59 protein-coding genes and 1 tRNA gene (2 of these 60 running past the window's edge) are annotated in these 55,125 nt (G+C 61.6%); 27 read left to right on the forward strand and 33 right to left on the reverse strand.

Going from position 1 to position 55,125, the window contains the following annotated elements; translation table 11 throughout:
* Positions 1-678, reverse strand: the 5' portion of a protein-coding gene (locus tag WDJ60_RS00505; RefSeq protein WP_340097761.1) for a PGF-pre-PGF domain-containing protein. It extends 402 nt beyond the left edge of the window; 678 of the gene's 1,080 nt are visible here — the first part of the coding sequence; its start codon is at positions 676-678; its stop codon lies beyond the left edge, outside the window.
* Here WDJ60_RS00505 and WDJ60_RS00510 point away from each other — a divergent pair.
* The 6 genes from WDJ60_RS00510 to WDJ60_RS00535 all read left to right on the forward strand — a co-directional run bounded on the left by WDJ60_RS00510 (position 665) and on the right by WDJ60_RS00535 (position 6,545).
* Positions 665-1,348: a helix-turn-helix domain-containing protein gene (locus WDJ60_RS00510; RefSeq protein WP_340097762.1), complete on the forward strand. Its 684-nt coding sequence runs from the start codon at positions 665-667 to the stop codon at positions 1,346-1,348. The genes WDJ60_RS00505 and WDJ60_RS00510 overlap by 14 nt on opposite strands.
* Positions 1,349-1,531: 183 nt before the next feature.
* Positions 1,532-2,782 (forward strand): hypothetical protein, encoded by a 1,251-nt coding sequence (locus WDJ60_RS00515; protein WP_340097764.1) that lies wholly within the window; start codon positions 1,532-1,534, stop codon positions 2,780-2,782.
* A gap of 111 nt (positions 2,783-2,893) precedes the next feature.
* A complete protein-coding gene (locus tag WDJ60_RS00520) occupies positions 2,894-3,469 on the forward strand; it encodes a DUF2238 domain-containing protein (RefSeq protein ID WP_340097765.1) in 576 nt (191 codons plus the stop codon).
* Between the two features lie 52 nt (positions 3,470-3,521).
* On the forward strand, positions 3,522-4,766 hold the full coding sequence (locus tag WDJ60_RS00525) for an MgtC/SapB family protein (RefSeq protein WP_340097767.1): 1,245 nt from the start codon (positions 3,522-3,524) through the stop codon (positions 4,764-4,766).
* A gap of 167 nt (positions 4,767-4,933) precedes the next feature.
* Entirely contained in the window at positions 4,934-5,638 is a 705-nt protein-coding gene (locus WDJ60_RS00530) for a class I SAM-dependent methyltransferase (protein ID WP_340097768.1), read from the forward strand.
* Positions 5,639-5,891: 253 nt separating this feature from the next.
* Positions 5,892-6,545 (forward strand): ribonuclease HI family protein, encoded by a 654-nt coding sequence (locus WDJ60_RS00535; RefSeq protein ID WP_340097769.1) that lies wholly within the window; start codon positions 5,892-5,894, stop codon positions 6,543-6,545.
* A gap of 84 nt (positions 6,546-6,629) precedes the next feature.
* Here the strand turns inward: WDJ60_RS00535 and WDJ60_RS00540 are convergent, their stop codons facing one another.
* Positions 6,630-7,052 (reverse strand): hypothetical protein, encoded by a 423-nt coding sequence (locus WDJ60_RS00540; RefSeq protein WP_340097770.1) that lies wholly within the window; start codon positions 7,050-7,052, stop codon positions 6,630-6,632.
* A gap of 485 nt (positions 7,053-7,537) precedes the next feature.
* Between WDJ60_RS00540 and WDJ60_RS00545 the strand changes: the two genes are divergently transcribed.
* The 4 genes from WDJ60_RS00545 (at position 7,538) to WDJ60_RS00560 (ending at position 11,097) form a co-directional block, all read left to right on the forward strand.
* A complete protein-coding gene (locus tag WDJ60_RS00545) occupies positions 7,538-8,698 on the forward strand; it encodes a DUF7537 family lipoprotein (RefSeq protein ID WP_340097771.1) in 1,161 nt (386 codons plus the stop codon).
* A 262-nt stretch (positions 8,699-8,960) separates the two neighbouring features.
* Positions 8,961-9,176, forward strand: coding sequence for a hypothetical protein (locus tag WDJ60_RS00550; RefSeq protein WP_340097772.1), 216 nt, complete (start codon positions 8,961-8,963; stop codon positions 9,174-9,176).
* 220 nt (positions 9,177-9,396) lie between these two features.
* Positions 9,397-9,957, forward strand: coding sequence for an HTH domain-containing protein (locus tag WDJ60_RS00555; protein WP_340097773.1), 561 nt, complete (start codon positions 9,397-9,399; stop codon positions 9,955-9,957).
* A 162-nt stretch (positions 9,958-10,119) separates the two neighbouring features.
* Complete coding sequence (locus WDJ60_RS00560; protein ID WP_340097775.1) at positions 10,120-11,097, forward strand: formyltetrahydrofolate deformylase; 978 nt, start codon at positions 10,120-10,122, stop codon at positions 11,095-11,097.
* Positions 11,098-11,284: 187 nt separating this feature from the next.
* Here WDJ60_RS00560 and WDJ60_RS00565 read toward each other — a convergent pair whose 3' ends face one another.
* The gene (locus tag WDJ60_RS00565; protein ID WP_340097777.1) at positions 11,285-11,893 is read right to left on the reverse strand and encodes a hypothetical protein; all 609 of its coding nucleotides are present in this window, start codon (positions 11,891-11,893) and stop codon (positions 11,285-11,287) included.
* A gap of 214 nt (positions 11,894-12,107) precedes the next feature.
* The gene (locus WDJ60_RS00570) at positions 12,108-13,136 is read right to left on the reverse strand and encodes a phosphoribosylaminoimidazolesuccinocarboxamide synthase (protein WP_340097779.1); all 1,029 of its coding nucleotides are present in this window, start codon (positions 13,134-13,136) and stop codon (positions 12,108-12,110) included.
* Between the two features lie 87 nt (positions 13,137-13,223).
* On the opposite strand from WDJ60_RS00570, the gene WDJ60_RS00575 reads away from it, so the two are divergent.
* The 3 genes from WDJ60_RS00575 to WDJ60_RS00585 all read left to right on the forward strand — a co-directional run bounded on the left by WDJ60_RS00575 (position 13,224) and on the right by WDJ60_RS00585 (position 16,559).
* Positions 13,224-14,240: a sodium:calcium antiporter gene (locus WDJ60_RS00575; RefSeq protein WP_340097780.1), complete on the forward strand. Its 1,017-nt coding sequence runs from the start codon at positions 13,224-13,226 to the stop codon at positions 14,238-14,240.
* A 69-nt stretch (positions 14,241-14,309) separates the two neighbouring features.
* Positions 14,310-15,662: a 7,8-didemethyl-8-hydroxy-5-deazariboflavin synthase subunit CofH gene (gene cofH / locus WDJ60_RS00580; protein ID WP_340097781.1), complete on the forward strand. Its 1,353-nt coding sequence runs from the start codon at positions 14,310-14,312 to the stop codon at positions 15,660-15,662.
* A 249-nt stretch (positions 15,663-15,911) separates the two neighbouring features.
* Positions 15,912-16,559: a helix-turn-helix domain-containing protein gene (locus tag WDJ60_RS00585; RefSeq protein WP_340097782.1), complete on the forward strand. Its 648-nt coding sequence runs from the start codon at positions 15,912-15,914 to the stop codon at positions 16,557-16,559.
* Between the two features lie 21 nt (positions 16,560-16,580).
* On the opposite strand, the gene WDJ60_RS00590 is transcribed toward WDJ60_RS00585, so the two are convergent.
* Positions 16,581-17,927, reverse strand: a complete 1,347-nt coding sequence (locus WDJ60_RS00590; RefSeq protein WP_340097784.1) for a cytochrome P450 — start codon at positions 17,925-17,927, stop codon at positions 16,581-16,583.
* Positions 17,928-18,040: 113 nt separating this feature from the next.
* Between WDJ60_RS00590 and WDJ60_RS00595 the strand changes: the two genes are divergently transcribed.
* Positions 18,041-18,694, forward strand: a complete 654-nt coding sequence (locus WDJ60_RS00595) for a helix-turn-helix domain-containing protein (RefSeq protein WP_340097785.1) — start codon at positions 18,041-18,043, stop codon at positions 18,692-18,694.
* Here WDJ60_RS00595 and cofG read toward each other — a convergent pair whose 3' ends face one another.
* From cofG to WDJ60_RS00620, 5 genes are all read right to left on the reverse strand, one after another.
* Positions 18,695-19,852 (reverse strand): 7,8-didemethyl-8-hydroxy-5-deazariboflavin synthase subunit CofG, encoded by a 1,158-nt coding sequence (cofG, locus tag WDJ60_RS00600; RefSeq protein ID WP_340098351.1) that lies wholly within the window; start codon positions 19,850-19,852, stop codon positions 18,695-18,697. It lies immediately after the preceding gene.
* Positions 19,853-20,116: 264 nt separating this feature from the next.
* Positions 20,117-20,743 carry a 2-phospho-L-lactate guanylyltransferase gene (cofC, locus tag WDJ60_RS00605; RefSeq protein WP_340097786.1) on the reverse strand — a complete coding sequence of 209 codons (627 nt, stop codon included), beginning with the start codon at positions 20,741-20,743 and terminating at the stop codon, positions 20,117-20,119.
* A gap of 3 nt (positions 20,744-20,746) precedes the next feature.
* Entirely contained in the window at positions 20,747-21,526 is a 780-nt protein-coding gene (locus tag WDJ60_RS00610; protein ID WP_340097788.1) for a hypothetical protein, read from the reverse strand.
* A complete protein-coding gene (locus tag WDJ60_RS00615) occupies positions 21,504-22,673 on the reverse strand; it encodes a tubulin/FtsZ family protein (protein ID WP_340097790.1) in 1,170 nt (389 codons plus the stop codon). The genes WDJ60_RS00610 and WDJ60_RS00615 overlap by 23 nt, the downstream gene beginning before the upstream one ends.
* 197 nt (positions 22,674-22,870) lie before the next feature.
* Positions 22,871-23,776, reverse strand: a complete 906-nt coding sequence (locus tag WDJ60_RS00620) for a complex I NDUFA9 subunit family protein (RefSeq protein ID WP_340097791.1) — start codon at positions 23,774-23,776, stop codon at positions 22,871-22,873.
* Between the two features lie 122 nt (positions 23,777-23,898).
* Here WDJ60_RS00620 and tmk point away from each other — a divergent pair, with 122 nt between their 5' ends.
* Entirely contained in the window at positions 23,899-24,486 is a 588-nt protein-coding gene (tmk, locus tag WDJ60_RS00625; protein ID WP_340098352.1) for a dTMP kinase, read from the forward strand.
* Here the strand turns inward: tmk and WDJ60_RS00630 are convergent.
* Both WDJ60_RS00630 and WDJ60_RS00635 read right to left on the reverse strand, forming a co-directional pair.
* Positions 24,483-24,815 (reverse strand): DUF7991 family protein, encoded by a 333-nt coding sequence (locus WDJ60_RS00630; protein WP_340097793.1) that lies wholly within the window; start codon positions 24,813-24,815, stop codon positions 24,483-24,485. The two genes, tmk and WDJ60_RS00630, sit on opposite strands and share 4 nt — an antisense overlap.
* 53 nt (positions 24,816-24,868) lie before the next feature.
* Positions 24,869-25,099 (reverse strand): Lrp/AsnC ligand binding domain-containing protein, encoded by a 231-nt coding sequence (locus WDJ60_RS00635; protein ID WP_340098353.1) that lies wholly within the window; start codon positions 25,097-25,099, stop codon positions 24,869-24,871.
* A gap of 88 nt (positions 25,100-25,187) precedes the next feature.
* Here WDJ60_RS00635 and WDJ60_RS00640 point away from each other — a divergent pair, with 88 nt between their 5' ends.
* Both WDJ60_RS00640 and WDJ60_RS00645 read left to right on the forward strand, forming a co-directional pair.
* Positions 25,188-25,871, forward strand: coding sequence for a potassium channel family protein (locus tag WDJ60_RS00640; RefSeq protein WP_340097794.1), 684 nt, complete (start codon positions 25,188-25,190; stop codon positions 25,869-25,871).
* A gap of 1 nt (position 25,872) precedes the next feature.
* Entirely contained in the window at positions 25,873-26,103 is a 231-nt protein-coding gene (locus WDJ60_RS00645; RefSeq protein ID WP_340097796.1) for an Lrp/AsnC family transcriptional regulator, read from the forward strand.
* A 355-nt stretch (positions 26,104-26,458) separates the two neighbouring features.
* Here WDJ60_RS00645 and WDJ60_RS00650 read toward each other — a convergent pair whose 3' ends face one another.
* Positions 26,459-26,965: a DUF5813 family protein gene (locus WDJ60_RS00650; protein ID WP_340097798.1), complete on the reverse strand. Its 507-nt coding sequence runs from the start codon at positions 26,963-26,965 to the stop codon at positions 26,459-26,461.
* Between the two features lie 67 nt (positions 26,966-27,032).
* Positions 27,033-27,115, reverse strand: a tRNA-Leu gene (locus WDJ60_RS00655).
* A gap of 210 nt (positions 27,116-27,325) precedes the next feature.
* Here WDJ60_RS00655 and WDJ60_RS00660 point away from each other — a divergent pair.
* From WDJ60_RS00660 to WDJ60_RS00685, 6 genes are all read left to right on the forward strand, one after another.
* The gene (locus WDJ60_RS00660) at positions 27,326-29,029 is read left to right on the forward strand and encodes an ABC transporter substrate-binding protein (protein ID WP_340097800.1); all 1,704 of its coding nucleotides are present in this window, start codon (positions 27,326-27,328) and stop codon (positions 29,027-29,029) included.
* Positions 29,030-29,053: 24 nt separating this feature from the next.
* Entirely contained in the window at positions 29,054-30,004 is a 951-nt protein-coding gene (locus WDJ60_RS00665) for an ABC transporter permease (RefSeq protein ID WP_340097802.1), read from the forward strand.
* A gap of 2 nt (positions 30,005-30,006) precedes the next feature.
* Positions 30,007-31,035: an ABC transporter permease gene (locus WDJ60_RS00670; protein ID WP_340097804.1), complete on the forward strand. Its 1,029-nt coding sequence runs from the start codon at positions 30,007-30,009 to the stop codon at positions 31,033-31,035.
* The gene (locus WDJ60_RS00675) at positions 31,036-32,151 is read left to right on the forward strand and encodes an ABC transporter ATP-binding protein (protein WP_340097806.1); all 1,116 of its coding nucleotides are present in this window, start codon (positions 31,036-31,038) and stop codon (positions 32,149-32,151) included.
* Complete coding sequence (locus WDJ60_RS00680) at positions 32,144-33,460, forward strand: ABC transporter ATP-binding protein (protein ID WP_340097808.1); 1,317 nt, start codon at positions 32,144-32,146, stop codon at positions 33,458-33,460. The genes WDJ60_RS00675 and WDJ60_RS00680 overlap by 8 nt, the downstream gene beginning before the upstream one ends.
* A 69-nt stretch (positions 33,461-33,529) precedes the next feature.
* Positions 33,530-34,069: a DUF7974 family protein gene (locus WDJ60_RS00685; protein WP_340097810.1), complete on the forward strand. Its 540-nt coding sequence runs from the start codon at positions 33,530-33,532 to the stop codon at positions 34,067-34,069.
* A 12-nt stretch (positions 34,070-34,081) separates the two neighbouring features.
* Here WDJ60_RS00685 and WDJ60_RS00690 read toward each other — a convergent pair whose 3' ends face one another.
* The 5 genes from WDJ60_RS00690 to twy1 all read right to left on the reverse strand — a co-directional run bounded on the left by WDJ60_RS00690 (position 34,082) and on the right by twy1 (position 38,298).
* On the reverse strand, positions 34,082-34,423 hold the full coding sequence (locus WDJ60_RS00690; protein ID WP_340097812.1) for a ferredoxin: 342 nt from the start codon (positions 34,421-34,423) through the stop codon (positions 34,082-34,084).
* 246 nt (positions 34,424-34,669) lie between these two features.
* Positions 34,670-35,218 carry a peptidylprolyl isomerase gene (locus WDJ60_RS00695; protein WP_340097813.1) on the reverse strand — a complete coding sequence of 183 codons (549 nt, stop codon included), beginning with the start codon at positions 35,216-35,218 and terminating at the stop codon, positions 34,670-34,672.
* 60 nt (positions 35,219-35,278) lie between these two features.
* The gene (locus WDJ60_RS00700) at positions 35,279-36,547 is read right to left on the reverse strand and encodes a PH domain-containing protein (RefSeq protein ID WP_340097814.1); all 1,269 of its coding nucleotides are present in this window, start codon (positions 36,545-36,547) and stop codon (positions 35,279-35,281) included.
* A gap of 111 nt (positions 36,548-36,658) precedes the next feature.
* Complete coding sequence (locus WDJ60_RS00705) at positions 36,659-37,171, reverse strand: metal-dependent hydrolase (protein ID WP_340097815.1); 513 nt, start codon at positions 37,169-37,171, stop codon at positions 36,659-36,661.
* Positions 37,172-37,317: 146 nt separating this feature from the next.
* Positions 37,318-38,298 carry a 4-demethylwyosine synthase TYW1 gene (twy1, locus tag WDJ60_RS00710; RefSeq protein ID WP_340097816.1) on the reverse strand — a complete coding sequence of 327 codons (981 nt, stop codon included), beginning with the start codon at positions 38,296-38,298 and terminating at the stop codon, positions 37,318-37,320.
* 219 nt (positions 38,299-38,517) lie between these two features.
* Here twy1 and WDJ60_RS00715 point away from each other — a divergent pair, with 219 nt between their 5' ends.
* From WDJ60_RS00715 to WDJ60_RS00725, 3 genes are all read left to right on the forward strand, one after another.
* Positions 38,518-38,982 carry an HTH domain-containing protein gene (locus tag WDJ60_RS00715; protein WP_340097817.1) on the forward strand — a complete coding sequence of 155 codons (465 nt, stop codon included), beginning with the start codon at positions 38,518-38,520 and terminating at the stop codon, positions 38,980-38,982.
* A gap of 112 nt (positions 38,983-39,094) precedes the next feature.
* Positions 39,095-40,852, forward strand: a complete 1,758-nt coding sequence (gene argS / locus WDJ60_RS00720; protein ID WP_340097818.1) for an arginine--tRNA ligase — start codon at positions 39,095-39,097, stop codon at positions 40,850-40,852.
* A gap of 104 nt (positions 40,853-40,956) precedes the next feature.
* Positions 40,957-41,766, forward strand: coding sequence for an alpha/beta fold hydrolase (locus WDJ60_RS00725; protein ID WP_340097819.1), 810 nt, complete (start codon positions 40,957-40,959; stop codon positions 41,764-41,766).
* Between the two features lie 86 nt (positions 41,767-41,852).
* Here the strand turns inward: WDJ60_RS00725 and WDJ60_RS00730 are convergent, their stop codons facing one another.
* Positions 41,853-42,656 (reverse strand): MinD/ParA family ATP-binding protein, encoded by an 804-nt coding sequence (locus tag WDJ60_RS00730; RefSeq protein WP_340097820.1) that lies wholly within the window; start codon positions 42,654-42,656, stop codon positions 41,853-41,855.
* A 149-nt stretch (positions 42,657-42,805) separates the two neighbouring features.
* Here WDJ60_RS00730 and prf1 point away from each other — a divergent pair, with 149 nt between their 5' ends.
* Positions 42,806-44,053 carry a peptide chain release factor aRF-1 gene (gene prf1 / locus WDJ60_RS00735; RefSeq protein WP_340097821.1) on the forward strand — a complete coding sequence of 416 codons (1,248 nt, stop codon included), beginning with the start codon at positions 42,806-42,808 and terminating at the stop codon, positions 44,051-44,053.
* Between the two features lie 223 nt (positions 44,054-44,276).
* Here the strand turns inward: prf1 and WDJ60_RS00740 are convergent, their stop codons facing one another.
* The 13 genes from WDJ60_RS00740 to WDJ60_RS00800 form a co-directional block, all read right to left on the reverse strand.
* Positions 44,277-44,669: a DUF6276 family protein gene (locus tag WDJ60_RS00740; RefSeq protein ID WP_340097822.1), complete on the reverse strand. Its 393-nt coding sequence runs from the start codon at positions 44,667-44,669 to the stop codon at positions 44,277-44,279.
* A gap of 36 nt (positions 44,670-44,705) precedes the next feature.
* Positions 44,706-45,398, reverse strand: a complete 693-nt coding sequence (locus WDJ60_RS00745) for a V-type ATP synthase subunit D (RefSeq protein ID WP_340097823.1) — start codon at positions 45,396-45,398, stop codon at positions 44,706-44,708.
* Positions 45,399-45,424: 26 nt separating this feature from the next.
* Positions 45,425-45,634: a hypothetical protein gene (locus tag WDJ60_RS00750; RefSeq protein ID WP_340097824.1), complete on the reverse strand. Its 210-nt coding sequence runs from the start codon at positions 45,632-45,634 to the stop codon at positions 45,425-45,427.
* A 51-nt stretch (positions 45,635-45,685) separates the two neighbouring features.
* Complete coding sequence (locus tag WDJ60_RS00755; RefSeq protein ID WP_340097825.1) at positions 45,686-46,726, reverse strand: Brp/Blh family beta-carotene 15,15'-dioxygenase; 1,041 nt, start codon at positions 46,724-46,726, stop codon at positions 45,686-45,688.
* Complete coding sequence (locus tag WDJ60_RS00760; protein ID WP_340097826.1) at positions 46,717-47,451, reverse strand: lycopene cyclase domain-containing protein; 735 nt, start codon at positions 47,449-47,451, stop codon at positions 46,717-46,719. The genes WDJ60_RS00755 and WDJ60_RS00760 overlap by 10 nt, the downstream gene beginning before the upstream one ends.
* Before the next feature lie 51 nt (positions 47,452-47,502).
* Positions 47,503-48,273, reverse strand: a complete 771-nt coding sequence (locus WDJ60_RS00765; protein ID WP_340097827.1) for a bacteriorhodopsin — start codon at positions 48,271-48,273, stop codon at positions 47,503-47,505.
* Between the two features lie 108 nt (positions 48,274-48,381).
* Positions 48,382-49,791 (reverse strand): ATP synthase subunit B, encoded by a 1,410-nt coding sequence (locus tag WDJ60_RS00770; RefSeq protein WP_340097828.1) that lies wholly within the window; start codon positions 49,789-49,791, stop codon positions 48,382-48,384.
* 2 nt (positions 49,792-49,793) lie between these two features.
* Entirely contained in the window at positions 49,794-51,560 is a 1,767-nt protein-coding gene (locus WDJ60_RS00775) for an ATP synthase subunit A (protein ID WP_340097829.1), read from the reverse strand.
* Positions 51,561-51,884, reverse strand: coding sequence for a V-type ATP synthase subunit F (locus WDJ60_RS00780; RefSeq protein ID WP_340097830.1), 324 nt, complete (start codon positions 51,882-51,884; stop codon positions 51,561-51,563).
* A complete protein-coding gene (locus tag WDJ60_RS00785; protein ID WP_340097831.1) occupies positions 51,881-52,954 on the reverse strand; it encodes a V-type ATP synthase subunit C in 1,074 nt (357 codons plus the stop codon). The genes WDJ60_RS00780 and WDJ60_RS00785 overlap by 4 nt, the downstream gene beginning before the upstream one ends.
* On the reverse strand, positions 52,951-53,532 hold the full coding sequence (locus WDJ60_RS00790; RefSeq protein ID WP_340097832.1) for a V-type ATP synthase subunit E: 582 nt from the start codon (positions 53,530-53,532) through the stop codon (positions 52,951-52,953). The genes WDJ60_RS00785 and WDJ60_RS00790 overlap by 4 nt, the downstream gene beginning before the upstream one ends.
* Positions 53,533-53,557: 25 nt before the next feature.
* Positions 53,558-53,830, reverse strand: coding sequence for a hypothetical protein (locus WDJ60_RS00795; protein WP_302081685.1), 273 nt, complete (start codon positions 53,828-53,830; stop codon positions 53,558-53,560).
* A gap of 246 nt (positions 53,831-54,076) precedes the next feature.
* Positions 54,077-55,125 carry the 3' end of a V-type ATP synthase subunit I gene (locus tag WDJ60_RS00800; protein WP_340097833.1) on the reverse strand. 1,222 nt of this gene lie beyond the right edge of the window, so 1,049 of the gene's 2,271 nt are visible here — the last part of the coding sequence; its start codon lies beyond the right edge, outside the window; its stop codon occupies positions 54,077-54,079.

Here is a 55,125-nt window from a genome sequence, read left to right on the forward strand (position 1 = left end):
TGTCAGGACCACCGTATCCTGCTCGATGCCATCGACTACGAGTGGGACGCTGACTGAAAGCTCTTCACTCCCCGTATTGTTCACGGTGAAATCTACCGTGACGGTCTCGTTGACACCGACCGTCAGGGCATCGAGTTCGAACGTCTCTACGAACACGTCCGACGTCTCACCGATATCCACCGTCTCGTTGGTTTCGTTCTGGGTCGTCTCGTCCTCTGTTCCGTCATCGGACTGGGGGAGGCTGGGTGAATTATATGAGTCATCCCCACCGTCATCGTTGTCGTTGTCGCCATCGTCGTCGGTTCCTTCTTCCTGTGAACTGATGGCGAACTGTGAGAACCCGGGCGTGTCCGCGGTAAACCGATAGTGCGTGTCGGTTGTTCCGACGTGGTCAGCGGACATCGCCACCCACTGACTGCCATCGTACCGGTACAGGGTGACGTCTGCCGGGTCGTTCGTGGCGACTTCGTCACGGTCCACGCGGTAGGTCACCGACGTATTGTCGAACGTGTCGTCGGCGTCGACGGAGTGGTTCATCCTGACGTACTCCACCAATCGCTCGTCATCGTCCGGTTCGTACGTCTCGGCGTCGGAGCCAACCGGGTCGGGAGAGTGCGTGGTGTCTATCTCGAAGTGTTCGTTCTTCTGTACTGTCATCTCGTAGATGTCGAAGCCCATCGGGACAGAGGTCTCCCTCGCGTCGGACCACGCAGTCACGGCGGCAGTGACGCTCGGTGGAACCGTCTCCTATCTGACCGACATAGTCCGTAGTGCGCCCTTCAGACGGTCCGGTGCGTCGGTAACCGTCCGTGGGACGATTCCCTACGAGGAGGGGTTTCTTCAGTACGTTACGCTCGATGGCACCGACCCAGAGACGTTCATGAACACCGTCACAGAGCAAGGGGTTGACGTAGACATAACGGTCATCGACGAAGACCACGGACGACTGCAAGTACAGGTATCGTCGGAACAACCCCAATCCATGCTTGCCCAGCGTGGAGTCGTGGTCAGGTCGACCACGGTTCGGCCCGGTGGAACGACGCTCACGCTCGAATTGCCGGCAAAGAATGACCTCAGGGCCATCGTTGACGAGTTAAAAGACGAGTTCGAGCGCGCGGAGGTTCAGTCTGTCTTTCAGACCGACGCCAACCACGAAGAGCAGACCGGAACAGAGCTGACGGCCAAGCAATCTGCAGCCCTTCAGGCTGCGTACCACCACGGATACTTCGAACAACCCCGAAAGAATTCCGCAAGCAACGTCGCCGCCGCTCTCGATATCGCACACTCGACCTTTCTACAACATCTCCGGACTGCACAACAGAAACTCTTTGAACCGCGATTCGAGTGAAGTTCCCTCGATAGTCTGAGAACGGGGTCCGGGCGATGGTTCACCACGTTGTAACGCGCCGACAGATACTGGAACCTGTAACGTGGTAGTCGTACTTCTCGTCGCGTTCATCTGACACTCGTTCTGGTCGTACGGTCCGATTCTCGACCGAACACTCTTGAAGCGGGTATCCGAAGGCCAGCTATGTCCAGTGCGGCCGCGCTGACCGAACCACACGTCCTCGCCAGAACAAAACGGCATCTCTTCCCGGAGACGAGCGAGGACGCGTACGTCGTTGCGGACACGCAGTTCGCCCAGGAGCGGTGGGTCGACGAGCAGCCTATCGGCTCGGATGTCAAGTCGACGCTGGCACCCTTTAACCACGTCCAGGTCGGCGCTGGGTACCCCGACCTCGTCGGCGTTCGACGCCTCGACGACGAGTTCCTCGCTGTCGACCGACTCGGTGACGAACCGCCGCTGATCGCCATCGAGGCAAAAGGGTATACTGGTCGCGGCGGTGTCGATGTCGAGCGCGGTGTCGTTCAGGCCTACGACCGCCTGCACGAAGCCAACGTCGCGTACGTCACTGCACCGACTGGCGCGATTACTCAGTCGATACAGACACTCGCTCGGCAACTCAACGTCGGCGTCCTCGGGGTCGGCACCGAGGGTGAACTCAGCGTTCTCGAACGGCCTCGCGTCGTCGGCAACCGTACGTCGGGCGAGGCAACAGCGATCCGCTTCCAGGCCAGCGCACAGGGCGTCGCCGAGAAGAACTTCGGGCTCAACCATCCCAAGAACTATCTCGCAGTGCCGCTGGCCGTCTACCACGAAGGTGATACACGCAGTCTCATCGAGAAACACGTCGTTGGGGCGGTCGATGGCGCCGTTCAGGGGGCTGTGTTTCTCGGTCTCGTCGACGATAGTCGTGACGAGAAGAGATTGACACCGCTGGGGCAGGAGGTGGTCCGCTTTGCCCTCCGCGAATACCGAGGTCTCGACGACGCGCTCGTGGCGTTCGAGCGGTGGCAGCGGTCGCGAAAGCGCTTCATCGACATCGCGCCGAAGTGGGGTGAAATAACTCGTCGCGTGGTCTATGCCTACCCGGTGACAGAGTTGCTAGTTAGGGAACTTCAGCAGATGTACGATGATGGCATTCCGGCGCCTTCCCTCGTCGAGGTGGTCGAGTGGCTCCACGTCCACCACCCGACCTTTACCGTCGAGTTGTTCCTCCGGGGTGACGACGACGTTCGCGAACGAGCACTCACCGGCGACGGTGGCCTCCGTTCGTCCGTCCTTCACGACGGGACTGTCTATCACTCGCCGACGGTCTTCCAGCTCAAGGCGATGCTCTATCACGCGGGTATTCTCACCGAGCGCGGTGCGGAGCCATCGAAGCTGGACCCGGACCGCGACGAATGGCGTCTCAGAGAGACGCTCTCAAGACGGAAGTAGTGGGAACAAGAGACCGTCGTTAGAACCGCCAGCATCTTTCAGTCGAGGGCCGTTCCTCCAGTTCCCAAATCGCATCTTCTTTACTACCACTCATCGAATATCCTTCGTGTTATGGGAACCTCTGTGGGGGAGGAGACCGAGCGCGGGCTTCGATACGGAATCCTCGCCGTCTTCGTAATCGGGATCCGTCAGCGAGACCCCGGTGCCGTGGTGAATGCTGTTGTTGCACTCGTGACGACGTACCTCCCGGGCGTCGTCGAGGAGACGTACGACATCGAGTTCCGACCGTGGCAGCGCGTGTACGTCGATACGGCGATGCTACTGCACGCTGTTGGGATGCTCGGTCCATACGACGACAGGTGGTGGTGGGACCATCTTACGCACACCCTCTCGTCGACTATTCTCGGTAGCGTCACGTACGCAATTGCCCGCCGCCGTGACCGCAATCCACGTCCACGGGTCGTTGCGGTCGTCGTTTGTGTGGGGCTGCTGTGGGAGTTCGTCGAGTACACTATCCACGCGACGGCCAATCGTCTCGGCTTCGAGCCGATTCTCGTTTCCTACGGGAAGACCGACACGCTGCTCGACCTCGTTTTCAACCTCATCGGCGCGTTGCTCGTACTTCTGCTCGGTGACCGCTATCTCCGGAATTTCACGGACCTGGACGAGCCAGACAGTGAGCGATAGCGTAGTTGCTGTTCCCGAAGCTTGACAACAGAGAACGATAAAGTTGCATAGAATGGCTGTTCCGGGTATCGACACGCTTCTCCTCCGTATCTTTCTCGCCTTCGGTATTGGCGCACTCATCGGACTCGAGAGAGAACAATCCGAATCGGGCGGAATATTTGCAGGCAGTCGCACGTTTCCCCTCTTTGCACTCGTCGGTGCTCTCGTCCAGGCGTTCTTTCCTGCAATGTTGCCCGTTGCACTCGCTGCACTCGCTGTGCCACTGACCGTCGCCTACGCGGGAAAAGTCCTGATGAGGGGAGATATCGGACTCACGACGCTGACCGCTGCCCTGCTCACCGTCCTTCTCGGTGCACTGGCAGTTCACTCCGAACGCGGCGCCGTCTTCGCGATAATCGTCGGCGGTCTCGTCACTGTCATTCTCTCGGCGAAGCCGACGATTCACGGCCTGGTCGACGGAATCGACGAGAGCGAACGTCGCGCCTCACTCAAGTTCATCCTCGTCGTGTTCGTCGTTCTTCCTCTCTTGCCCGATCGGGAACTCGACAGCCTGTATGGGCTCAACCCGCGGTTCGTCTGGTTGATGGTCGTCTTCGTCACCGGGCTCGGATTCGTTGCGTACGTCCTCGGGCGTATTCTCGGTACTGAACGAGGTATCGCTGTCACGGGCATTATCGGCGGATTCGTCTCGTCGACTGCAACGACCGTTTCGATGGCGGAGAAGACCGCCCAGAACGCGACGCTCTATCAAATCTGTGCCTTCGCGGTTGTTACCGCGTCTATCGTGATGTTCCCGCGAGCACTCATCGAAGTCGCGGTCGTCAATCCGGCACTGCTTCCAAGCGTTGCACTTCCGCTGGGTGCGATGACTGTCGTGGGCGTGGTTGCCGCCGTGGTGTTGTACTGGCGGACGACCTCCGACGAAACGGTCGAACCGGAAGAGGTCAAGAACCCGTTTCGTCTGCGGCCAGCACTCCTCTTTGGTGCGGTTTTCGCGGTCGTGTTGCTCGTCTCTGAATCTGCCAACGCGTGGTTCGGTTCGTCGGGAATCTACGCGACCGCTTTCGTCTCCGGGCTCGCCGATGTCGACGCGATGACGCTCACCCTGAGCCAGCTCGCAGCAGAGGGAACAGTTTCGACAGAGGTTGCAACGACGGGAATCGTCATCGCAGCCATCGCAAACACGTTCGTCAAGGCAGCGCTGGCGTGGCTCCTCGGCAGTTACAGGTTGGGGAGACTCGTGTCTCTGGTTCTGGTTGTCGTCGTTCTGACCGGGCTGCTCTTTCTGGTCGTGTAGGCCGTGTCCTGTCAAACCCCGGGATTTTCCCGCCCGCCAAGCCGAGTCTCAGCTAGGTTCGGCAACTACTGTGAAGGGCGGGGTTTTAGCCTTGCAACTTCCATATAAACGCTCCCAGTATACGAGGCGGTATCCCTTCGGTCGTCCAGAACGAACACCAGGGTACGATGGTCGAAACACCCTCCCACGCGGACACCGCTGCGGACTCTTCGGCCGACAGTACTGCCAGCGCGGACGACATCGCTCTCGCCGGTCATCCCACCCACACGATTGCCGATGTACAGGAGACGTACCGGGACCAGGCGGTGATGATGGACCGGATGGACTGGTTGAACAGAGTGTTCACGGGTCGGTACCGGGAGCGACTTTTCGGCAAGGCCAGTGGCCGTGTCCTGGATGTCGCCTGTGGCGTCGGCACGAACGCGCAGTACGTGCCCGGAATGAACGAATACGTCGGCATTGACGTGAGCAGGGACGTGCTGGCGAGGGCGGCGGATCGACTCGACGAGACGTGGCGCAAGACGACGCTCCACCAGATGGACGCACAGGACATGTCGTTTCCCGACGACAGCTTTGGGACGGTCATCTCGTCGCTGTCGACGTGTACGTTCCCGGACCCAATCGAGGCCCTCTCGGAGATGGGGCGGGTCTGTGAGCCGGACGGACAGATTCTACTCTTCGAACACGGCCAAAGCAGTGTCGGGCCGATTGCCCAGTTCCAGGACTGGCGGGCAGACGCACACTTCGAAAAGCACAGCTGTCGGTGGAATCAGGACCCACTCGAACTCGTGGCGCAGTCCTCGCTCTCCGTCGTCGACTCGTCGTCAACGTTCTTCGGCATACTCACGTCTCTCGAAGCACGTCCGAACTGACGACGGCGACCGGCTTCCCAGTCTACTGGGCGATGGCCGTTCTGACGCCGATTCATGACGGAAGCAGGCCCGGGCGCTTCTCGAGAGAACGAACGTATCGGTAATGAGCACACCGGCCCGCGATCGGTGCCACCTGAAGAGATTATCCAGCTTGACCACAAAGGACCAATATGCAGTGGTGCGGCCAGCCAACGAGACCGTCCGGGAACGAGGGCATGAGGTTCCAGAACCGAGGCCCGAAGGAGGAAGGAGTGTGACCGACGCTTCCCTCCCGGCCGAACACCTCTCACCGCTCGCCACCCTCGTTGACGAGGTGCTCGCGAGTGTCGGCTATGAGGTGGCGGCCGCCACCGACGCCATCGACGACGCTGTCCCCGGCTACGGCGGTCTATTCGAACCTGCCACCACCTCGGCCGAGTTACGTCGCGCGCTCGAAGGCCTGCTGGCGTCGGGACTCTCCCGGCCACCCGTCTCAGCACCGACGAGCGACACATTTGTCCTCTACGTCGACGGCAGTTCGCGTGGCAACCCTGGCCCCGCAGGAGCGGGCGCTGTCATTATGGACGCTGGAGAGGAGGAACTCGCCCGTCTCGGCCGACCCGCCGGTTCTCGAACGGGGAACAACACTGCCGAGTACGTCGCCCTCCAACTGGGGCTCTCCGAACTGCTGGCTCGCTACGAGCCACGCAGGCTGGAAGTGCGCATCGATTCGATGACTGTCATCAGAGACGTCTGGGGTGGCGAAGACCCGACAGAACCGGGCGCCGAGACGTACAGCGAGGCCGTCACGACAGCACTGTCGAACATCCCGGAACAGCAGTACACGCATCTGGCCGACAGCGACCCGAATCCCGCCGACGCACTGGCGACAGTGGGGGCCGACATCGCAGCCTTCGGACCTGGCTAGTGTGACGCCGCGAAATTCCAGTTCACCCGAGAATTCCTTGTCTTGACCACCGAGACGGAGTCTCTCCGTCAGCCAGGACTCGCGCTACGGAAGCGAGCCATCCGCAGAATAACAATTGAAGCGGGTCGTCGCGGTCGCAATCGTCGTCCCTTCAGGGGAGACAAGCGAAGCCGTAAATTCGCCGTGCACTGGTGGCGGTCCGAGTGACACTCCATACAGTTCGCCGTCCGCTGCACTGAGAACGGGGAAGTCGTCCTGTGTTAACCGGTTCATGTCTCGATTGTCTTCGAGTGGAATCGACGTGACAAGCATCCCGTCCCGGTTTCGCACATCAACCGCGTGGTACTGGTCTTCCTGAACGGCGTCAGTTGAGACGACAATACCGAGTGCGACCTGTTCAGAACCCTCGACAGGGACGATTTGTCGAAGGTGTTGGGAGTCGCTTCCCTCACCTTGGCTTGCACAGCGTGCAATGTTGTTTTCTTTCCCAAGACACCCTGCTGTCATGCTCACACTACCGACTGTCGCGACGAGGAATTCACGTCTGGAGGGCACACTCGACAGTGACTGGTTGTCGTATTATACCCACCGAAGACTGCTACGCTGACTGAACCGCTCACTGAGGATGACAACTGAGTGTTGGGACTTCTATCGGATTAAATCCATTTTTGCGAAGGCGTGCAAGATACAGGGCATATCTCACACAGAGAGAGAACTACAATTAGCAGACGTTGTGATTGGTTGATAAAGTCGTTCTGTAGACCGAAATGTAGTAACAGAAGACGTTCAAGGCAGGGAATATCACATGGGATCCTTCAACTATTTTAAATACGACAATTCAACGTGGGTTGTTACCAGAAAGTTATCAGTCCCACTGGATGAGATATTATTAGACGTTCTAGAAAGCGGTAATTGGTATTCTCTGTCACAACCTAAAATCAAATACAGAAAGACAATACTAAGTATCAAGTACTAATCTTTGACATTGTCCAATGGAAGATAATATCCTTGTTTCGAGACGTTCGTTATTAGCTACCGGCGTTGCACTGTCCACTACGCTTGCCGGGTGTTCCAGTAATGAGGACTCGGGGTCAACCAATACACCAGAATCAACATCTGAAGGAACGACAACGCCAGAATCAACCCCCGAACCGACTCCCGAAGAAACAACAACGCCTGAAGAGGACCCAACACCGTCACTGTCGGAGTTTGACTATCCCGAAGGTGCGTCTCAAGACGGTCTTAATGGAGCAGGCATCTACAGTACTCACGAATCATCGCTTACAGGCACTGGTTCGCTGACGCTCACGACAGACACGACTCGGACCTTCGATTCTTTCGAGGAGTCTGTCACGCAGGTGAATCAATTCGACGCACAGAATATCCACGTCAAAGTCGAACAGAATAATTCACCGACTGAATATCGGTGGTCGCCGTCGGATACAGACCTGACCTATGTGCAAATGGAGTCCGGATTCGATACAGACTACAGAATCGATAATCAAGCTCCGGAGACGAGCACCGTTACTGGACTCAGTGCGTTTGAACAGTATCTCACAGCGACAGAGTGGGGAGAAGCGACAGAAGTGGTTGAGACAGCGGACGGCTACGGTGTGACGTACAATGCAACTGGTGTGAGCCAGCCCGAGAAAATTGCTCCCGGTGGCGAAATCGACCAGTACGAAGCATCGGCCACTGTCTCGGAGTCCGGATACGTTGCTGAGCTCACGTATGACCTAACAATAACCTTTGACGATGGGGGGACACAACAGGAACAGGTCACTGCGTCTCTTTCGAAGGTTGGAGGAACAACAGTTGAGGAACCGGAGTGGGCTAGTACAGCTCGTGAAGAGGGTGTTCAGTTCAACGTCAGTCTCACTGATAGTGGAAATGCATACGAGGTAGAGATGGTGAATGGTGACGAAGTGCCGGAAAGTACCCGAATAAGTCTCAACTCCAATCAAAACAGGGGTAGCCAACGCTTGTCGCAAGCGCTTTCAGTCGGTGATACTCTATATGTTGGACTCTCGAACACTGGTGAGCTGTTGCTTGATACAGACAAAGTACCAGACGGAGCGGCAGAGTTGAGTGGGTTCACAACCCTCCGGATGGGCACGGACTTCCCTCTCTTCACCCACGAAGAGCGCCTTTAGAATTACTTCTGCATTTCTTTCTGAGAAAGGACACAAATTTTGTACCGGCAACAAAAGGAAGACAGACTAATCTACAGAGGGGCGCTCAGTATGCAGGTCCATTCTAACGGCTTATTCACCGAATTTTGAGTGAAAACAACATCTTGTGAATCGTTCTATGGCGCCCCCTGTGGAGTGAGTCGCCACCCCGTGACGACGACTCCTCGGCTTAGAGCCAGCGGTATCAGCTATTTGTATTCGTGGACACAACGGTGTGGTATCGATGACAGACGATTCGGCCTCCCGGTGGTCAGTACTCGGACTCGGTGGCCTGGCAAGCCTCTGCTGTCTCGGACCGGGAGCAGCAGCGGTCGGTGGCGGGGCGACGGCAGGCGCACTCGGGCTCGGTCTCCTCCAGGTCGGAGTGACGATTCTGACGCTCACAGTCGTCGCCGCAGTCGTCAGGTGGCGACTGGACTGTTCGACCTGCGGTCAGTGAGACCAACTCTATGCTGCACCCGTGCCAATTGCTCGCAAAGTTTCCCCTGTGCTGAGGCGTGTGAACGAGTGTCAGTTAAATTTACTATCACGGTCCACAATAGTTCGAGTAAGTCCATGCACGACACGTCCCCGTTCAGCCAACGGTCATCGCAGTACCGGTCCCAGAACAGCCACCTGCAGACAAATCCGACACAGTTTCGCAACGACGGAGGGGAACAATGACTGACGAGGATCAACAGTCCCCGCTCGCCAACCCGATCGGCGCCGACGCGGCCCCACTGGAAGTGGAGTGTCTCGTCCGGCCGGACCTCTCACCGGTGAGCCAGCGACGCATCGACGCGATTTATTCGCGATTGCAGACGCTCGAAGAGACGATGTTCGTCGAAGACGTGACAATCAACGAGTGGCCCCCGCACCGGCCGGCCCCGGTCGAGGAGGAAGCCGACAGAGAGTTCAGAGAGGCACGGGTCGCCGAACTCGAACAGTGGGCCGACGAACACGGCTGTTCGCTCAAGCCGGCGTTCCGCCGACAGCCCATTCCGGGCTCACTCCTCGACGCAGAGGAGTCACGCGAGGCGGTTCGCGTTCCGGTCGTGACGCTGGCCCTGTCGACAGCCGACGACAAAGAACTCTCGGGTGTCGTCCCGTACACGGTCGACTACGGAACCGAAGACGCCGAGACCTACACGGTCGACGACTGGCTCAGCGCGGCTGAAGCCGCGACGGTTCCAGAAGGAGCACAGGAACTGGTCGTAGAGACCGCCCCAGAATCGGTCTAGACCAGCAATTTTATTTGGACAAGAGCTACAAATCGACATCCTGCCAGCCGTCAGGCTAGTCGAACTGCGGTCTGTCATCGTGGAATCGTCCCCAGAAACGAAAGGTTTTGACCGCCGGCACACCTCCTGTCGGTCAATGACGACCGAAACGAGTAGCTTGAGGTGGTGGTCGTGACCCGCGAGTTCACCGAGATAACTGTCGTCGGCGAGGACGACACCGGACTCATCGCCGAGGTCACGTCGCTGCTGTTCGAACGCTCCATCAACATCGAGGACCTGGACCAGGCCGTCCGGGAGGGCGTCTTCCGGATGACGATGCACGTCGACACCTCCGAGATGGTCTGTACCGAGGCGAAGCTCCGAGAGGACCTCCACGACCTCGGCGACGACCTGGGAGTCGACGTGAAAGTTCGGTTCCCCGCCGACCGGGAGACCCAGCAGATTGCCGTCCTCGTCACGAAAGAATCCCACTGTCTGGAGGCGATCTTCGAGGCGTGGGCGAGTGGCGACCTGGACGCCGACGTGAACGTCGTCATCGGGAACCACCCGGACCTCGAACCGCTCGCCGAGAAGTACGACGTGCCCTTCCACAACATCGGCGACGAGAACGGCAACCCAGACGAGGAGCAGCTACTCGACCTGCTTGCGGAGTACGATGCCGACCTTATTGTCCTTGCCCGCTACATGCGCATTCTCTCGCCCAGCGTCGTCTTTCGCTACGAGAGCCAGATTATCAACGTCCATCCCTCGCTTTTGCCCGCGTTCCCCGGCGCGGAGGCGTACCTGCAGGCGCTCGAAGAGGGGGTCCGCATCGCCGGCGTCACCGCTCATTACGTGACGACGGACCTGGACCAGGGCCCAATCATCACCCAGCGGGCGTTCAACGTGCCACAGGACGCAGACACCGAACCCGAGGACCTCCGCAGGATTGGACAGCCACTCGAAGCCGAAGCCCTGCTCGAGGCCATCGATCTGCACCTTCGGGACGAGGTTGCCGTCCACCGCGGACGGACGCAACTGCGCAATCCCGAGGAGAGTTCCGCACAGCTCGGTGCACCGAAGGAACTGAACGACCTCGTTCCGGACCGGCCAATCGACGGGTTGGGAGAGGTCGTCGCAGAGCAGGAAGCGGACGATTAGGCCAGTGCGGAGTTCATCTCCGCACCCCATGAGCGTCCGGTTCCTAAAGCGGACGATTAGGCCAGTGCGGAGTTCATCTCCGCACCCCATGAGCGTCGATTCTACCGGAAAGCATCAAGAATAGTTCTGCCGCTCTCGGTCGTGGCATCGAAAGAAATGGGACTGCTGTGAAGTAGCGTCGTCGGAGTTAGGCTTCGGTTGCCTGTTCGACGACCTGCTGGGTCTGCTCCTGGAACTGCTCGGTGAGTTCCTCGGTCTGCTCGACGACTTCTTCTGCCTGGGATTCGAGTTCTTCGACCTGCGCCTCGAACTGACCCTGGACGTTCTCGGCCTGGGCTTCGACTTCTTCGAGCATCTCGACGAGCTGGGCTTCCAGTTCCTCGTGGCCTTCGACGACCGTGTCGAGCTGTTCGTCGACGTTCTCGAGGAGGTCCGCGACGGCCTCGTCGTACGTGTCTGCGCCCTCTTCGAGTTCGGCTTCGAGCGTGTCGAAGGCCTCACCGTGGGCGGCTTCGAGTTCCTCAAACTGCTCGTCGACGGTCGCGCGGACGTCCTCGAGCTGGTCGCTCATGCCGGGCATGGTCTGCTCGATGGCGTCGAGGTAGCTGTGGATGGCCGTGGACGTCATCTCGACGAACTGGGCCTGGCCGCGCTCGGTCGCGTCCAGCATGTCCTGCGTCGCCGTGACGAACTTCGTCTGGTAGTCGAGCGAGCGCTCGAAGGCGTCCTGGCTCTGTGCAATTGCGGTCCGCTGTGCGTCGAACATCGTGGTGACGGGGGTTGTGTATGCTGACATAGTGTGCTTCTCCTATCAGTAACAACGTGTCGATGCTATATAAAGTTTCCCACTGAGGCCCATCTGATACCATTGAGTGGTATAGAAAACTATCGAGAGGTGGGTAGAAACAATAGAAGACGGTCGACACTGACGGATGCGCCGCTCACAAGTCCGGAGCGGACAGTTCAGAACAGGCGAAAGCGTGATAGCGTCGACGTGCGACGCTACACAGTCAGAGGTTGTGGATCGTCTCGACCGCCGCTGAGATGTCGGGTGCGTCGAACACCTCGCGTCCGACGTAGGCGTTCGTTCCGGCACAGTAAAGATCGCGTGCGGCCTGAATAACACGTTCTTCCAGTGGTTCGGGGGACCGGTCACACAGCGACTTCCAGTCGGCGACACCCTCCGACGTCGCCCGCTCTTTGGCCGCTCCGACCGCCTCGACCCACTCCGGTTGCGTTCGCTTGTGGTACTGTCGGATGACCTCCTTCGACACCTGTGTGCCTTCGTAGGAAAAACGATTCTCGTCGAACGTGCCGACCACGTCCGCGACTCGAATTTCGCCTTCGTAGGAAAGACACTCGATCTTGCCGTCCTGATGGACGAAGCCGGCATGTTCGGCCTGTTCGGTCACGAGACGGTTGACTTCGCGCGCGACGGCTTCCAGGTTCTCGATGTCGGCCGCACCTGCGATGCGGTCGGCCTCTTCCCGGGAGAGATAGCGGTCCTGCTCTTCGTACTTCGTGGAGAACTCGACGATAGCGTCGGGGAGGTCGACGGGTTCGTCGGGCCACTCCTCGTAGTCGAGCCCGTGGTCTGCGGGGTCGGTTCGCGTGCGCAGCGAGGAGCCGGTTCCAACACGATTTCGGAAGACGATTTCCAGCGGGACGAGGAAGTTCTCGCCCGCCTCGGCGTGGTAGGCGTCGTAGTCGTACGTCCCGTCGGCGAAGGGCAGGTCGGGCACCTGCGTGAGGTCGATTGCCATCTCAGTCGGTGCGTTGCCCGCAGCGAGTGCCTCGTCGAGCGAGCGCTCTTTGCCCTCAGTGACGACGCCGCGGTAGTGGGTTGGGACACCGCTGTCCTCGAGCAGTTCGAAGTTGAACGCGCCCATCGTACACAGCGACGCGCCCTTGTCGGGGATTTCGTCGGGCATCTTGCCCCAGTCGAACACGGAGTAGGCGTCGGTGAAGACGAACGCGCCCCGGCCGAGATTGTCGGCAGTTGCGGGTTCGTCGACACGGAAGTTCTTCACGCTGGTCATACCGCCGGTGTCGGGCCTGGGGGAAAGAAGCGTTCCGGTCGCGACTGAACGCGGACTTTTTGCGTGTCCGTTCGGTGCACTCACACGATGAGCGTCAACTACGCGCTCGCAGCAGCCGTCATCCTCGGAGCCACCGCCGCTATCTGGAAAGGGAGCGACTGGCTGGAGACGAGCAGCGGGTACCTCTCGAGGTATTACGGTCTCCCGATGGTCGTCCAAGGGGCCATCGTCACCGCTGTCGGGTCGAGTTTCCCGGAACTGGCGAGTGTCGTCTTCGCGGGACTTGCTGGCTCGCTCGAACTCGGCGTCGGTGCCATCGTCGGTTCCGCCATCTTCAACGTCCTCGTCATCCCCGGCGTCGCGGGCGTCGCAACCGAAACACCGGTCAAGTCCTCGCGCACGCTCGTCTACAAGGAAGCCCAGTTCTACATGCTCGCCGTCTCCGTCCTTCTCATCACGTTCGCACTCGCGGTCATCTACTACCCCGTCGCCGGGGAACGACTCCAGGGTGAGGTGACGCGACCGCTAGCGCTCATCCCGCTGGCGCTGTACGGGCTGTACATCTTCATCCAGTATCAGGACACCAGTGACCACGACGCCGAACTCGCCCGGGACGGCATCGACATCCGCCGCCAGTGGGCGTATCTGCTCGTCAGTCTGGCCGTCATCCTCGTCGCCGTCGAGCAACTCGTCCACCAGGTCGAGGCGATCGGTGTCGAACTCGGCGTCTCGCAGTTCCTGCTCGGCGTGACGATTATCGCAGCCGCGACGAGTCTCCCAGACACGCTCGTGAGCGTGCGCGCAGCGCGAGCCAACCGCGGTGTCGTCTCAATGGCGAACGTCCTCGGGTCAAACACGTTCGACCTACTCGTCGCGATTCCAGTCGGTATCATGCTCGTCGGCACAACTGCCATCGACTTCGCGATGGCCGTCCCGATGTTCGGCGCGCTCACCGGCGCGACCATCCTCCTCTTTACGCTTCTTCGGACAGATATGGTACTGACTCGGACCGAATCGTACGTGCTCGTGGTCGCGTATTTCGTCTTTGTCGTCTGGGTACTGGCAGAAGTTGCCGGCGTCGTCACCGGCATCCTCCCCACGTAGCGTCACAGACGGTGGCAATCTACCACCGGACCCGTCAGATTTTACCTCGCTGAGCGGGAGGAAGTGACAATGGCAGATGTCTCCGAGGTGGCCAACGTCCCGCGCGGCGAGTTCAACTTTATCCACCAGCCGGAGACCGACCAGGCCTTCGAGAACGCGCTGGCAAAGGCCCGGGCTGGCAACCGGCTGACCGTCGCCGACGGTATCGAACTCCTCACCACCGGGACCGACAAGCCCGGTATCGACCTCCAACGCAAAGAGCAGGTCCTCGAGGCGGCGGACCGCCGCCGCGCTGAGATGGTCGGCGACGAAGTGACCTTCGTCGCTAACCTCAACAACAACGTTACGACGGCCTGTAACACCGGCTGTCTGTTCTGTAATTTCAAAGACCGCTCCGAGCAGTTCCTCAGCGAGAACGACGACGATCACGCTGGCTTCACCAAGACGCCCGCAGAATCCCGGGAGATAGTCGACGAGATGCTCGACCTCGGCATCTACGAGGTGACCTCCGTCTCCGGTCTCCACCCCGCCTTTGCGCTCGACGAGGAACACCGCGAGCTACTGGAGACCAGCGCCCGCGGCGACCTGAACTACAAACCACCCAGCCGCTACGAGAAAGACCCCGGCACCTACGTCGACCAGATGGACGCGATGAGCGTCGGCGACGTTCACCTCCACTCGATGACCCCTGAAGAGGCCTATCACGCCCGTCGTGGGACCAACTGGTCCTACGAAGAGGTGTACAGCCGCCTCAAAGATGCTGGCCTCGACAGTGTCCCCGGCACGGCCGCCGAGATCCTTGTCGACGAAGTCCGAGAGATCATCTGTCCGGGCAAGATTCGCAGCGACGAGTGGGTCGAGGCGATGGAAGCCGCCGCCAGCGTCGGACTCCCGATGACGGCGACCATCATGTACGGCCACGTCGAAAACGAGGCCCACCGCGTGAAGCATCTGGACGTCATCCGGAATCTGCAGGACCGGACCGGCAACATCACCGAGTTCGTTCCCCTCTCGTTTGTCCACCAGCAGACGCCCCTGTTCGAACGCGGAATGGTCGACGCTGGCGCGACCACCGACGAGGACGAACTGATGATCGCCGTCTCGCGGCTCTACCTCGACAACGTCGAGCACATTCAGTCCTCCTGGGTCAAGTACGGCGACGAACAGGGGCTGAAGATGCTCTCCTGTGGCGCCGATGATTTCATGGGAACGATTCTCTCCGAGGAGATTACCAAGCGCGCAGGCGGTGACTTCGGCGAGTACCGCTCCTTCGCGGAGTACGCCGACATGATAACCGCCATCGGCCGGACCCCCGTCGAGCGGTCGACCGACTACAGGAAGCGTCGGCCAATCGACCCCAACGACGACCCTATCGGTCCCAAACTCGGCCCCCGCGCCGACGGCACGCCCCTCCTCGAATAGCCGCACTGCTCAACGAGGTAGAGCAAGAACGAAGCGGGAGTACGACGACCCCTCCCCCGGATTCCAGACCACTGGGCACCGAGTGTCGTCTCCCGAATCACTCGTTCCCTGACCGGGTAGACAGTGTGTCAGAGGCACTGGCCCGGGCCAAGGGAACGTTAGCGGCGACAGTACATCGAACTGTTGCCAGCGATAACCGGTTCATTTAAATCAACGTGAATTAATGAGTCCTACTAGTCGGGAAAAGATATGAAAGAGTTTACCGTCCGGTTCTGGCTGTCGGACGGTGACCTCTTCGTGTTCAGCGAGGAGTTCGCCGACGAGCCGGAGCTCGAACGGCGATATATCCACCGGATGGAAGTCCTCGGTGACGGGACCGTCACGGAACTGAGCGAGTGTAAGGGTCCCCCGGAAACCGTCGAGCAGGTGATCGGCAATGCCGAGCAGACGATCGACGTAATGGCCGCCGGTGGCGAGACGACATTCTACTACGTCCACTTCCGGCCGGAACCTGTCGTTCGGAAAATGATGGAAGGGCGTCGCGAGACCTCACTCGCGCTCAAGATGCCAATCGAACTCCGAACGGACGGGTCGCTGGTCGCGACGTTCATCGGCAAGCAGCGCAACCTCGGCGACACGTTCGAGTTGCTCCCAGACGAAGTAAACGGGGAGTTGCTTCGCATACGGGACACCACAACCGGCACAGACGGCGTCTTTTCGGCACTCACCGAGCGCCAGCGAGAAGTGCTCGAAACCGCTGTTGTGCTGGGCTACTACGACACGCAGCAGACGACGACACAGGACGCGATCGCGGCGGAACTCGGAATTTCGGCCGCAACTGTGGGTGAGCACCTCCGGAAAATCGAAGCGAAAATCCTCGGTTCGTTCACGGGGTAGGGTCAGGAGGAGGGGATAGCGTCAGCGGGGGTGTGGGGCCATCTCGATGTCGGTTTTCGGCTGGAGCGTCACCGCCGGAGCGACCGCAAGGTCGTCGTACTGCCGGTCGAGCGTCCACTCGCTGGCCAGCGTTGCCAGCACTAACTGGGCCTCTGTCATCGCGAACCGGTGGCCGATACAGTGGCGCGGACCACCGCCGAAGGGAAAGTACGCGAACTCCGGGCGATCCGTCTCCGACTCGTTGGTGGGAAGCCACCGCTCCGGCCGAAACGCCTCCGGGTCGTCCCAGTAGCGCCCGTCGCGATGCAGGACCCACGTCGGCAACACGACGAGCGCCCCTTTGGGAACGCGGTAGCCCGCAATTTCAACATCGTCGGCTGGCTGGCGGCGAATCTCGTGGGCCGGTGGATACAGCCGCATCGACTCTCTGACGACGGCCTCGGTGTAGTCGAGTTCGAAGACGTCCTCGATTGTCGGACGGCCGTCGAGCGTCTCGTCGAGTTCGGCCCGCAGTCGGTCCGCTGCCCCTGGGTTTCGCGAGAGGAGGTCCCAGGTAAACGTTAGCGAGAGGGCTGTCGTCTCGTGGCCGGCAAAGAGGAACGTCATCATCTCGTCGCGAATCTGCTCGTCGCTCATCTCCGTGTCGGCGTCCAGCAGCATCGAGAGGAGGTCGTCGCGGTCTGCGTCCTGTCCGCCACGCTCGCGTCGCGTGCGACGCTGGTCGATGATATCGTCGACCTGTTCGTGAAGGTGGTCGTGAGCGCGGTTCGCCCGCCGGAGGAACGGCAGGGGCGTCCAGTCGGGCGCGAAGAAGGTAATCGGCTGGTATTTGGGCTGCATCGGTTTCTGGAAGGCCTCGACGGCGTCGTAGATACCGCGTTCGGCGATATCGATATCGCGGCCGAACATCGCGTCGACGAGGATTTCCAGCGTGAGACGGGTCATCTCCTCGCGCATCTCGACAGTCTCGCCAGCGGTCCAGCGGGCGCTCGTCTCCTCGCTGCGCGAGACCATGATGTCGGCGTACTCACGGATGTGGTCCATGTAGAAGGCGGGCTGGATGGCTTCGCGCTGGCGCTGCCAGAGGTCGCCCTCGCTGGTGATGAGACCGTCGCCGACGATCTGTTTGAGTTCGCTGTTGCTGTCGTCGTGTTTCGGGAACCGCTCGCTCTCGGCGACGAGGATGCGCTCGATTTCCGACGGGTCGGTCACCATGTAGGTGTCCCACCCGAGCATCTCGTAGTTGACGACGGGGCCGTACTCGGCGGCACACCGCTCGCGGAAGGCGTTGGGATCGCGCGCCCACTGGTGTGTGTTCCCCACGAGCGGGAGGCCGCGTGGTCCTGGTGGTGTCTGTTTGGTTGCCATGGCTGGGGCGCTGACGTCTCATCGTTCGTCCCGATGGACCCAGAGTCTACTGCGCCGCATCCGGGGCACCTTTTTATCAGTACAACTTTGCCGTCAGCAGACCATCCGACCGTATGCGCTACGTCACGCTTCGCGTCTCTCCGACAGAAGGGGAGGCATTCCATCCGCTCGGACGTGCGCTCTCGGCCGACGAGGCCGTCGAACGGGGGAACATCCACCGCGTCGAGATGCTCGACGACGGCAGCGGCCTCCTGCTGGCCGAGGCCCGCGGCGACGTGGAGCGCTACCGCGAGATTCTGGACGAATCCGAGCACGTCCACGAGTTCAGCATCGTCGAGGACGAGGGGTGGTGGTACTCCTACACCCACTTCGAGCCGAACAACGCCAACAGGGAAATGCTCGAACTCCAGTACGAGTCAGAACTCGCCATGGAGACGCCAATCGAAGTCGAAGAAGACGGCTCGTTCGTCCTGACGCTCGTCGGTCCGATGGCGGCGTTTCGGGAGGCGACACCGACGGACACCGACGCCTACACCGTCGAAGTGCTGGAGACGGGCGAACACCACCCGGAACTCGGCGACCTCTTTCTCTCGCTGACCGAGCGCCAGCGGGACGTCCTCGAAGCGGCCACGGACCTGGGCTACTACGACAACCCCCGGCAGGCGACCCACGAGGACATCGCTGCGGAAGTCGACGCCTCTCCGAGTACGGTCGGTGAGCACCTCCGGAAAGTCGAATCTCGCGTGTTCACACACCTGGTCCGATAGCTACGCCGGCGGCGCGCCGTCCTCGATGACCGCACGATACCGCTCGCCAGCGGCGTCCGTCGCGGTCAGTGCGTCGCGAATCTCCGGCGACAGCCACCCGTCACCGGTCGGTGGCGCGTCGGCAGGCACCCCCGCGAACTCCCCGCTGCGGAGCGTTTCGGGCAAGTACCGCTCGTAAACCGGGAGGCGCTCGCGGAGTGGAACTCCAGCGTACTCGGCAATTTCCCGGAGCGTCTGGAGGGCTGGCCACTCGTAGTCGGGGTTGATGTGGTCGTCCGTAATCGGCGAGACACCACCCAGGTCGTCGATGCCGCAATCGACGACCTCCTGGGCGGGCGCGAGATTCGGCGGTACCTGCACAGAGATTTCGTCCGGAAGGCCGGCGCGCGCCATCGCGACCGCGCGCCGCAACGTGTCGACGCCGGGCGAACCGTCCTGCCAGCGTTCGTTCTCGGCGACCGGCTGGACGATTATCTCCTGGATGTGGCCGTACCGCTCGTGGAGGTCCCGAATCGCCAGAATGCTCTCCGCGCGGTCGGTCCAGTCCTCACCGATACCGACGAGAATCCCCGTGGTAAAGGGCACGCCGAGTTCGCCGGCGTTACGGAGCGTGTTGAGTCGCTGTCCCGGTGATTTGGCGCGCGGTCCGCCGTGAGCCTGGACCTCGGCGGTGGTTTCGAGCATGACGCCCATCGAGGCGTTCACGTCCGCGACCGCTGCCATCTGCTCGCGCGTCTGGTCGCCGGGGTTGGCGTGGGGCAACAGGCCGACCTCCAGCGCAATCTCACAGCACTCCCGGAGGTAGGCGTGAATCGAGTCGTGGCCCCACTCGTCGAGCTGATCGTGGATAGCGGTGTATCGGTCGTCGGGGTCGTCGCCGAACGTAAAGAGCGCCTCTGTACAGCCGGCGTCGGCACCCGTCTGGCAGATGTCTCTGACTTCTTCGGGCGAGAGGAGTGAGGCCTGGCCGGGCACGTCGTAGTACGTACAGTACGTACAGGTGTACCGGCAGGCCGTCGTCAGCGGGACGAAGACGTTCCGGCAAAAGGAGAGCGACTCGGCCGGGTCTACGTCAGCCGGCCGAACGTCGAGCAGTCGCTGCACGTCCGCCCCGTCGACTGTAATGTCGATGTCGTACTTCTCGGCCCCGGGAAACACGAGCAACACTCCGACCGCGACGTTCAAATGAGTCACGGCTCCGGCGAGAAGCGTCCGAAAAGGTGGCAGTCCAGCCATGGAGGGGGCCGAGCTGCCGTGTGCCGAGCGGTAGTTGGCACGGTCCGGGTGCGCGGCGCGAGACACGTACCCGACGTTGCACGGGTCGGCCCGTGCGTTCCCAACTACAGACTCTCCCCATAAAAAGGCTTGTTCAGTTGTCAGACGTTTTCCGCTAAACGGCCGAAAAATGTGCTCTAAGGCGCTCTATCGCCCTTTCTTTGAATTCCGTGAGATAGCACCGCGAGTTTCTGTCGGGGCCAGTTCGACCCCGAGCGACCGGAGCGTCGAGGCAGTTTTGCCGTCCGTGTGGAGGAGTACCTCGACGAGGTCGTCGGGATCGTCCACGTCGACTGCCAACCGGAACGAGTCGACCGTCGCCACGTCGGTACCGATGGCCGCGGCCACGTCCAGATGGTCCTGGTAGGAGAGGCCGTGATAGTCGACCTGGAAGTCCGGATCGCGTGCGACGAGTGCGTTCGTCCCACCACCGAGCCCGGGGGCGAGGACCACCCCAGCATCGGGCGCGAACAGTCGCGCGAGAGCATCGGGCGTCACCAGCGCGAGGTCGGCCATCACGACGGCAGCAGCACCGTCGACGGACGCGAGCGCATCGTTGACAGTGGGCGTGAGCGGCCGGTCGTCGACAGTGACGGGGACGGAACACTCGACAGCCTCGGTCGCCAGCACCTGTGGCTGGTGTGCGGTGTCAGCGAGCGCGTCGAGTACGTCACGGAGCATCGCTCGCGCGACTGCCGACCGCTCGTCGGCATCGAGCAGGTCAGAAAGACGGGTTTTCGGATCGCTAGCGTCGAACGGGACGAAAACGCGCATCCGCTACTGGAGTTTGTAGTTGTCTTGCTGCTGGGACTGTCGGTAGTAGAGCGCACCACCGATGATGAGCAACAGAACGACTGCGCCACCGGCAATCAGCGGAAGCGGGAGCCCGGACTCCTGTTCCTGTTGTTCCTCTTCGGCGGTCGCCTGGGCGTCCTGGGCGAGACTAATCGCGTTCTCGAAGTTCCCGTTGTTGTACGCGGAGATAGCCTGATCGAGTTCGTTCTGGAGGTCGTCTGACGGGTCGTCGACTTCGTCGATAGCCGCCTGTGCGTCGTCGATTTCAGAGCGCGCCTCGTTGCTCCCATCAGTGTATCGGTGGGCCGACCAGCTCTCGAACTCGTCGCCCGTGTCCGCATTCGAAAGCGACATTACGCTGTAATTTTCCACGGAGCGGTCCTGATAATCGAACTCCTCTAGAGGCGGAACGCTGCCCGAGACCGAGATTTCGATTCGGTCGGGCGTCGTATCGCCGCTCCGGTCGAGGGCCTGTTCAATGGATTCCTGACTCCCGGACTGGCTCACGAGTTGCCCCTGTTCGTACACCTCGATGGTCCAGGATGCATTTTCCAGTTCCGTGGTGCCACGGAGCGTCCACTGGTCCGGCTGGTTCTCGAACGGATCCTCGATAGTCGCGTTCATCGTCACCGAGTCGTTGACGTTCGCCGGCTCGGGCGCGTCACCGGTGGTCGTGATGGCAGCTGCTGTTCCAACCGCCATCAGCGAGATGGCAAGCAATACCCCGAGAGCGACAGCCCTAGAAGAGTGGGTCCAACTCATCTTCCTCGTCTTCGACAAGCGACTCTAAATTCTCTTCGCTCTCTTCCCGGAGTTCGTCGATGTTCTCCTGGGCCTCGATTGCAACCTGCTGGAGTTCCTTGATTCGCGGCACGTTGTGAACGCCCGAAAGCAGGACTGCAGCGGCGACGTTCGGCTCGGTAATGGGGTAGTCGCCACCGCGAACTTCCATGCTACCGGTCTGCTCCTCGAGCCACTTCCGGCCGCGCTCGATGCCTTTCCGGTTGAGATGCGCGGACGGACCAGACAGAACTAGCAGCGCCCGCTCGGCACCGTCAATTTCACACGGCAGTGTCAGGCGTCCGAGTGCCGCCTTCCGGACCAGCGACGTGATGCGGTTGGTCGTGTTCGCAGTGTCCATGTCGTCGCCGTCGTCCTTGAACCGCGAGAGGAGCCCGCCGGAGTTCTCGGTCTCGACTGACTCGGTCGCGTACCCGACCGTGGAGACGCCACCACCCGAGAGTGTGTTGATAATCTCCGAGGAGTCGACGACACTCTCTGCGACGTTGTCCCCGGCCCCGATTTCACCGGCACCGAACAGGACACCGAAGCGGCGGACGATTTCGTCGTTGATTTCGTCGTAGCCGCCCTGGACGGACTCGCCGGTTTTGCGCCAGGCGTCGTTGTCGAAGACGAGTAGATTGTCCACCTCGCGAACGAAGGTCTGGAACGAGCGGGCGGCGTTGAGCGTGTAGATACCCCCCTCGTCACCACCGGGCAGGACACCGAGACCGTACACCGGTTCGGTGTAGATGCGTTTGAGGTGTTTGGCGAGCACCGGCGACCCCCCGGAACCGGTCCCCCCACCGAGACCCGCGACGATGAGAAACGCGTCGATTTCGTGGACGGGAATGTTGTCGATGGCCCCCTGTACCTCGTCGATGTCTTCCTCGGCGATTTCTGCGCCGAGTTCGTTGTCGGCACCGACGCCGTGACCCTTCACGCGCGCCTGTCCGATAAGGACGCGATTCTCCTCCGGAATCCGGTCGAGTCCGAGCAGGTCAGCTTTCGCCGTGTTCACTGCGACGGCCGAACGGACGATGCCACTGCCTGTCCGTTCGTCGTACTCCAGGAACTTATCGACGATTTTCCCGCCAGCCTGCCCAAAACCAATCATCGCGAGTTTCATGACTGTAGCTTAGGCGGAAACTATAGCAACGTACGCATAAGTGTTTTGCCCAGCTATCAATAATCGATACAACAATTCTGCGCCATGGTGTCTCCCACCTTCGATTCGGCCAGCAGCGTTTTACCGACACAAACTCGAATTATCACGGTCAGTTAGAAGATGCCCCTGTGCGGCGATTTCGCCGCCCGTTCGGGTCGTTACGTGGCACCGAGGTAGGCAGCGAGCGTCGTCATCTCACTGGGTTCGACATCGAACGCGTCGACATCGTTGTCGTTTGTCGTATTGTCGAAATTCAACGAGCGATACTGGTCGCCACCCATCGGGAACCCTGGGACGACACTGAGTGTCTTCAGACCGATACCGGCAAGTCCCATCGGAAGGCCGACGATTGTGATCGATTTGCCGGACGCGTCGTACACCAGGTCCGTGATCTCCCGGAGCGTCAGGACCTCTGGGCCGCCGATTTCGTAGGTCTGGCCGACGTGGTCGTCGTCTTCGAGCCCATCGGCGATCATCGGGACGAGGTCGCCGACCCAGATCGGCTGGAATCGCGTCTTCGTGCCGCCACCCGGCAGCGGATAGAGCGGAATCCCAGGTGCGAACAACTTCTTCAGTCGCTTCGTAAAGGAGACGAACTCGCCACCCTCACCGAAAATGACGGAGGGCCGGAACATGACCCAATCGAGCGACGAGTCGCGGACAATTTCTTCGGCCCGTCCCTTCGCACGGATGTAGTGGGTCGGACCATCGGGATCAGCACCCAGCGCACTCAACTGGACGAACCGGTCGATGCCGTGTTCTTCGGCCGCGCGAACGCAGTTTTCCGTGCCGCCGCGGTGGACCCGGTCGTGCATCTCGTTGCCGCCTTTCGGCTCGAACAGCGGCGAGAGCGCGACGAGATTCACGACTGCATCCTGGCCCTCGAACGCATCGACGATAGAGTCGTAGGCGGTCACGTCACCCATCGCCGTCTCGACACTGGCCGGCAACTCTGCTGGGTCCGGGTCCCGTGAGAGTGCGGTCACGTCGTGACCGCGTTCGTCGAGTTCCGTACAGAGGTGCTGTCCGAGGAATCCACTGCCACCGGCGACAAGTACGTCCATAACATGACGTTCTCCCGATTGCATTGTAAAAGCACCGCGCAATCAGTTAGGTTCTGTTGTCCGTACTCCCCCTCACGGCCCAACGAGACGGATATTTAATGGCCGAACGCACAGGTGGGAGTATGCTCGTCACGCTGGAGGGACTGGACGGCAGCGGCAAGACGTCCTGCTGGGAACTGTTACGAGATAGCGACATTGTCCCCACGGATGCGACGTTCACACGCGAACCGACGAACTCGTGGTACGGCGAGGCCGTCGAGCGCTCGATTGGCGACGACGACGCCGACCCGCTCGCGGAACTGTTTCTCTACACGGCCGACCACGCAGACCACCTGTCTCGCGTCGTCCGACCCGCACTCGACGACGGACAAGTCGTCATCTCGGACCGCTACTCGGATTCGCGGTACGCCTACCAGGGAGCGACACTGGATGGCGTCCTCGAGGACCCGATGGCGTTCGTCCAGCGTATCCATCAGCCCTGGACCAGACCACCAGACGTGACCATCTATCTCGATGTCGACCCCGAGACCGCCGCCGAGCGCAGCGGTGCCACGAACAAATTCGAGACGGCGGAGTATCTGGCAGACGTTCGGGAGAACTACCGACGGCTCATCGACGCCGAGCGCGAACGGTTCGTCGAAATCGACGCCACACAGCCACAGGCAGCCGTCGAGGACGCCGTTCTCGATGCACTCGAGACGCTCCTCTAGCGGCGGACCCGCCGGCGATTGTTGCTATCAGGGAGGTCCACGTCGTCGGGCGCGGGCATCCAGAAGTAGTCGAAGGCCACACCGACTGACGCAGGCGTGACGACAGTGAGGACGAGGACTGTCCCGGCACTCCCGAGATTCGGTCCCATAACTGACCCGAACACCAGCGTCGTGACGACGAGGACGACCGGAATCAGCAGGAATGTGTAGGCGACACTTCCCCACTGCGTGTTGAGTCGTACCCGAAAGAAGCGAGTCATCAGCGCGGCGATAGCTGTGTTGACCAGCAGGATGAAGAGCAATCCGACCAGCTCGAACGCGGCGACCATACCGTCGCTTGGGCCCGGATCACCTTTTGGGTGTCGGAGCCAGCGACTGGCCGCTACTCCAGACAGATGTACGTGCGCGTATCGACGACTCCATCGAGGTCACGTACGTCCGTCGCGACGCTGTGAATCACGTCGTAGACTTCCTCTCCCTCTGCCTCGACGATGAGATCGTACTGTCCCGCGACGACGTGGGCCTCCAGTACACCCTCGACACTCGCGATGTCCTCCCGCAGGTCCGCCGACTTCCCGGCCGCCGTCTTCACCATGATGAACGCGCGAACCATCGTATGCGTGGTACGTGTTGTCATATCAAAAGCTTTCCCCTACGGAACGTGGGCAACTTTCTTAGTCTGTCTCGTCGTAACGAGTACCATGCGATTCGTTATCATTGGTGCCGGGCGCGTCGGATTGCGCACCGCACGTGCTCTCGCAGACAGCGGCCACGAAGTCGTCCTCGTCGAGGGAGACGACGACGCCATCTCGCACGCCCGCAACGAGGGGTTTCAGGTCATCGAAGGCGACGGGTCGCTCGAATCGACACTGGAGCTGGCCGATCTCGATTCGACCGACGCCGTCGGCGCGCTCACGGGCGACCTGAACGACAACTTCGCGGCCTGCATGATTGCGCATCAGCACGGCTGTCGGACGGTCATGCGCATCGACGAGGACTACCGCGAGGACATCTACCGCCAGTACGCTGACGAGGTCGACGAGGTCATCTATCCCGAGCGACTCGGCGCGATAGTCATGAAAAACGCCCTCCTCGGCGGCAACATCCGTGCGATCGCCGACGTGGCACAGAACCTCCAGCTTGTCGAGTTCACCATCACCGAAGCTTCTCCGATGCGCGGCTACAGCCTCAGCGAACTCGAACTCCCCGGCGAGACCCGGCTGATGGCCTTCGGCAAAGACGCCGACTCGCTGGCGCTCCCGAACCCCGACGAGACGCTCGACCTGGGCGACCGACTCGTCGTGCTGAGTGCCTTCGACAAGCTAGACGACGTGCGGAGTCTCATCGTCGGCGAAACCGGCCGCGCCGCCGCGGGGGGTGTCTGAGATGGTGCGCGCCTACATCATGGTCAAAGCCTACACCGGCGAAGCCGACCGACTGAAGACCGCTATCGAAGACATCGAAGGCGTCAAGCGCTCGCATATCGTCGCCGGCGACATCGACCTCATCGCCGTCGTGGACGTGGACTCTCCTGCCGCCGTCAAGGACGTTGCCGCCACTGAAATCCAGTCTATCGACGGTATCGAGGACACGCAGACGTACATTGCTATGGACTAGCCACTACTTTTTTGGCCGCGGGTGTCGCACGCGAGCCAGGCTCGCGGCGCACCGCTTGCCAAAAAACATAGTGAAAAAGGCTGCTCGCGCTCGGTAGAGCGCTCGCAGATGCTAGCTTAGTGCCCACCGCAACAGCACCGCACAGCAACAGCGGCCCTGCCCTTCCTCGTATCTGCGAGTGAAGCGAGCAAATGCTCGAAAACCACAGCACGAAAATCTCAAAGCTCCGATTTTCGGCACTCCGACCGCTCTATAGTCGAGCATCCGCGCGAGCAAAGCGAGGCTTCAGCTTCTTAGCGTAGATTTTTGCCGCGAGCGGTTCGCGCGAAGCACGAACCCGAGCGGGAAAAAGGTACTATAGCGGCGTCCCGCCACCACCGCCACCCTCCTGACTGGCGGTGTCGACGAGGTCTTCGACCGGCGAGACGTACTCGTAGCCCGGAATCACGCCCTCGACGTAGGTCCCTTCGACGTACTCGACGAACGCCTTGGCGATGTCGGCAGCGCGGTCAGCATTGCCCCACTCGAACCCGTAGGTCACGTACACGTCCTCGCCATCTCGTTCCACGTCGAACGTCTTGAGTTCGACATCGGCGCGGGTGGCCTTCGGTGCGTCCTCTAGGCGGCGCTCCAGCGTCTCGAACCAACCGTCTGCGACGGCGTCACCGACTTCGTCTGCGGTGGCCGCGGGGAGAGTCGGAACGCGGACGGTGACGGTGTACGCGGAGTAATTCTCCGGTCCGTCGACGGCAGTCACACGCCCCTCGAAGGCAGTCGTCGTCACGACGTAGGCGTCGCCATCGCGCTCGAAGGCGTCGTGGTAGCCGAAGGCGCGCTCGACGCTGTCGGGAATCTCAGTCATTGCAAGCGATAGGTGTGACAGTCTCAAAAGCCCGTCGTATCCGGGCGTAGATGGTGAAATCAGGCGATGAGGGGACGGGGGTTCGAACCCCGGAACTCCTACGAGACGGGTTCTTAAGACCCGCGCCGTTGACCACTTGGCTACCCCCTCTCGGGTAACTACTCCGGCAGGCAGCCGAAAAGCGGTTACGGATTCGATAATACAAATTATCGCCCCCTAGAATAGTCCAAAAGTAGACAACTGTGGTTGTTCATACGCAACGTTGTTCGTTCGCACGAAGGAATCACCCCGTATAAATTACCTTCCAGATGATTTTAGTTTGCGTTGCATTTTTATTGTATGTGCGTCAAACGGTAGCATATGTCCGACAGCATAGATGATCAACGTGTCGACAACAAACGACGGCATCTACTCGCCCTTATGGGTGGTGGCGGGGTTGCAAGCATGGCAGGGTGTCTCGGTATCTTCGACGACGGCGACGACAACAACGAGGAGTTGCCCGCCGACGAAATACCGATGGACGGAGAGTTTACCGCATCGGTAGGCGCGAATCCCAACCAGTTCGACCCGACGGTCACCAACGACGCGCCATCGGCCTCGATTGCGGCACTCCAGTACGAGCAGCTCGTCGAACCGGATTTTAACAACTCGATTACGGCAGCGCTCGCCGAGGATTGGGAACAGGAAGACGAGACGACCTACCGGTTCGACCTGCGGGAGGGTATCGAATTCCACAGTGGCGGTGAGATGACCGCAGACGACGTCGAGCACTCCGTCCTCCGAATGCAGGGAACGGTCAACGACGCCGTCGTGTCGACGTGGTACGAAGACAGTGAAGTCGTCGACGATTACACGATTCGGTTCAGCCTGAGTCAACCGCATGCGCCGTTCCTCTCGGATATCTCCGGCGTTCCGATCATCTCTGCCGACGCGACAAAACAGGATATCGCGGGGGAAGATGTCGAGAAAGACAACACCTTCGAGGAGAACTCGGTCGGTACTGGACCGTTCGTCATCGAGAACGTCGAACCCCAGGACAGGATCGAGTTGAGCCGGTACGACGACTACTGGTTCGAACAGACCGAAGAGATGCCCGGGATGGCACCGTGGGAAACAGTAACGTTCCGTGTGGTCGTCGAGCAGACGGCCCAGCAGGAGGCACTTCGGTCGGGCGAACTCGACATGATAGACAACGCCAATCCGGTCGAACTCGGAACGCTGGATGGGGAACAAAACACCAGCGTCGAAACGACGACCGGACTGGGGTACGACTTCGTGTCGTTCCCGGTCAACACGGAACCGTACACCAATCCGAAGTTCCGACGTGGAATCACGCGACTCATCCCGGTTTCGGACGTCATCGAAGCGGTGTGGAGCGGATACGCAGTCGAACAGGCCGGACCCATTAGCCCGGGACTGGGCGAGATGTACGACGAGGAGTTCGAGCAGATGCTGCTTGACGAGTACGTCGGCGAGGACCCCGAAGCGGCGAGACAACTGCTCGACGAGGCATTCGAAGAGGAAGATATCGAGAAGCCCTTCGAAGTCAGTCTGATTACGAACGAGAATCGGACCCGCGAGCGGTGGATGGAGGTCATCCAGCAGACGCTCGACGACACGGAGTATTTCGACGCCAGTCTCGACATCCGACCGTTCGACGCGCTCGTCCCGTTCCTCATCGGTGGCGAAGCCGCAGAGAGCCAGGACATCGTCGGTATCGGCTGGACTGGTGGGTCGGACCCCGACGGCCACGTCGCCCAGGTCTTCGAGAGTACGAACCAGGTCCCGGACGGATTCAACTGGACGCGCTACGAGAACGACGAGGTCGACCGGCTCATCGAAGAGGGGCGTCAGACCTCCGACCCCGACGCCCGCAAACAGGTCTACCAGAACCTCTCGGAACTCCTCGCACAGGAGGTTCCCGCTGCATTCATGTGGACCAGCGACCAGTACGACGTGGTCCGTACCGACGGCGTCGCCAACTGGCGACCCTATCCGAACGCGAGTCTCCGATACGTCGGTGTCTATCGACCGTACCTCGGCCAGGTTTCATATCGCCCATAGTCGTAGCACAGCCACAGATTCGAAATGAGTCTCCAACGGTACGTCATCAAGCGCTTGCTCGTGATGATCCCGGTACTGCTGGGTGTCACCGTCATCACCTTCTTTATGGTCCACCTGATACCCGGCGACCCCATCGATTACATCACGGCGTTCAGCGATATCAGCCCGGAGCAGAAGGAGGCGTTGCGGGCCGAGTACGGACTGAACGACCCCATATACGTCCAGTACGTCGACTGGATTACCAACGCCGCCCAGTTGGATTTCGGCCAGTCGATCATCACCGAACGGCCAGTCGCACAGGAAATCACTGACCGACTGCCGTACACGCTGTTGATGGGCGGAATGGCGCTCGGGGTCGCGCTGGTGACCGCCATTCCGACGGGTATCGTTGCCGCCTACTACGAGGGGACGAAAATCGACGAGGCGAGTCGCGTCTTCGCGCTGTTCGGCATCGCCATGCCGAACTTCTGGCTCGGGTTGATTCTCATTCTCGTGTTCGCGAGCACGCTCCAGATGTTTCCCGTGCTGCCACCGACGGCGGAGGGGCTGTTGAGCGTCCAGATGATCGTGTACACCATCCTCCCAGCAATCGCGCTCGGGACCGCATCGACGGCACTGCTGATGCGGCTGATGCGCTCGTCGATGGTCGAGGAACTCAACAAGGAGTACGTGACGATGGCACGGGCGAAGGGACTGCCCGAGCGGACGGTCATTCGCAAACACGTCCTCAAGAACTCGCTTATTTCGGTTGTCACGGTGACGGCGCTACAGATTGCCTTCCTCATCAGCGGTGCCGTCGTCGTCGAAATCGTCTTCTCTTACCCGGGCATCGGGCGACTACTCGTCGACCGGGTCGGCCAACGTGACTTCCCGGTCATCCAGGCCCTCGTTCTCATCATCGGCGTCTCGGTGCTGGTGATGAATCTGATCGCCGATATCGTCTACGCATATCTCGACCCACGGATACGATACTGACTATGTCACAGGAACGCGGACGAATCACAATCGAAGGTTTCGACGCGTCGGACGTAGAGCAGCGCGATCCACTCTCCACCTGGGAGCCGTCGATGGAGTCCGGGGAGGGGAAAGGGCGCCTCTACTACGCCTGGCGTCGCTTCAAACAGAACCGACTCGCACTGCTTGGCTGTCTCACCATCGTCGTCATGGTGGTCGCCGCAGTGTTCGCACGCCCGATACAGCTACCATCCGAGTTCCCGGTGCTGGCAGGACAGACGATTCAGCCGATTTCACTCGTCACCGACCCGGCAGGGCAGAACCTGCTCGATACGAGACAGGCACCGTCGAGCGAGTACTGGTTCGGGACTGACTGGGCCGGCCGGGACATCTTCTCCCGGGTCCTCTACGGCGGCCGGTTCAGTCTCTCGATCGGCTTTATCGCCGTCAGCCTCGCGTTGTTCATCGGCGTCCCGCTCGGGGCGATTTCCGGCTACTACGGCGGTATCGTCGACGAGGTCATCATGCGCGTCGTGGACATGCTGTACGCGTTCCCCTTCATCGTCCTCGCCATCGCAATCATCGCGGTCGTGGGCCGGGGCTACTGGGAGATGGTCGCAGCGCTGGTCCTCGTCGGCTGGCTCTCGTATGCCCGCATCATCCGCGGTGAAATCCTGAGCATCAAGGAAAACGAGTACGTTCTCGCCGCGAAAGCGCTGGGTGCGCGGGACCGCTCTATCATCGGCAGACACATCGTCCCCAATGCGATGGCACCGGTCATCGTCCAGGCGACGCTCAGCGTCGGGTCGCAGGTCCTCGCTGCCGCCGCGCTCGGCTTCATCGGCCTCGGTCTCTCGCCGGGCAGCGCCGAGTGGGGGACGATGCTCAACGTCGGGCGGGACTCACTCGGCCGGGGTGAGTGGTGGATCACCTTCTTCCCCGGCTTTGCCATCTTCCTGTTCGTGATGGCGATCAATCTCGTCGGTGACGGCGTCCGAGACGCGTTCGATCCACAGGGGAAGACAGAGCAGACCGAAGGAGGGATGCGGTAAATGGCGCTGCTCGAAGTCGAGAACCTCAACGTCCGCTTCTATACCGAGGACGGCGTCGTGAAGGCGACCAACGACCTGTCCTACGAGGTCGAAGCGGGCGAGCAGTTCGGAATCGTCGGCGAGAGCGGGGCCGGCAAGAGCGTCGCGAGTCTCGCGCTCATGCGACTCATCGACGAGGACGTCGGCGAGATAGAGAGCGGCGAGATTCGGTTCAAGGGACAGAATATCCTCGAACTCAACAGTACAGAGATGCGCCAGCTCCGGGGTAACGAGATAGCGATGATATTCCAGGACGCTGAAACAGCGCTCAACCCCGCCTACACCATCGGCGAGCAGATTTCGGAGGTCGTCCGACACCACCTCGATATGAACGACGCCGAGGCCAGAGAGCGCACTATCGAGACGCTCGCCGACGTGGGCATTCCGGACCCCACAGAGCGATACTCCGATTACCCCCACGAGTTCTCCGGCGGGATGCAACAGCGGGTCGTCATCGCCATCGCACTGGCCTGTAACCCCGACCTGCTCATCTGTGACGAACCGACGACGGCGCTGGACGTGACCATCGAGGCACAGATTCTCGAGTTGCTCGACGAGGTCTCCGACAAGTTCGACACGGCAATCCAGCTGATCACCCACGACCTGGGCGTCATCGCTGAATTTTGCGACCGCGTGATGGTGCTGTACGCCGGTCATCCCGTCGAGATAGCACCGGTCGAAGACCTCTACTACAACCCACAGCACCCCTACACCGTCGGGTTGATGAGTTCGATTCCCCGAATCGGTGACGACCGCGAGACGCTCCAGACGATTCCAGGCCGGATGCCGGACCTCATTGAGATGCCGCCGGGGTGTAACTTCCACCCGCGCTGTCCCTACGCCGAAGATGTCTGTGCGCGCAACGAACCCGAACTGGTCGACACCGCCACGGGACAGCCAGCCGACGTCTCGCGCCACGACGAGCAGTCGGCCGCCTGTCTCGCCTACACCGGCGACCTGGACAACGAACTGGACTACGAAGTCGTCGTCTCCGGAGCGGCGGAACCGCCGCGTGAAAACACGGACAGAACAGGCGTAATACCCGCCGAAGACAGGGAGCGTGACTCGAATGAGTAGCACAGAACCACTCGTCCGGGCCGAGAACCTGACGAAGTACTTCCCGACGAACGAAGGGTTTCTCGACCGCTTGCTCGGTGGGCAAAACTGGGTCAAAGCGGTCGACGGTATCGACCTCGAAATCAGGGAAGGGGAGACACTCGGACTGGTCGGCGAGAGCGGCTGTGGAAAAAGCACCGTTGGCCGGACGCTGCTCCAGTTAGAGGAGCCGACCGACGGGACGGTGTACTACCGTGGCGAGGATATCACCCAGTACGGCGACAGCGAGTTGCGCGACCTGCGCCAGGACATCCAGATTATCTTCCAGAACCCCTTTTCGAGCCTGAACCCGCGCCTGACAATTAACGACATCATCGGCGAGGCGCTGGACATCCACGGCCTCGCGGAGGGACAGACCCGCGACCAGCGAATCAAGGAGTTGCTCGAACGGGTCGGGTTGAGCGCCAGCCACGCGAATCGGTACCCCCACGAGTTCTCGGGCGGGCAGCGCCAGCGCATCGGTATCGCGCGGGCACTCGCCGTCGAACCCGACTTCATCGTCTGTGACGAACCGGTGTCGGCACTCGACGTCTCCGTGCAGGCCCAGATTCTCAACCTGCTGAAAGAGCTTCAGGACGATCTGGGGCTGTCCTACCTGTTTATCGCCCACGACATCTCTGTCATCGAGCACATCGCCGACCGCATCGCCGTGATGTACCTCGGGGAAATCGTCGAGACAGGAACCCCGGAAGAACTGTTCGCACCGCCCCAGCACCCCTACACCGAGGCGTTGCTCTCGGCGATTCCAGAACCGGACCCGATGTGGGAAGGCGACCGAACGCTGCTGGAGGGGACCGTCCCGTCGCCGATTAATCCGCCGTCGGGATGCAAGTTCCACACGCGGTGTCCACAGGTTATCCCACCAGAAGCGTACAGCTTCGAGCAGGCAGAGTGGCGTGCGCTCCTCTCGCTTCGGAACAGAATTATGAGCGGTGACATCGATCTGGCAGTGGCTCGGTCGAACGCCGAGAGCGACGACACGGCCGCAATTGCTGATGCCATCCGCGAGGAGTACGGCGTTCCGCAGACGCTGTCGGACCCGGATGCAGAACGGATTCTGGAAGGGGCACTGGAAACCGTCGTCGTCGAAGATGCAGCGGCAGCCGCAGACGAACTGTCGGAGGTGTTCGTCACGCCCTGTGAGATCCACGAGCCGGAGCTTCGGGAGCTGGAAAACGGCCGTGCTGCCTGTCACCTCTACGACCCCCGATATCAGGATGGGTCACTCGGTGAGAACGGATCACTGTCGGCGGCAGACGCCGACGACTGATTCGAAACGAGGAGACACCGACCCCACGGAGGCGAGGAGTTTTTGTCCCGGACGTGGTAGCAGTACCCAGTGCGACGGATCTACGACTCACCGGCGGTTCGTCGTGACAACGACGACCCACACAAACCGAACAAGCGCGACCAGACGACGGACCCGGAGGCGATGCGAACCGTCCCGAGCGGCCTCGTGAGTCGGCTACTCATTCCGCAGTGGCTCCAGTTCCGGGCGCTCAGCGTGACACTCTCGACGCCAGAAACGGAGTACGACGCCGGCAGTCCAGTCCCGTTCGCCGTCGAAATCGAGAACACGATGCCGTTCCCGGTGACGATCCCGGCCCGCTCGCCGGTGCTGTGGACCTGGGCAATCGACGGACTCCCGGAGGCGTCACGCGTTTACGAGCACCCGCCCGACGAGAAGCGGTACTTCAGCTTCGATCGCAACGAGCGAAAGCGGTTCACCCGAAACTGGCGACAGCTGATTCAAGTGACAGCGTCGGAGTGGGAACCCGTCGACCCCGGCGAGTACACTCTCAGCGTCGACCTCAACGTCGACGGCGCTGCCGAGAAGGGATTGTCCGACACAACAACAGTCCGCGTCCGTCCCGATTGATTACAGGAGTAGTCACCAGTCGACGGAAACGGTGCCGTCACCGTCGGGGTCGGGCGCTATCTCCTCGCCAGTCTCCCGGTCGATGACGTGGATGACCCCGCGGTCTTTTTTCGCCGGACAGACTTCCGCTGCGCGGACGTTCTCGTCGAGTTCATCTGCCGACAGAAAGTACGTATTCGGCTGTGCAATAGCCGTCGAGAGGTCCAGCTCCCAGTTCTCGGACACTTCCGCGCACTTACCAGCGCCGATGCACTTGTTGGCCTCGAAGAGAATCTTGTAGGGCTTCTCGTCGACCGGGGGCGCGTCCCGCTCGCCAATCTCCGTGGGGTCGATTGGCCCGTCGTCGGCGTCCATAGCAGGAGTACTCTCCGAGCGTGTTTGTCGCTGTCGGTCGACACAACCGGCTCCGCCGACAGTCAGGGTTTTTCGCGAATCCATTCGATTGAACGCCTAGGCACGTCCGAGCGGTACCGCCGCGTGTGACTGGCTACGACGAGAAGGCAGAGACGGTTCTCGACGAACTCGTCGACGAAAGCGAGCAGCTAGAACGGGCCTGAGTCGCCAACTTCGGCGAGCTCGGGTGGCTCGGCTTCGACTGTGTTAGTCGTGAACCTCGACCGACTCGATGGTGATCGGCGTCGTCGGCGCATCGTGCATGTCCGTGCTGGCGTTGCCGATTGCTTCGACGACGTCCATCCCGTCGGTCACTTCACCGAAGACGGCGTGTTTGCCGTCCAGGTGTGGCTGCGCGTCGAGTGTGATGAAAAACTGCGAGCCGTTGGTGTTGGGACCGGAGTTTGCCATGCTCAAGATGCCGGGCCCGTCGTGAGTCAGTTCGTCGTGGAACTCGTCGTCGAACTGGTAGCCGGGGCCGCCCCGACCTGTCCCGGTGGGATCACCGGTCTGAATCATGAAGTCCTCGATGACGCGGTGGAACTCGACGCCGTCGTACAGCGGGTCGACGCGTTTCTCGCCGCTCTCGGGGTCCTCCCACGCGCCGGTTCCCAGTCCGACCTCGGTGTTCTCGTAGTCGTCGGCGCCTTCCGCGAGGCCGACGAAGTTCTCGACAGTGGTCGGTGCGCGCTCGTCGAACAGTTCGACCTCGATATCGCCTTCGGACGTGTGTATCGTTGCAGTCAGGTCACTCATGTGTTTGGGAAGGGCAGCGGCAGGCAAAACGTTGGTGATGACCATCGAAGGGACAAAAAATCAGTCCGCTATCTTCTCCCGAAGGTCGTCGAGACGGGCCGCGAGTGTATCGGCGTCGCCCGCCTGGTACTGAGTCGCGAGCCGACGGGCCATCGCCACCTGTGCTGCCGCCCCCTGGTAGTGGTCACGCGCCTGCCGAGCATTTCCGGCATCGCAGTGGGCGTCGGCCTCGGTTTCGAGACGGTCCGCCAGTCGGCAGCGCTCGCGTACGACGTTGGCGACGACCCACTCGAGTTGCATCCGGAGCGCGTCTGTCTCCCCGTCGAAATCGACGGCCATCCCCCACCCGGCAGCCAGCGCCTCGCGATAGTGAGTGAGTGTGTCCTCCCAGGCGACCACGGCACGTTCCGGCGAGTCGGCAGTCTGCGCAGCCTCCAGGGACCGCTCGGCCAGGTCGAGCGGCTGCGATTGCAGCGTCTGGAGTCGGTCCCGCAGGTCCGAGAGGGCGGATTGTATCTCGCTGTCGAGCGCGAAGCCGTCCTCGATGGCGATAGACAGCGCGCGCTCGAAGTGCTCGCGGGTGCGCAAGAACGTCGCGGCCGCGTCGTCGTACTGGCCGGTCGTCGGACGAACAGTCGTCTCTTCGAGCAACTCCTGGCCGCGTTCGAACCGGGCTTCCATCCAGGTGCGAGCCAGTTCGGTCTCGACGCGCTCGGAGCGCTCTTCGAGCGGCGTCTGAAACGTTTGGCGGGCGTCACCGATGCGCGTCTCGGCCGTTCGCAGGTTCGATTCGGCAGACTTCTCGGCATCCCGTGCGTCGTCCATCCGACCCTCGTGAACGTACGTCTCGATGGTCGAGATGTGCTGTCGGGCGTCCTGGAGCGCGGCGACGACGCGCTGCCAGGCGTGACTCCCGTTCGTGGCGAACTCGGCAACCTGTTCTGCCCTGTCGCGCTGCGCGGGGCGAAACGAGTACGTTCCCCGTCCCCAGACGCGCACCGAGAGCGTCGTTCGCAAGATTCCGCTGTCAGCGGTGATGTCCTTGAGGTCGGTGTAGGGCACGTCTGCCGTTTCCAGTCCCGAGCGAGTGTCGATGACGAACACGAGTTTGCGGTCGGTCACTGCGAGCAACAGCCCCCCGTCACCGCCGCCTTTCTCGTACGTGTCGCCGTCCGTTCCTTCGTGAGTCAGACTCCCGCTGCTGGTCAGTTGGTACTCGACCGCCTCCGTCTCTTCGAGACGCGACTCTAGCGCCTCGACCATCCGCTGTTTCGTCGGTCGGTCCTCGCCCAGCAAGCGAGACCGGAGTGTGCCTGCCCTGTGAGCCATCGGTCTGCCTCGCTTATCAGTTGGTTTGATTGTATCTGCGATAAATGTTTTCAGATATTCAATTCCAGATACTGATAATCGGGCGGTATCAGCGCCACTCTCGTGGCGGCGTCACCAGTCTCGGACCGTGTCGAGGAGGCGGCTGTAGGCCGCTGTGAGGGGGCCGGGGGCTGTACGTTCTTGGGGGTCGCTCAGGGTCAAGACGAGCACCCAGCCAACGAGCAGGACGATAGAGAACAGACCGACGACGACGTTCCCGAGCAGCCAGCTGAAGTGTAGCCCGTACGCTTCCGACGAGAACGGGGCGAGAAGCATGGTACTGCCCGTCGCGGTGTCAGCGAGGAGGTGAGAGCTGTAGGCGATGGCTGCAGGGAGTTCCTGCCCGATGGTCCACGCGGCAACGACGACCATCACCAGCGCGGTGAGCGAATGCGTGATTCCACGGTGGGCCCAGAAGGCACTCGTCAAGATATCCCGGTAGCGAAGCGGACTCAACACGAATGTGTCGATGTCAGGAACCGTGGCTGCAAGCGCGGCGACGAGATACGGTGTGGGCTGGCGTGTCCGGAGGAGACCAGCGACGAGCGCTAACGCGAAGAGAATATGGATGCTGTCAGCGACCATCTCGTCCGTTCACCTCGATTCTATCGGAGGTCGAACCGTGGGCCATGCTCACGTCTACCAAAAGAGAGCGATTGGTAAATGTTCATTGCCGTTAAAATACGGTAGCAGCCGCCTAAACGGTGGTCGACCAGACCACAGAGAGTGGTTCAGTACTCCGCCACCGGGTCGCGCTCCCAGAACTCGCTCGATTTCTCGAGTTTCGGGACCCACGTCTCCTGGTCGCGAGCCAGCATCGCCACGCGAGAGGGTTCGACCTCTTTGAGTTCGTCGTGCTCGGGGAGGTACTGCTGCATCTCCTCAGCGAAGGCCCGGACCTCCTCGTGGTCTGGCATCGAATCCCGGTCCAGTCGCCCCCGTGAGTGCCCGACGTGCATGTACGCTTTCAGCTCGACGAAATCCGCGTCGGCGCGGTCGCACATCGCCGCGTACCACTCGGGATGGTGCATGTTGTGGCCGTTGACCAGCGTCGACCGGATGACCGTCCGCGTGTCCGATTTCCCCGCGAGTACGTCCAGCGTGTCGATGAGTCGGTCCCAGGCGTCGTCCTCGACAGCCTTGACCGTCGAATCGAAGGTCTTGCGGTCGGGTGCGTCCACGGAGACGTACAGCTGGGTGGGGTCGCACTTCTCGAGCACGTCGGGTTGCGTCCCGTTCGACACGAGGAAGGTGGTGATGTCGCGGTCGTGGAACTCCTCGATGAGTTCCGGCAGATAGGGATACAGCGTCGGTTCGCCATCTAGCGAGATAGCGACGTGGCGCGGCTCCAGTGCCTCCTCGAAGCGTTCGCGTGGGACCTGGTCGTTCCCGCCGAATCCCGAGAGCAGTTTCGTTTGGAGTTCGAGCGAGGCGTCGACGACGGCCGATGGGTCGTCCCACTCGACATCGCCCAGTTCGTAGGCGTGGCCCTGGTGGTCTCGCCAGCAGAAGACACACCGCTCGTTGCATTTGACGACGGGCGTCATCTGGATACAGCGGTGGGACTCGATGCCGTAGAAGATGTTCTTGTAACACTTCCCCTCACCGCGGAGCGCGTTCTTCGTCCACCCGCAGGTCTGGGCGGCCGTGTGGTTCTCGCTGTGGTAGGCCGGGTCGTCGACCTGTTTTGGACCCCCGTCCGATTCACTCATTGCAGTGAAGTGGGATACCCAGCGGCAAAAACCCGCTGCTGTCCACCCGGTTACGACTCGTTCACGATTCGGTTGGCAGAAATATAGTTGCCCCCACCCTCGAACACCCATGCGGTCAGTAAAAGCGTTGAATGGACCGTGACCGGGTGGATGCCGACCGAGACTGGGAGGTAGGAATACTGCAGATACAGTTATGCTCTGAGAGAGCGTCTAGTTCTTATGAATCCACTCCAGCTACAGGTCTGTCTTCGGCCGTTCACACCAGCGGAAGTCCAGGAGCGCCAGCAGGAAGTGCTCGACCGCCTGGCGATACTAGAAAACGATGGTGTCGTCGATGTAGAAGTCGTCTGGTGGAGTCCGCGCGTCTGTCCACCCCACAGCGCCGGTCCGCTCAGCGGTGGCTGTCCCGACGTGGTCTGTGAACTCGTCGAGTTAGCTGAACGGGACGGCTTCTCGCTGGAACCGTTCATCGAAGAACACCCCGGCGCGATGCCTGGACAGGGCGACTCCCTGACGCTACCGGTCGTCTCGCTCGTCGCCCGTGATGAAGGCGAGATCGCCGGTATCTATCCAATTACCCTCGAAGGAACGGCGTACACCGTCGAGGACGGATTGCGCATACTCGAAGCAGGAGAGTCGATACTGAATCTGAAAGAGTCAGTGTCGGCCCAACAACCGCGATAGGGTCCCGCCGTGACGGTTCGATACGCTGAGAGGTGAGTCGGAAGCGTGACAGGAAAATTAACTGCTCGCCCGAACCCGTTACCCCTATACCGGACGGTTTGAAAGGAACGGTATGTTCCTCACGATGCGCGCGGAGGTCGAGGACGCCCTGGAAGACGCCCTCACGGCCCTCGACTTTCCGACCGACGACCTCGGCATCGAAGAGCCACCGGCCGACGTCGACGCCGTGCTGGCGTCGAGCGTGGCCTATCGGCTCGCCGGCGAGGCCGGCGCACCGCCACCGCAGGTTGCCGGTGAGGTGGCAGACGCCATCGACGCCGACGTGTTGACCTACATCGACAGCATCCAGACCCAGGGACCGTACGTGAACTTCCTGCCGAGTGCTCGCTACTTCGTGGACACGCTCGACAGCGCACAGACCGACGACTACGGCCACCTCCCGGACCGCGAGACGAGCGTCGTCGTCGAACACACCAGCGCCAACCCGACCGGTCCCGTTCACGTCGGGCGCGCCCGCAACCCCATCATCGGCGACGCCGTCGCCCGCGTCCTCAAGTACGCCGGCTACGACGTGGAACGCCACTACTACGTCAACGACGCCGGCCGCCAGATCGCCGTCTTCACCTGGGCCTACGAAACGTTCGACGAATCCGACCTCCCGGAGCCAGAGCGAGAGTCCCCCGAGTACGAGATGGTCCGCTACTACCGGAAGGGAAACAGCTTCCTCGAAGAGGCAGACCCCGACCGCGTCGAGGACGCCGAAGACGAGATTCAGGCCATCCTCCAGGGGCTCGAAGCGGGCGACGAGGAAACTTACGAGCGTGTCAGCGAGGTCGTCGACACCGTTCTCGGCGGGATGCGCGAGACGCTCGAACGGCTCCCCGCCGAGTTCGACGAGTTCGTCAAGGAGACCCGCTTCATGCGGGACGGGTCGACCGACGACGTCGTCTCACGGCTGAAAGAACTCGACGGCGCAGTGTACGAGGAGGACGCCTGGCAACTCACCTTCGAGGACATCGAGAAGAACCTCGTCTTCCTGCGTGCGGACGACACCTCGCTGTATACGACGCGTGACCTCGCCCACCACGAGTGGAAGTTCGAGAACTACGACGAGGCAGTCACCGTCCTCGGTGAGGACCACAAGCTCCAGGCCGACCAGCTAAAAGCCACGCTGGAGCAGCTCGGACACGACACGGACCACCTCTCGACGGTCCACTACTCGTGGGTGAACCTCCCCGAAGGCGGCATGAGTACACGTGAGGGGACCGGCATCGACCTGGACGACCTGCTCGACGAGGCCATCTCGCGGGCGCGCCAGGAAGTCGAAGACCGCATCGGCGAGCGCATCCGCAACGACGAACTCGACGAGGACGACGTCGAACGCATCGCCCACCAGGTCGGCATCGGGGCCGTCCGCTACGACATCGTCTCCAAACAACCGACCAAGGGGATCACCTTCGAGTGGGAGCGCGCCCTCGACTTCGAGGCCCAGTCTGCCCCCTACGTCCAGTACGTCCACGCGCGCGCCTGCGGGATCCTCGACGAGGCAAGTGCGGCGGGCCACGACGTACCGAGCGGTGATGCCGTCGACGCCGACGCGCTCGTCGAACCCGAAGCAGAGGACCTACTCCGGACCATCGCACGCCTGCCCGCGGTCATCGAGGAGGCCGCAGACGAACTCAAGCCCCACGTCGTCGCCACGTACACCCGCGACTTCGCCGAGGCGTTCAACGCCTTCTACCGGGAGTGTCCCGTTCTCGACGCCGAAGAAGAAACGCGGGCGGCACGACTGGCACTCGTCGCTGCAGCGCGGACGACGATTGCGAACGCGCTCGACACACTCGGCGTCGAAGCGCCAGAGTCGATGTAATCAGCCGAGGTCGCGTTGACTATCAGCAGATGGATTCTGGTGTCCCAGTGTCTCACTCCGCGACGACAATAAACTGATACTGTGGCCCGGCGTGGACTCACGGTATGAACGCCCCGTCTCGGAACGACATCCACCAGTGGGTCGTGGAGCGGTCGCTACGGCGCGTCGCGATCCGAGCTCTCGCGGTTGTCGCCGTTGTCACTATCCTCGCCGGAGTCGGGTTTTATGCGTACTTCGGCGTCTTCGCCCACCACGCACCCGACGACGTTCGAGAGTCTGTTCGAGCGGACGCGAACGTCACCGTGACTGAGGCCTACGGCGGGTACGTCGTGTCGGACGCCGACCCCGACATTGAGCGCCTGGGACTCGTCTTCTACCCGGGCGGACGGGTTGCACCTGACGCGTATCTTCCGACAGCGGCTCGGATCGCCGAGCGCGCGAACGTCACGGTCGTGATCCCAAAGATGCGCGTGAACCTCGCGGTCTTCTCCCAGGGGCGAGCAGATGCAGTCATCGAAGGCGAATCGCAGGTCTCCCGATGGGTAGTCGGTGGTCACTCCCTTGGCGGTGCGATGGCGTGTCGGTACGCCGGAAATAACGACGACACAGTCGAGGGGGTCGTCCTCGTCGGCTCGTACTGTGACCGGCCAGTCGGGGAGACGCCGACGATAGCCGTTGTCGGCACGCGAGACGCGGTGCTTGATCACGATCGATTCGCGGCCAACCGCGAGAACCTTCCGCCGGACCACACAGTCAGTCGTATCGAGGGCATGAACCACTCACAGGCCGGCTGGTACAGCGGCCAGCGCGGCGGCCAACCCGCACAGATTTCGACTCCAGAAGCCCACCGCCGACTCGCGATAGAGATCGCTGAGTGGCTCTGTCTCGAACTCGATCACTGTGCAAACGACTAGTCACGAATATCGGATCTAGTACCCAATATACTCTCTCTACTCAGCACGCCATCTGAATCACTATCCGAGCGTATTCAAACAGAGCCTCAGCCGAAGAATCCGAACCGGCCGCCTGAACTCTCCTCTTCGACGTCTTCTTCTTCGTCGACGAACCACTCCTCGTCGAACACGATATCGGCGTCACCGGCGGGGACGCTCTCGAAGAACACGCCCTCCAGCACAGCGGTGAGCTGTCGGTAGGCTTCTGCAGCCTCGCTGTCGGGAGCGTTGAGGACGAGCGGTTCGTTCTCCGTCGCCTCGAGATCGACCGGGATGACACCGAGCGTCGGGAACTCGAACTGCTCGGCGATGCCCTCCACGTCGGTGTTGCGGGTGACCCGGCAGACCAGGCCGCCGATGATTTCGCCGTCGACGCGGCCGGCCAGCTCAGCCGTCTTGACGGTGTCTGCGACGGCCACGTCGTCGGGCGTCGTCACCAGCAGGATGCCGTCGGCGAGACCGAGCGGGACCGTCGTCTCGTGTGAGAGCCCCGCACCGGTGTCGACGAGCACGACGTCGTAGGCGTTGCGCAGCGTCTTGATGACTTTCCGAAGCTTCGCGGGGTCGGCCTCGGCGAAGGCTTCGAGGCTCTGTTCGCCCGGGATAATCGTCACGCCGCCCTGGGCGTCGGTCAGTCCCTCGCTAACGGTCGCGTTCCCGGCGAGAATCTCGTGAAGGCTGCTGTCGTACTCGATCCCGAGCATCGCGCCGAGGTTGGCCATCCCGAGGTCGGCATCGACCACCACCGTGTCGTAGCCGTTCGCTTCGAGGGCAGCCCCGATATTGACCGCCGTCGTCGTCTTCCCGACGCCGCCTTTCCCGCCCGCGATAGTACAGACGTACCCCGCCATCGTTTGTTGTATAGGTCCAACAACGGGGAGTACTATAAACCCGTCCGTCGTTCGCCCGAACCACTCTGCGGCGTGTTTCACAGTGAGAGCGGGCCACAGGGTTTCCAGAGGTCAACAGTTACTTACACGGCTCTCGCCAAATATGGGTGATGAGCGAGTCCGACGCCGAGCAGACGGACAAACAAAAATACGAGTTCCGGAAGGTAATCGAGGAACTCAAGGATTACCGCGGGTCCGGGACCCAGCTAGTGACGATCTACGTCCCGGAAGAGCGTATGATTAGCGACGTCGTCGCCCACGTCACGCAGGAACACTCCGAAGCGAGCAACATCAAGTCCAAGGACACCCGAACAAACGTCCAGGACGCACTCAAGAGTATCAAGGACCGCCTGAAGTACTACGGGAACAACCCACCGGAGAACGGGATGGTCCTCTTCTCGGGCGCTATCGACGCCGGAGGCGGCCAGACCGATATGATTACGCGGGTCCTGGAGAGTCCGCCCCAGCCCGTCGAGTCGTTTCGCTACCACTGCGATTCGGAGTTTCTGACCGAACCGTTAGAGGAGATGCTGGCCGACAAGGGCCTTTTCGGCCTCGTCGTGCTGGACCGGCGGGAAGCGAACGTCGGGTGGCTGCGCGGCAAGCGCGTCGACCCCGTCAAATCCGCCTCCTCGCTGGTGCCCGGCAAACAGCGCAAAGGTGGCCAGTCCGCACAGCGGTTCGCCCGCCTGCGACTCGAAGCTATCGATAACTTCTATCAGGAAGTCGCCGGGATGGCAAACGAGCTGTTCGTCCCCGAACGCCACGACATGGACGGTATCCTCGTCGGCGGTCCCTCACCGACCAAAGACGAGTTCCTCGACGGTGATTATCTCCACCACGAACTCCAGGACATGGTGCTCGGGAAGTTCGACGTGGCCTACACCGACGAGTCGGGACTGCACGACCTCGTGGACGCTGCCAGCGAGGTGCTGGCCGAACACGAGATGCTCGAAGACAAGCAGGTCATGGAGGAGTTCTTCGAGGAACTCCACGACGGGAACCAGGCCACCTACGGCTTCGAGCAGACCCGCGAGAATCTCGTGATGGGGGCCGTCGACCGCCTGCTTATCAGCGAGGACCTCCGCCAGGATGTCGTTACCTACGAGTGTAGCCAGGGTCACGACGAACGCGAACTCGTCGACCGGAACGCGACGACACCGACACACACCTGTTCGCGGTGTGGCGAGGAAGTCGAGGAGGGCGAGCGCGAGGACGCCATCGACCACCTGATGGAAATCGCGAACCAGCGCGGGACCGAGACGATGTTCGTCTCGACGGACTTCGAGAAGGGCGAACAGTTGCTCAACGCCTTCGGTGGCGTCGCCGGGCTACTCCGCTACTCGACCGGCATCTAGCTGCCGTTCGACCAGCGTGTTTCACAGTGACCGACAGCTGACGCTCCGTCGGTCGAAGTGAGCCAAAAACCGGAGGGGGTGAGGGGGGAGAGGGTCACCTGTGGGTGAGACTCGAACTGACGACGACGCCTCGCGGAATGCGTCACACGACATCAGTACTGATGTCGCAAATAATGATTCAACAGAAACACATGTATGGGTTGTACCAAACAGGTATGGGATATTAGATGAGTTGTTCGAGTTGCCGGCGACGACCGGCGAGGTCAGTCGCGGGGTCGAGAGAGGGGTCGTGTGCCAGTCGGTCGAGTACCAGCAGCGGGTCCGTCCCAGCGCGTTCGACCGCGCCGAGCAGGTCGCTAATTTCCGCTCGGTAGAGCGCCAGATTCGGGAGCAGGCCGACGAGCAACACCATCGGCAACGCTGCCTCGCGGTTCGACGGGAGTGCGTCACTGATCTGCTGGAAGTCCGGTGTCTCCGACAGTTGCTGGTCGGTCGGATGCATCGCCAGGCAGTGCGTACAGAGTGCAACGCCGATCTCCTCGCCCGGAAGCGATTCACGATACTGCTCGGGGACGGCAACGGAGAGCGTCTCGCTCCCACAGTCGGGACAGTCCATACTGAACTGTGCGCAGCCAGCGAGAAAAAGAACGGGTCAGTCGTCGGCAGGAACGGGCTCTTCGGCCTCGTCCTCTTTTTCGGCCTCGCGCTCGGCGCGCTCTTCCGCTTCTTTCTTGGCCTTGATCTTCTTCATGCGGAAGATCTCCTCGCGTTCCTGCTCTTCGAGTTTCTGCTCGATGTACTCCTGGTTGTCCTTGAGGTCGGGCAGGAGTGTGAACTCCAGTGCGTTGACGCGGCGCTTTGTCGTCTCGATTTCTTCGAGCATCTTCTTCATCGCCGTCTCGACTTCGGCAGCGAGAATGATGTTCTCCAGGAGTTCTTCGTAGGCGTCTGCGGCCTCGTCGATACGAGCGCTAGTCCCGAGCACACCGTAGCCGCGCTCGTCGAGGTCCTTCCGGACTTTCGAGGACTCGATTTGCGGGACGACCACACCCATGATGTTTTTCGACTGCGTCGTCAGTTCGGGGTGCTCCTTGAGTGCGGCGGCGGCCCCACGGACGGCCACGTCGCCGTCCATCGCACGCGCCATGTCGATAGCTCGCTGGGCGCGGTCGTAGCTGTCGTCGAGGTCCGACCGAACGTCCTGGGCCTGATCCAGGATGTCCATGAACTCCATGATGAGCCCGTCGCGCTTTTTTTCCAGCGTATCGTGGCCCCGCTCGGAGAGCTCGATGCGGTCCTCGATCTGCATCAAGTTCTTCCGAGTGGGCTTGACGTCCTTAGCCATTGGCCGACAGTACCAGAGCCACTCAGTTAATCCTTTTCAGTCTCGGCGGCACCGTTTCGCTTGTAATACCACTTCGAGAGGTAGAACACGCCCGCTGCCGTCACCCACATCGCCGCGACCGGCGTCGTAACCCCCTGAATCGTGTAGAACTGGTAGGTGCTGATACCGAGCAACAGCAGAATGAGAACAAGAAAGGAGTTGCGAGCACTCAACAGCACGATGTCGTCTGCAGGCATTGCCAGCAGTACCACCTGTAGAACCGTAACCTCGGGGGTTTCGTGAGCGCGTCACCTCCCGGGCCAGGTCCAGATGCCCTGATGCCGATCGAGGGCCGTCACGACAACCGTATGTGGCAGCGTGAGCACAGCGATACCGACCAGATACAGGCCGGTCGCGCCGGCCAGCGTCTCGACGGTCCCACCGGTCCCCCACCACAGCACTCCGACGAAACCGAGCGCGAGTGCCGTCGGGACAGCCGCTTCGAGTGCAAACCGGCCGAGCGGCGGGAGCCAGCGCCAGCCCGCGAGGTCGTCGACCGACCGCTCGTCCAGCAGGACAACCCGCGCGATGTGGCGCACGGAGTGCCACAGACAGAAGTACGTCCCCACCGCCAGAATCGGTGGCACCAGCATAAAGTACACCCACAGAAAGGTGGTTTCGGCGGCATCGAGTCGCCAGCGGCGGCGGTCCCGCGCGCGTGCGAACCCGCGCGCGAGCGCGATGATAGTAATAGTCCCAAAGATACCCGCGAATACCAGCCGCGCTCGGGGTTCGAACAGCCACCACCCCGTTGCCGATCCGCCGAACGGAGCGACGAAGGTGTCGACGACCGCCCGGTAGGTAGCTGGGAAACCGAGCAACGGAACGAGCATCGGCAGCCCGCCACGGACGACGACGGTCAGCGCTTGCTGGGGAAAGTCGTCGATGTGGTCAGTCCTGAAGAGATCCCGCAGCGCGTAGAGGTCACCCTGTCCCCAGTGGAACCAGGTCAGGACGATGAAAAGCGCCGCCGCGAGGGCCGGCACCAGAAACCACAGCGCCAGGTAGGCCCCGCCGGCGACGAGATACAACACGGACACGTCGAAGATGCCGCGGAGGTCGACACGGCCAGTACGCGCTCGCGGCAACGCGACGTAATCGACGGCTCCGTGGGGCATTCCGAACACGACGACACTCGCAACGAGCGGGAAGTACCGGACTGTCGCCGGCAACTCGCCGACGAGCAAGGACAGCGGCACCAGCGCAGCGAGCGGAAACCACCCCAGGAGTGCAGCGGCCTTTCCCAGCGCCGCCCGTGCGGTCTGGTCGGCGACAGTGTCTAGCCCCATCGTGCGATCACCCACCGAAGCAAGACGAGCGCCTGCGCGACGAACAGTGACGTGACCAGAAAGAAAACGCCTTCTTCGAGTGGCAAGCCGCCGACCGTCAGCCCCGTCGAGTACGTCGGCGAAATCGTCCACAGCCCCCACTCGATGGCGACTCTGTCGATACTTGACAGGTAGACCACCGGGACGGCGACCATCACGGCGAGGCGACGCCGGACTGCGAGGAGATAGCGCCAGCCCACGCCCCACTGCAGCGCCAGGACCGGCCCGGCCCAGACGAAAATCGCGCCCATGTAAAACGTCGCCGCCGGACCGAGTACCAGGGCCAGGCCGGCGAGAGCGACACCCGCGCCTGCACTGACACCGAGCAGTCGGTCACGCCAGGTGTGACCAACGGTAGCGTCGACGGGACCGTCGAGCCGGAACGTCCAGACGCCGACGAGCACCGACTGGACGGCGACGAACAGATACTCACCGAGCGGCATCTGCCAGATGCGCATCGACACCACGCCGTCACCGTACCACCAGACGCCGCGTGCGATGAGGTAGTTATCCCACGGCGTCGTGTACACGAGCGCGAGACCGACCAACAGTGCGATTCCACCGGCCTGAATCCGAAGCGGTGCGCGTCCGGGCCGACGGGAGACGACGCTCCCGACTGCGAGCACCGAGAGTGGGAGCCCGACGAACACGGCGAGGAACTGGAGATACGTGACTTGTGAAAGCATGGACTCCCGGGTGTAGTTGTACGAAAACCGCGATGGTTGTAATCGATGCGGTTAGTCGGCGGCTTCGGCGGTCGCACCGGTCGTCGCCTGGTCCAGCGCTTCGCGGCTGGACAGCAGGATGATCCCGAATCCGATCTTCGCCGTCAGGTCCAGCACCGCGAACCCGGCGGTTTCGATACCGAGGCCCGGGAGGACACTGAGTCCTTCAGTCCCGATGAGCCACCACACCGGGTAGATTGCCCAGATCACGACGATGAGGTTTCGGAGCGTCTTGAACTTCGAAGTCGCTTTGCCGCCCAACTTTTCGGCCTTGTCGGTGAGACTCCCGAACAGCAGGTACAGCAACACCAGCATGAACGCCGTCGAGACGCCCCACCAGATGAGACGCTGGGCACCCGCTCCGAGGGCACCGATCGAGCCGGCACCGTCACCGGTCAGCGTCGCGAGCACACCAGTACCGATCATCGCGGCGTCGAGCCCGACCAGCGTCGCCAGTTCGTTCCGTGTCGCGCCCGCGAGCAACCCGAGGTCGAGCAACAACAGTGGTGTCGTGAAGAACCAGTCGGTGTATCTGGCCCAGTAGATGACCTTCGCCTCGCCGTCGACCATGACCTCTGTGACACCGTACCCCAGCGCCATCGCCAGATAGTTCACGAACGCTATCGCGGCGATGAAAATCGTCACGATGAAAAACTCCTGCATCCGCTCGTTTTTCTCTCCCCAACCCTTCGCGATGAAGTACACCATCCCGACGAACATCCCCACTGTGCCGACCCACAGCGACGCTTCGACCAGTCCGCTGATTTCGCTAGCTGATACCATACGTGATGTGCTAGGGAAACGACAAGTCTAAGCTACATACCCTATATTTTGGGTTCCGGCACTGACGGACGACTGAACGGACGAAAGAAACGAAGAGTAACAGACAGGTTATGCGTTCGCTTCGACAGCTTCCTCGTCTTCGGTGTAGTACTTCTCGATGTTCTCCTCGTCGACACGGTTGAGTTCTTCGCGGGGGAGCATCGAGAGGAGGTCCCAGCCGATCGAGAGCGTCTCCTCGATGGAGCGATTGGTATCGTACCCCTGTTCGACGAACTCGTCTTCGAAGCGGTCCGCGAAGTCGAGATACTTGTTGTCACGCTCGGAGAGCGCTTCACGACCGACAATGTTCACGAGGTCGCGCAGGTCCTCACCCTCTGCGTAGGCAGCGTAAATCTGGTCGGAGACGCCACCGTGGTCGCCACGGGTCAGACCCTCGCCGATACCGTCGTCCATCAGCCGCGAAAGGCTCGGCAACACGTTGACCGGCGGTTCGACGCCCTGACTGTTCAGGTCACGGTCGATGAGAATCTGCCCCTCAGTGATGTAACCGGTCAGGTCCGGAATCGGGTGCGTGATGTCGTCGCTGGGCATCGTCAGGATGGGAATCTGCGTGACAGACCCCTCCTGGCCCTTGATACGGCCGGCGCGTTCGTAGAGCTGTGCGAGGTCAGTGTACATGTATCCGGGGTAGCCACGGCGGCCCGGGACCTCCTCACGCGCGGCACCGATTTCACGCAGGGCCTCACAGTAGTTGGTCATGTCCGTCAGGATGACCAGCACGTGATACCCCTTGTCGAAGGCGAGATACTCGGCGGTCGTCAGCGCGAGTCGCGGCGTGACCGTTCGCTCGACTGCCGGGTCGTCTGCGAGGTTCATGAAGACGACGGAGCGTTCGAGTGCGCCGGTGCGCTCGAAGTCGTCCATGAACTCGTTTGCCTCTTCGGCGGTGATTCCCATCGCGCCGAAGATGACTGCGAACTCGGATTCCTCACCCTCGCCTTCTTTTTCCTCTGGCACCGTCGCCTGGCGCGCAATCTGGAGTGCGAGGTCGTTGTGCGGGAGTCCCGAACCCGAGAAAATCGGGAGCTTCTGGCCGCGAACCAGCGTGTTCATGCCGTCGATGGCCGAAACGCCGGTCTGGATGAACTCCTCGGGATACTCCCGGGAGTAGGGGTTAATCGCCTCGCCGACGATGTCCCGGCGTTCGTCCGGCACGATGTCCGGGCCGCCGTCGATGGGGTTGCCCGACCCGTCGAGGACGCGACCGAGGAGGTCCTCAGTGACGGGCATCTTCATGGTTTCGCCGAGGAAGCGCACCGACGAGTTGCGGTCGATGCCGCCGGTTCCCTCGAAGGTCTGGATTGCGACGGTCCCGCTCGAGGTGTCGAGTACCTGTCCGCGGCGAACCTCGCCGTCGGCGGTCTCGATTTCGACGATCTCGTCGTACCCGACCGGCTCGTCGACCTCTGCGAAGACCAGCGGTCCGCTGATTTCCGTGATGGTTTGGTATTCTTTCATTGTTAGTAGAGTGCGCGGAGCTGTTCTGTGATGTCCGCTTCGAGGTCCTCGACGAACGCCTCGGCCTCGTCGTCCGGCGTGGTGCCGATACGGTTCAGGCGCGGGAGTGCGTCGATGTCGGTGATTTCTTCGACCGGGACACCGGCGTCCAGCGCGTCGAAGGCCTCGTCGTTGAACGTCTTGATTGCGCCAAGAATCTCGTAGGTCTTCTCGGGCGGACAGTACCGGTCGACGTCGTGCAGCGCGTTCTGCTGGAGCCACGCTTCCTTGAGGAAACGGGCGACTTCCAGCGTGAGCTGCTGGTCTTCCGGCAGCGCGTCCTTCCCGACGAGCTGGACAATCTCCTGCAGTTCACCCTCTTCGTCGAGGGTGTCGATCGCCCACTGGCGCTGTTCGGGCCAGTCGTCGGCGACGTTCTCCGTGAACCACGGATCCAGCTGTTCCCGGTACAGCGAGTAGGATTCGTCCCAGTTGATCGCCGGGAAGTGACGCCGTTCTGCGAGGTCCGCGTCCAGCGCCCAGAACGTCTTGACGATACGCAGCGTGTTCTGGGTCACCGGCTCGGAGAAGTCCCCGCCGGGCGGCGAGACAGCGCCGATGACGCTCACGGAGCCCTCGGTACCGTTGATGTTCTCGAAGTAGCCGGCTCGCTCGTAGAACTCGCTGAGACGGGCGGCCAGGTAGGCCGGGTACCCCTCCTCACCGGGCATCTCTTCGAGTCGGGAGGAGATTTCACGCATGGCCTCTGCCCACCGTGAGGTGGAGTCGGCCATCAGCGCCACGTCGTACCCCATGTCGCGGTAGAACTCCGCGATGGTGATCCCCGTGTACACGCAGGATTCGCGTGCTGCGACGGGCATGTTCGACGTGTTGGCGATGAGGCAGGTCCGGGCCATCAGCGCGTTCCCGGTCTGTGGGTCCGGCAGGTCCGGGAAGTCGTCGATGACCTCCGTCATCTCGTTGCCACGCTCGCCGCAGCCGATGTAGACGACGATGTCCGCGTCCGCGAACTTCGCCAGGGACTGCTGTGCGACGGTCTTGCCCGACCCGAACGGACCGGGAATCGCGGCCGTCCCACCCTTCGCGAGCGGGAACAGGCCGTCGAGGATGCGCTGTCCGGACGTGAGCGGCTCCGTCGGCGTCTCCTTGTCGACGGTCGGACGGGCCTCACGGACCGGCCACTCCTGGCGCATCTGAATCTCTTCGCCGTTGTCGAGTTCGACGACCGTCTCCTCGACGTTGAAATTCCCCGACTCGACGGCGACGACTTCGCCGCCCTCGTAATCCGGCGGGACCATCACTTTGTGGTCGATACTCGCCGTCTCGGGGACGATACCGACGACGTCGCCTGCTTCGACCTCGTCGCCTTCCTCGACCTCGGGAGTGAACTCCCAGGTCTTCTCCAGGTCGATACCCGGCGCGTCGACACCGCGGTCGAGGAACGCCGAACCCATCTTCTCTTCGAGCACGTCCAGCGGTCGCTGGACGCCGTCGTAGATGGAGTCCAGCATGCCCGGACCGAGGTCGACGGAGAGGGGCGCTCCCGTCGACTCGACGGGTTCGCCCGGGGAGACACCGGAGGTCTCCTCGTACACCTGAATTGTGGTCAGGTTCCCTTCGATTTCGATAACTTCGCCCATCAGGCCCTCGTGACCGACGTACACAACGTCGTTCATCCGCGCGTCGAGATCCTTCGCGGTCACGACGGGGCCACTTACGCTTTCGATGACGCCGTCTTCACGGACGTCAGACTCTGTTGCTTGACTCATTTAGTCTTCCTCCATCAGGTCGATTCCGATGGCTCGTTTGATCTGCTCTCGCAGGCCGCTGCTTCCCGTACCGCCACCCAGTGCCACCAGCACTGGTTCGACGCTCGTCTCGACGTCCTGGCGCACACCACGCGAGAGGTGGTCCAGGTCGTCGTCGTGCATCACGACGATACCGACATCGTCGTCCGTCAGCATCTCCTCGACCGCGTCGTCGAGTTCGACGTCTTTCTCGTCATCCGGAATTTCGGCGAACTTGCGGACGCCGGCGAGTCTGAATCCGGTGGTGAAATCCGGAGACCCGATAACTGCGATTTCCTGACTCATAGCATCACCAGTTCCTGTTCGATTTCGTCTGGCTCGAGTCCGGCCTCTCGACCACGCGCGATGGCGCGGATGTTGTCGACCTCGCGCTCCTTTGCGAGGACATACGAGAGGACCGAACAGACCGACATCGGGTACCGGTTTGCCAGCCGGTCTGCATACTCCAGGAGCGCCGCATCGAGTGCGTGCTCGAACTCGATGAGGGCGTCCGCGTCGGCCAGTTGGTTGAGCGCGTCGTCCAGTTCGTCACCGTACACGCTCTGGCGAATGTGCTCGACCAGCTGGTCGAGGTTGCCGACGAGCTGGTTCATCTCCGCGGCGTCGAACAGCCGACCGCCAGTGATGAAGTACTCCGCGGGGTCGATGTCTGCGCCACTCCGGGCGATCCGGAGTGCGTTCCGGAGGTTCCGGAAGTCGACCTCTCCACGGAGGAATTCGAGATAAAGGCCGGTCGGCGAGTCGCTCTCGACGGTGTCCGGCATCCCCGACAGCAGCGTCTCGTAGAACGCACGGTCGGCTGCGTTTTCCAGTGCGACCAGCGTGCCGGTGTCTTCGTAGTCTTCCAGTGCCGCTGTGAGTTCGTCTTCGAACATCGTCCCCGAGAGCACCCCGACAGCGTCGTCGATGGACTCGGCTGCCAGCAACTGGTCGAGTTGGCTGTCGGAGAACTCACCGGCACGGATAAGATCGTCTTCGATGTCCTCGCGGTCGGCTCCGGAGTAGAGCCCACGGATGACTGTCTTGACGTTCCACGCGTCGAACTTCCGGAGGTATCGTGCGACGAGGTCGTACAACCGACCATCACACCACTCCAGCAAGTCGTCAAAGTGTTTCGCCAGATTCCGGTTGAGCGCGTACTCGACGAGGTCGACACCCGAGTAGCGAGAGCCGAGCGCGTTCATCTCGGTCTCGTACTCGGTTTCCTCCATGAAGCGAGCGATCTCGCTCGTCCCCATGCGGACGAGCTTCCGGTAGTCGTCGTCGTCGAACAGCGACGCACGACGTGACCGGACACGAGCGATAACGTACTCGTAGTTGCTTGCGCCCTGGTTCTGGTCGGTAAGCGTGTTCATTGGTCTTCGAACAGCCGTTCGCTGATTTCGCGGAGGTTGTCCTCCCACACCTCCTCCAGCACGGAGTCGAAGGTGTTTTTGACGCGAACTCGGGATTGTTCGCTCTCTGCGACGACGCCACCGAGGCAGTCGTACGCGTCGGCGTACTCGAAGCCGTCGTACTCGTCGAGGATCGACTCCAGCAGCTCCTCGTCGGCGGCGCGACCGTACACGCGAACCGTCGCGTCGTCGTCGAACTCCGTCGCGGCGTCGTCGAGCAACGCCCGAGTCAGCTCTTCACGACCGTCTTCGAGTTCCGCAATCGCCGTCTCGACCTCGGCACGGACATCCTGGAGGATATCGCGCCGCGCTTCCAGACGGCTTTGCTTTGCCTCCAGTTTCGCGCTGGAGAGGGCCTGTTCGCGCTTCTGTTCTATTTCGCGCTCGACTTCCTGTTCGTGGTCTTCGCGAATCTGCTCTGCGTCGGCTTTCGCCTCCGCGAGTATCTCTTCGGCCTCCGAATCGGCCTCGGCGCGTATCTCCTCCGCACGCGCGCGCGCTTCGTCTCGGATGTCCTCTACGACTGTATCGAGGCTCATGAATGATATTCGAGAAAGGGGGCGCTTACAGCGTGAGGAACACGACGACCAGTGCCAGGATGACAAGCGTCTCCGGAAGGACCGTGAGAATCAGGCCCCGACCGAACATGTCTCCGTCCTCCGCTGTTGCTCCGACTGCTGCGGAACCGATGCCACGCTCTGCGTAGCCGGCTCCGAGTGCAGCCAGCCCGACTGCCAGTGCCGCCGCAGCCGTCGCGGGGATTGCGGGTGCTGCAGAGACTGCTCCTTCAGTTGCGTTAGCCAGTACGACGCTCAACGTAGTTGCGAGTGCACTCATAATTTTGTAGTCCTCAGGTTCTGGTTTCGAACAGGCGTATGTCGCCCCACCATAGTCATAAAACTTCCCAAACTGCTTCGTCAGAAGGCGTTTTAGACGGTTTAGCGGTCCTCTCGAAGGCGGATGACAACTGATACCAGACCTCGCCCGCAAGGGAACTGAGATTTTACTACCCACGTAGGTAAAATATAGAAAACAGACACGCAAAACACGTCGGCTCTGGGTGAAAACCGCCCAGAGAAGTTCTCAGTCGCTCGTGTACTCGCGGTCGTGGCCGAACGGCATGTAGGCCTTGCCGCCGCCCTCGTAGAACTTCCCGAAGAACTCGACGTACTCCAGGCGCACTGCCTGCAGGCCCGCCGAGGTAATCCCCAGAACGAGCACCAGCAGGTGACCGAGCACGAGGACGAGCACGCCGGCGATGACGCCGCCGATGAGCGCGGCCGCACCCTCCCCGTTGACGAGTCCGCTGAAGACGACCTCGTTGGGGTTCGGTGCTTCATCCATGAAGAAGATGAAGTGGAACTCCCCGTTGTGCAAGGTCGCACCGAACACGAGCAGGTTCACGGCCAGTGCCATGCCGGCTTTCGCCAGCAGGACTGCCGCAATCCGCGTGTAGGAGATGACGTGTCCGAACGTCTCGGTGATGGACTCAATGAGGCCGATGCCACCCTCGGCGACGATGATGAGCGCCAGCCCGAGGAAGGTCCCGAGCAGTGCGGGGTCGACCACGAGGTCGAATCCGCCCAGCGGGATGGTAAACAGGCCAACGCGCTCGAAGCCGGTAAAGCCAAGCGGCAGGGCAACAGCCTCGATGGTCTCGCCGGTTACCGGGTTCGCCGCGCCCGCGGTGGCAAACACTTCCCACATGAAGTCAGGCTTCGCGGCCGTGGCAGTGCGGGTGAAGACCCACACCCACAGGCTGACCGTCATCAGTATCCACGAGCCGCTCTCGAGGAGCGCGGTCCCGACGCCGTGGTGAAGGTTGTTGACGAAATCGAAGATGCGTCCCACGACCAGGTGGAGAACGCCAGCGATTGCGCTAACCAGCAGCCACGCGTAGGCGTAGTAGACGTAGTGAGGCTGGAGTCCCTTGTGAATCGGCGGGTTGCCGCCCCAGACGATTTCGCCGAGCTGGTGGAGCCCGAAGAACTCGCCGTACAGGACACCGAAGATGGCCGTGAAGCCACCGGCCCACACCCCGACGCCACCGAGACTCTTCACGATGTTGCTGTCGAAGGAGCGAATGAGCCAGTAGCCAAGCCCCATATAGAGAATCCCGTATCCGAGGTCGC

The organism is Salinibaculum salinum, assembly GCF_037645885.1.
In the GTDB taxonomy this organism is placed as follows: domain Archaea; phylum Halobacteriota; class Halobacteria; order Halobacteriales; family Haloarculaceae; genus Salinibaculum; species Salinibaculum salinum.

Bases quoted from the DNA above. Each gene is read 5' to 3' on its own strand.
- WDJ60_RS00575 (WP_340097780.1), top strand. From the start codon at position 13,224: ATGAGCGTCAACTACGCGCTCGCAGCAGCCGTCATCCTCGGAGCCACC.
- tmk (WP_340098352.1), top strand. From the start codon at position 23,899: ATGCTCGTCACGCTGGAGGGACTGGACGGCAGCGGCAAGACGTCCTGC.
- WDJ60_RS00780 (WP_340097830.1), bottom strand. From the start codon at position 51,884: ATGAGTCAGGAAATCGCAGTTATCGGGTCTCCGGATTTCACCACCGGA.
- cofH (WP_340097781.1), top strand. From the start codon at position 14,310: ATGGCAGATGTCTCCGAGGTGGCCAACGTCCCGCGCGGCGAGTTCAAC.
- WDJ60_RS00645 (WP_340097796.1), top strand. From the start codon at position 25,873: ATGGTGCGCGCCTACATCATGGTCAAAGCCTACACCGGCGAAGCCGAC.
- WDJ60_RS00700 (WP_340097814.1), bottom strand. From the start codon at position 36,547: ATGGCTCACAGGGCAGGCACACTCCGGTCTCGCTTGCTGGGCGAGGAC.
- WDJ60_RS00595 (WP_340097785.1), top strand. From the start codon at position 18,041: ATGCGCTACGTCACGCTTCGCGTCTCTCCGACAGAAGGGGAGGCATTC.
- twy1 (WP_340097816.1), bottom strand. From the start codon at position 38,298: ATGAGTGAATCGGACGGGGGTCCAAAACAGGTCGACGACCCGGCCTAC.
- WDJ60_RS00675 (WP_340097806.1), top strand. From the start codon at position 31,036: ATGGCGCTGCTCGAAGTCGAGAACCTCAACGTCCGCTTCTATACCGAG.
- WDJ60_RS00670 (WP_340097804.1), top strand. From the start codon at position 30,007: ATGTCACAGGAACGCGGACGAATCACAATCGAAGGTTTCGACGCGTCG.
- WDJ60_RS00745 (WP_340097823.1), bottom strand. From the start codon at position 45,398: ATGGCTAAGGACGTCAAGCCCACTCGGAAGAACTTGATGCAGATCGAG.
- WDJ60_RS00635 (WP_340098353.1), bottom strand. From the start codon at position 25,099: ATGGTTCGCGCGTTCATCATGGTGAAGACGGCGGCCGGGAAGTCGGCG.
- WDJ60_RS00725 (WP_340097819.1), top strand. From the start codon at position 40,957: ATGAACGCCCCGTCTCGGAACGACATCCACCAGTGGGTCGTGGAGCGG.
- prf1 (WP_340097821.1), top strand. From the start codon at position 42,806: ATGAGCGAGTCCGACGCCGAGCAGACGGACAAACAAAAATACGAGTTC.
- WDJ60_RS00650 (WP_340097798.1), bottom strand. From the start codon at position 26,965: ATGACTGAGATTCCCGACAGCGTCGAGCGCGCCTTCGGCTACCACGAC.
- WDJ60_RS00640 (WP_340097794.1), top strand. From the start codon at position 25,188: ATGCGATTCGTTATCATTGGTGCCGGGCGCGTCGGATTGCGCACCGCA.
- WDJ60_RS00565 (WP_340097777.1), bottom strand. From the start codon at position 11,893: ATGTCAGCATACACAACCCCCGTCACCACGATGTTCGACGCACAGCGG.
- WDJ60_RS00615 (WP_340097790.1), bottom strand. From the start codon at position 22,673: ATGAAACTCGCGATGATTGGTTTTGGGCAGGCTGGCGGGAAAATCGTC.
- WDJ60_RS00550 (WP_340097772.1), top strand. From the start codon at position 8,961: ATGACAGACGATTCGGCCTCCCGGTGGTCAGTACTCGGACTCGGTGGC.
- WDJ60_RS00520 (WP_340097765.1), top strand. From the start codon at position 2,894: ATGGGAACCTCTGTGGGGGAGGAGACCGAGCGCGGGCTTCGATACGGA.
- WDJ60_RS00525 (WP_340097767.1), top strand. From the start codon at position 3,522: ATGGCTGTTCCGGGTATCGACACGCTTCTCCTCCGTATCTTTCTCGCC.
- WDJ60_RS00665 (WP_340097802.1), top strand. From the start codon at position 29,054: ATGAGTCTCCAACGGTACGTCATCAAGCGCTTGCTCGTGATGATCCCG.
- WDJ60_RS00795 (WP_302081685.1), bottom strand. From the start codon at position 53,830: ATGAGTGCACTCGCAACTACGTTGAGCGTCGTACTGGCTAACGCAACT.
- WDJ60_RS00765 (WP_340097827.1), bottom strand. From the start codon at position 48,273: ATGGTATCAGCTAGCGAAATCAGCGGACTGGTCGAAGCGTCGCTGTGG.
- WDJ60_RS00755 (WP_340097825.1), bottom strand. From the start codon at position 46,726: ATGGGGCTAGACACTGTCGCCGACCAGACCGCACGGGCGGCGCTGGGA.
- WDJ60_RS00570 (WP_340097779.1), bottom strand. From the start codon at position 13,136: ATGACCAGCGTGAAGAACTTCCGTGTCGACGAACCCGCAACTGCCGAC.
- WDJ60_RS00690 (WP_340097812.1), bottom strand. From the start codon at position 34,423: ATGGACGCCGACGACGGGCCAATCGACCCCACGGAGATTGGCGAGCGG.
- WDJ60_RS00750 (WP_340097824.1), bottom strand. From the start codon at position 45,634: ATGCCTGCAGACGACATCGTGCTGTTGAGTGCTCGCAACTCCTTTCTT.
- WDJ60_RS00695 (WP_340097813.1), bottom strand. From the start codon at position 35,218: ATGAGTGACCTGACTGCAACGATACACACGTCCGAAGGCGATATCGAG.
- WDJ60_RS00730 (WP_340097820.1), bottom strand. From the start codon at position 42,656: ATGGCGGGGTACGTCTGTACTATCGCGGGCGGGAAAGGCGGCGTCGGG.
- WDJ60_RS00515 (WP_340097764.1), top strand. From the start codon at position 1,532: ATGTCCAGTGCGGCCGCGCTGACCGAACCACACGTCCTCGCCAGAACA.
- WDJ60_RS00585 (WP_340097782.1), top strand. From the start codon at position 15,912: ATGAAAGAGTTTACCGTCCGGTTCTGGCTGTCGGACGGTGACCTCTTC.
- WDJ60_RS00760 (WP_340097826.1), bottom strand. From the start codon at position 47,451: ATGCTTTCACAAGTCACGTATCTCCAGTTCCTCGCCGTGTTCGTCGGG.
- WDJ60_RS00630 (WP_340097793.1), bottom strand. From the start codon at position 24,815: ATGGTCGCCGCGTTCGAGCTGGTCGGATTGCTCTTCATCCTGCTGGTC.
- WDJ60_RS00790 (WP_340097832.1), bottom strand. From the start codon at position 53,532: ATGAGCCTCGATACAGTCGTAGAGGACATCCGAGACGAAGCGCGCGCG.
- WDJ60_RS00555 (WP_340097773.1), top strand. From the start codon at position 9,397: ATGACTGACGAGGATCAACAGTCCCCGCTCGCCAACCCGATCGGCGCC.
- WDJ60_RS00610 (WP_340097788.1), bottom strand. From the start codon at position 21,526: ATGAGTTGGACCCACTCTTCTAGGGCTGTCGCTCTCGGGGTATTGCTT.
- WDJ60_RS00545 (WP_340097771.1), top strand. From the start codon at position 7,538: ATGGAAGATAATATCCTTGTTTCGAGACGTTCGTTATTAGCTACCGGC.
- cofC (WP_340097786.1), bottom strand. From the start codon at position 20,743: ATGCGCGTTTTCGTCCCGTTCGACGCTAGCGATCCGAAAACCCGTCTT.
- WDJ60_RS00770 (WP_340097828.1), bottom strand. From the start codon at position 49,791: ATGAAAGAATACCAAACCATCACGGAAATCAGCGGACCGCTGGTCTTC.
- WDJ60_RS00785 (WP_340097831.1), bottom strand. From the start codon at position 52,954: ATGAACACGCTTACCGACCAGAACCAGGGCGCAAGCAACTACGAGTAC.
- WDJ60_RS00715 (WP_340097817.1), top strand. From the start codon at position 38,518: ATGAATCCACTCCAGCTACAGGTCTGTCTTCGGCCGTTCACACCAGCG.
- WDJ60_RS00510 (WP_340097762.1), top strand. From the start codon at position 665: ATGTCGAAGCCCATCGGGACAGAGGTCTCCCTCGCGTCGGACCACGCA.
- WDJ60_RS00620 (WP_340097791.1), bottom strand. From the start codon at position 23,776: ATGGACGTACTTGTCGCCGGTGGCAGTGGATTCCTCGGACAGCACCTC.
- WDJ60_RS00530 (WP_340097768.1), top strand. From the start codon at position 4,934: ATGGTCGAAACACCCTCCCACGCGGACACCGCTGCGGACTCTTCGGCC.
- argS (WP_340097818.1), top strand. From the start codon at position 39,095: ATGTTCCTCACGATGCGCGCGGAGGTCGAGGACGCCCTGGAAGACGCC.
- WDJ60_RS00680 (WP_340097808.1), top strand. From the start codon at position 32,144: ATGAGTAGCACAGAACCACTCGTCCGGGCCGAGAACCTGACGAAGTAC.
- WDJ60_RS00540 (WP_340097770.1), bottom strand. From the start codon at position 7,052: ATGACAGCAGGGTGTCTTGGGAAAGAAAACAACATTGCACGCTGTGCA.
- WDJ60_RS00740 (WP_340097822.1), bottom strand. From the start codon at position 44,669: ATGGACTGTCCCGACTGTGGGAGCGAGACGCTCTCCGTTGCCGTCCCC.
- WDJ60_RS00705 (WP_340097815.1), bottom strand. From the start codon at position 37,171: ATGGTCGCTGACAGCATCCATATTCTCTTCGCGTTAGCGCTCGTCGCT.
- WDJ60_RS00590 (WP_340097784.1), bottom strand. From the start codon at position 17,927: ATGGCAACCAAACAGACACCACCAGGACCACGCGGCCTCCCGCTCGTG.
- WDJ60_RS00775 (WP_340097829.1), bottom strand. From the start codon at position 51,560: ATGAGTCAAGCAACAGAGTCTGACGTCCGTGAAGACGGCGTCATCGAA.
- WDJ60_RS00660 (WP_340097800.1), top strand. From the start codon at position 27,326: ATGTCCGACAGCATAGATGATCAACGTGTCGACAACAAACGACGGCAT.